Raw genomic sequence first — 56,599 nt, 5'->3', positions numbered from 1 at the left:
GGCTGCTCTTCGGCCTGCTCGGCGGTGCGCTGGTGGACCGCTGGGACCGCCGGCGCACGATGTGGGTCATGGACGCGGCGCGTGCGATGCTGCTCGCGATACCGGCGGCAGCGGCAGCGCTCGACGTGCTGAGCATTCCGCTGCTCACGGCCGTCGCCTTCCTGCTCGGCGTCGGCGGACTCTTCTTCGACACGGCCGCCACGGCCTATCTGCCGGATCTGCTCGGCCGCGCCCCCGCGCTCCTGGAGCGAGCCAACTCTCGCTTGCGCGGCGCCCAGACCGCCATGTCCGGCTTCGCGGGGCCACCCGCGGGCAGTGCACTGCTCGCACTCGGGCGGGCGGTTCCGCTGCTCGCCGACGCGGTGTCGTTCATGCTCTCCGCACTGCTCGTTCGGTCGCTTCCCGCCGTGCCCCGGCCCGTGCCGGAGGTCCGCGAGTCGCTGCTTCGGCAGGCGCGGGCCGGGGCCTCGTGCGTCTTCCGGGACCGGTTGCTGCTCGGGCTCGCGCTGCGCCCGGCGGTCGGGAACATCGCCTTCCTCGCTGTGGAGACCGTCCTCGCCCTCTTCGCGCACGACCGTCTCGGCATCGACACCTACGGCTTCGGGCTGCTCCTCACGGCGGAGGCAACCGGCGGTCTGCTCGGTTCGGGCATCGCCTCCTCCCTTGGCCGACGACTCGGCACCGGCACCGCACTGACCTGCACGGCCGCGATCGAAGGGCTTGCCATCCTGGGCCTGGCCGCTGCCCCGAACCCGTACGCGGCCGGGCTGGCGCTCGCCGTCTGCGGGGCCGGCATGGGCGCCACGATGGTGCTCGGGCCCTCCCTCCGGCAGGCGATCGTCCCGGCCCACCTCATGGGCCGGGTCGCCTCCACCTCCCGCATGCTGGCCATGTGCGCCGCCCCCATCGGGGCCTTCCTCGGCGGCTGGCTGGCCACCACCTACGACATCCGTACCCCGCTCTACGCCGCCGCCGTCCTCCTCCTGGCGATGACGGCCGTCACGGCGTCCATGACCAGCAACCGCCGGGTCGAAGCGGCACTGCGTGCCGCCACCCCGGCCGACGGTCCGGCTCCGGATCGCCCGGCATCCGAGGAACCCGCCCAGGAGACCGCACCCGACTTGCTGTGACGCCTCACGCGAAGGCGTCACAACGAGCCGGGCGCCGGTGCCGGACCGGATACTCCTCGACCTCGACCCCGACCTCTGGACGGCGGGGCCCGCCTCTGGACGCAGCGGCCCGGCCGTGGCCCGCTTCGACTAGCGTCGTGACCATGGCAAGCAACACCTCCCCCAGCCTCGCCGCAGCCCTCGCCGCCGGAACGGTCGTGCTCGACGGCGGTATGTCCAACCAACTGGAGTCCGCCGGGCACGACCTGAGCGACGAGCTGTGGTCGGCGCGGCTGCTCGCCGAGCGGCCGGAAGCGGTCGCCGAAGCGCACCTCTCCTACTACCTGGCGGGCGCGGACGTGGCCATCACCGCCAGCTACCAGGCCACCTTCGAGGGCTTCGCACGGCGCGGCCTCGGACGTGAGGAGGCCGCGCGGCTGCTCACGCTGAGCGTGGAACTGGCCCGCGAGGCGGCCCGGCAGGCCGGTAAGGCGGGCGTCGGGCGACCGCTGTGGGTGGCGGCCTCGGTCGGTCCGTACGGGGCGATGCTCGCCGACGGCTCCGAGTACCGGGGCCGGTACGGGCTGAGCGAGGACGGGCTGGAACGTTTCCACCGACCGCGTCTTGAGGTGCTGGCCGCCGCCGCACCGGACGTACTGGCGCTGGAGACCGTGCCCGATGCGGACGAGGGTGCCGCGCTGCTCCGTGCGGTACGTGGACTGGGGGTGCCGGCGTGGCTGTCGTACACGGTCGACGGTCGACGCACCCGCGCCGGACAGCCCCTTGAGGACGCCTTCGCCCCGGCCGCCGACGCGGACGAGGTGATCGCGGTCGGCGTGAACTGCTGCGCACCGGAGGACGTGGCGCCGGCGGTCGAGATCGCGGCCCGGGTGACCGGGAAGCCGGTCGTGGTCTACCCCAACAGCGGGGAGGCGTGGGACGCGGAGGCGCGGGCCTGGACGGGACGGACACGGTTCGGCGCCGAGCAGGTCGAGGCGTGGCGGGAGGCCGGGGCGCGGTTGATCGGAGGGTGCTGCCGGGTGGGGCCGGACGCGATCGCGTCGATCAGGGCGACGCTGGGACCGGGGGCGTGAGCATGCGGCGTGGTGAGCCTGGACCGAACAGACCGTCTGACGCCGCGCCGGTGACCGTTGGTTGCTTGGCGGTCCGTGCGGGGGGCGACCCTCGTGATGATGGTCGGCATGAGGGATGAGGTGGAGGGCCTGGGGCGCGAGAGCCGTCGAGGGTGGACGCCGCTGCACTTCGCGGCGGATGAGCAGGATGCCGCCGCTGCCGGTTCTCTCCTGGAAGCGGGTGCGCGGGTGGACGCCCCGGACGAGCAGGGCAATACGCCTTTGTGACAGGCGGTGGTCCGCCCGGGTCGTCCGCCGACCCCATACAGTCGACCGGCGACCGGCGACCGGCGACCGGCGACCGGCGACCGGCGACCGGCGACCGGCGACTGGCGACTGGCGACTGGCGACTGGCGACTGGCGACCGGATACCCGCTACCCGTAGGCGGTCAGTGCCGCCGCGCTGCCACGGACCGTCGCAGACGGCGGACCGCTGCCGCCAGTTCGGCCCCTGGAGCCCGGATCTGGGCGGAGGATGGCGGTTCCGGGGTGGCGGGCGCGGTCGACCAGAGGGCGACTTCCGCATCCCGTGGACCGTAGTCGGTATACGGCATACCGTCGCCGAAGATCCGCACCGGGTGCGAGGCGTCCCAGGCCTGCCAGCCGGGATCCCCGGTGGTCACGAACCGCACCCAGGCCCCGTGCATCGCATCGCCCAGTTCCTGCGGAGCACCCTCGCCGGCCAGCTTCTTCGATTCGGGCACGTCACCGGAGTCGAACACGAAGCCCAGCTCCAGAGCGTGGCAGGCGCCGAGTCCTGGGAGGAGGGACGGCCAGGCGAACTCGTAGAGGTGGCGGGAGCCGAGGCGGGTGTCGGCGAGGCGGTGCAGCGGGACCCGGAGCAGGTGGTCGGTGACGAGCTGGCCGACGGTCTCGGCGGTGCCGGCGTCAGGATGCAGGGTGCGGTAACCGCGTATCACCTCGTGCCCGCAGTGGCAGCGGGCCATGGCGCCGGCCAGGGCGACGGGGCCGAGCCGGTCCACGCGTTCGACCAGACCGCCGGGCACCAGCCACAGCCGGTACTCGTCCCGGGTCCAGCCCATGAGCAGGTCGACGCCCCGGCCGCCGTCGCCGTCGATCAGCGCCTTCAGCGGATCGCGGGGCACGAGGTCGCCGTCCACGACGATGCCGAACGCGGGCCCGCCGAGCACCGGACTGCTGAGTCGCCCGACCTCCACCTGGGTGCGCAGCAGCAGTTCGCGGTCGACGGTCGCGAAGGCCTCCGCGGTCGCGGGGATCTTCAGCCGGGCGGCCATGCGGCGCACCATCCGCCGCACCTTGTCCCGGTCCGAGACCTCGGGGGCGCCGCTCTGCAGGATCGCGCGCCGGATCATGCCCCGGGTCTGGGGGGCGGCGAGCAGGACGCCCGCGCTGATGGCACCGGCCGACTGCCCGCACAGGGTGATCCGGTCGGGGTCTCCGCCGAAGGCCCCGATGGTCTCGTGCACCCAGCGCAGGGCGGCGAGTTGGTCGCGCAGTCCGGGGTTCGGGGGCGCGTCCGGGAACAGTCCGTAGCCCTCCGCTCCCAACCGGTAGTTGACCGAGACGCAGACGACGCCGTCGCGGGCGAAGGTGCGGCCGTCGTAGACGGGGACGGCGGAGGATCCTCGGGTCAGGGCGCCGCCGTGCAGCCAGACCAGGACCGGGAGGCGGGCGCCGGGGCCCGGGTGCGGGGTCCAGACGTTCAGGTTGAGACAGTCGTCGCCGGGGATCACGGGGTCGGACAGGTACTGGGCGAACGCCTCGGAGTACGGCGGTTTCGGCGCGGTCGGCCCGAAGGCACGGGTGTCGCGGACCCCGTCCCAGGGCTCGGGCGGCTCGGGGGGCCGGAACCGTCGGGGGCCGAAGGGCGGAGCGCCGTACGGGATGCCCCGGAACACCGCGATTCCCTGCTCGTACCGGCCTTGTACGGCCCCGTGGGGTGTGCGGACCACGGGGCCCGTCCGATCTGCCGTCATCGCCCACCAGCCCTTCGCCGCGCTCGTGCACCGTGGCCCAGCCGAACGGCCGCACAGCCCGCGCCGTCGCACTGCTGCTCTGTACACATCAGAGCAGCACAGGGCGCGGATGTATTCCGGTGCACGGGTCCGACGCTGCGCCGTTCGGGGTATCCCCGTAGGCGGAGCCGCGGTACGCGGTCGCCGTCGAGAACCTGGGCGGCACCTTCTACTTCCGGCCTGGCTTCTTCCGGCCCGGCTTCTCCCGGCCCCGGCTTCTCCCGGCCCCGGCTTCTCCCGGCCTGGCTTCTCCCAGGCCGCCGTCGAACGGCTCACGCGCCCGCGTCCGCCACCCGGCCGACCGATTGACCCCCGTTCCAGGCCGGAACTACGGTGAGAGCCGCCATCAGAAAACGCTTTCCACACACCGTCCCGCAGCCCCCATCCCCGTCGGGAGAGTCATGCCCAGCGCCCAGTTGCCCAGGGCCGTGTTCGCCATGGATCCGGTGCACCTTCCCCGGCTCTTCCCACCCCCGCTCATGGCCCGGCTGCGGCAGACGGCAGCGGTCGACCCCGCGCTCGTGGTGCGGGACCCCGCCGATCCCGCCGTCGCCGAGCCCCTGGCCGGCGCCGAGGTGCTGATCACCGGCTGGGGCTGTCCCCGGCTGGACGCGGGCGCCCTGGCAGCGGCGCCCCGGCTGCGTGCCGTGCTGCACGCCGCCGGCTCCGTCCGTGGGCTGATCGGCGACGCCCTGTGGGAGCGCGGGGTCACCGTCTCCAGCGCGGCGGCCGCCAATGCGGCTCCCGTCGCCGAGTACACGCTCGCCATGATCCTGCTCGCCGGGAAGGACGTCTTCGCGCACCGGGAGCGGTTCCGCGGCACGCACGCCCTGCCCGCCGCCGGTGAGATGTCGGCCGTCGGCAACATGGGACGCCGGGTCGGGATCATCGGCGCGTCCCGGGTGGGCCGACGGCTGCTGGAGCTGTTGCGTCCGCACGACTTCGAGGTCCTCCTGTGCGATCCGTACGTGCACGCTTCCGAGGCCGCCACCCTGGGTGCGGAACTGCTGCCGCTGGACGAGTTGTTGGCGCACAGCGACATCGTCAGCCTGCACGCGCCGGACCTCCCCGGGACGTACCGGATGCTCGGCCGTGAACGGCTCGCCCTGATCCGGGACGGCGGCACGCTGATCAACACCTCGCGCGGTGCGCTGATCGACCCGGACGCGCTCGCCGAGGAGTTGGTCTCCGGGCGGCTGCGGGCGGTCCTCGACGTCACCGAGCCGGAGCCGCTGCCCGCCGGTTCGCCGCTGTACCGGCTGCCGAACGTGTTCCTCACCCCGCACATCGCCGGCTCCCTCGGCAACGAGCTGGAGCGGCTCGGCCGGGTGGTCGTCGAGGAGCTGGAACGGCTGGCCGCCGGCCTGCCGCCGGCGTACGAGGTGCGGCACGCGGATCTGGTGCGGGTGGCGTGAGGCGAGTGGTCCACCGGAGGGACGTGCCCCGAGCCGGGGAACCGGCGTGCACGACCTGCTGGAGCTTCCCGAGCCGAGCCGCCGACCGCGGTGTCCGTGTGCTCGGACCGGATGGCGCTCGGGGTGTACGCGGCGTCGGCCGCTCGTGGAGATGGCGGCGACGGCGCTGCGGCCGCTGGTGCGGATGATGCGCGGGGAGCGCCCGGAGAGGACGCGGACGGAGCCGTCGACGCTGCCGGTGCGCCGGTCCGGCACGGGCGCGCCGCCCGCGGACCGGCCAACTGCGTGATCGTGCGCGCCCGTTCGGGCGCAGGGCGGTGACCGGGGGCAGCGACGGTTCGTTGCCCGGGCATGCACCCCACCATGCGCTCCACAGCGGCCCTCGCCGTGGCCGCGGTCGCTCTGGCCACCGTCTACGGCGCGGCGCACGCCCGTTGCCGTACCGTCGCGCCGCGTCAGCACCGCGCCACCGTGACCGCGCTCGTCGACGATCACGATCCGAAGGAGGACGTCGAGGTCGGTGAGGACGGCCGCCCCGATCTCGGCGAGGACTGAACGCGAGGACTGAACGGACGCCGACGGCCGGGCGCCTCCCGTGCGGGGAGGGGCCCGGCCGTCGCCGTGTGCGGTGCCGCCTTTCGGCGGTTCTCAGTCCTCCCCGTGCCGTTCGGCGGCTCCGACCAGGGCCTCCACGACGTCCACGGCGCTGCCGTCGTGGTCGCTGCCGGCGGTGCCTCTGCCGGTCTGGAGGTTGGCCGTGCGGTCCACTTCGAGCCACGAGTCGGCGTGCGAGTTGTCGATCACGGTGATCAGGCTGCCGGACGCGACCGCGGGTGCGGCTCCGGCGCCGAGGACGGCGGCGGCGACCGCGGCGGCCATCCCGATCCGGGGGACGAGGGCTTTGCCGGTGCCCGTCACACGCCCACGCCCTCGGGGGTGATCCGTTCGCGGGCGATGTTGCGCTCCAGCAGGGTGGTGGACGCCTTCACGCCGACTCCGCTCGCGGGGTCGACCTCCGGCAGCCGGCCGTCGGCCTGCTTCAGGTCGGTGAGTGCGGAGTCCATCGCCTCGTGCGCGGCGAACAGACACGGGGTGCTGTAGATCGCGACGTCGACGCCGAGGTCGGACAGTTCGCCGAGGGAGAGGCGGGGTGACTTGCCGCCGGCGATCTGGTTGAAGAGGAGCGGCTTGCCGCCGACGACCTTCCGGATGCGCTCGATCCACTCCACGCTGCGTACTCCGTCGACCAGGACCACGTCGGCGTCGGTCGCGGCGAGCCGTTCGGCGCGGTGCAGGATGTCGTGCTCGTCGGTGGCGTCGGTCCGGGCGACGACGACCAGGTCGCGGCGGGTGGCCAGGACCTTCTCCAGCTTCTCCAGGTACTCCTCAAGTGGCAGCACCTGCTTGCCGTCGGCGTGGCCGCAGCGGCGGGGCCGCTTCTGGTCCTCCAGGATCACTCCGGAGGCCCCGATGCGTTCCAGGCCCTCGACGACGTGGCAGGCGACCTCGGGGTCGACGTAGCCGTCGTCGATGTCGACCAGCAGATGGTGGTGGGGGAACGCGCCGCGCAGCCGCTGGACGAAGGCCACCATGTCGGGCCAGGCGATGAAACCGATGTCCGGCAGCCCGTAGTACGAGGCCGCGAATCCGAATCCCGAGACGAACATCCCGTCGTAGTGCTTGGCCGCGATCGACGCCGAGTACATGTCGTACACGCCGATCAGCGGTGTGGTCCCGGGCCCGGCGATGCGCTCGCGCAGCTTCTTACCGTAAGTCAAGGTCCGGCTCCTCCTGTGGGTGGGTGACGCGGGGCGGGGAAGGCCCCGGCGTCTCGACGCCCTTTGCCAAGACAAGAGCATCTCTAGATAGTCACGTGACCTTCTGTGAACGCGAGCTTTACTCACCCCAATGGTGGAAGCGATTCACCGGAGAAACGTCACTCGACGGGTCCCGCAGCCCGGGCAATCCCGCCGTTCAGGTGGGCCGGGAAGCCGGGCTCGCGTGGAGCATGCGGGTGTGGAGCAGGATGCGCACAGCCATGCGAGGGCCCAGGTCGCGGGACACGTCCTCTCTTCAACTCCCTTTCGGGCAAGGGTGAATCGGAGAGGGGGCGCGTGGCCGCCGGCTGCTTGAAGCGCGGGGCCCGCGACCGTAGCCTCGCCGGGCATGAGCGCCGTTCCCCCGCTGCTGGACCATCTCGTCCTCGCCACGCCCGACCTGGCGGCGACCGTCGCCGAGTTCGCCCGCAGGACCGGGGTGACGCCCGCACCCGGCGGGGTGCATGTCGGGCTCGGCACGCGGAACCATCTGGTGGGGCTGGGCGGCCGGAGCTACCTGGAGATCATCGGCCCCGACCCGGAGCAGCCCGAGCCGGCCGAGCGGCGGCCGTTCGATGTCGACCGGCTGACCGGTCCGCGCGTCCTGACCTGGGCGATCAGCCCGCCCGACCTGGACACGGCGGTGACGGCGGCCCGCGCGCGGGGCTACGACCCCGGTCCCGTGCACGCGATGAGCCGCCGCACCCCCGACGGGGGCCTGCTGCGGTGGCGGCTGACCGGCAGCGACCGGGCCCATCCGTCCGGTCTGGTGCCGTTCCTCATCGACTGGGGCGACTCCCCGCACCCGGCCACGTCCGGACTGCCCGTGCTCACGCTGCTGGAGGTCACGGCGACCGTGCCCGACCCGGACGAGGTGCGTCCGCTGCTGTCGGCCCTGGGCACGGCGCTGGTGCTCGGCCGGGGCCCCTGCGGGCTCGGCTTCACCGTCGTCACCCCGAACGGGCCGGTGACCTTCGGCCGGCGCTAGAAGACCGAGGTGTGCAGGAGCGGGTAGGCGCCCACGTCGTCGTAGATCGCACGCAGCCAGGGCTGCCGGACGGCGGGGAGCCGGGCCAGTCTGCGCAGGAACACCTGCCGGTCGGGCCGGAACGTCCAGATCGGGCGCAGCGGCAGCGGATCGTCGCGCTGGACGCCACGGGGCAGTCCGCCGGTCACCGGCAGCCGCGACCGGTCCTCGGGAAAGGCCAGGCCCAGCCACACGTCGAGGGGCAGCGACACGGGCGCCGCGGTACCGGGCGGCTGCCAGGCCGCGCCCGTCTGCGGATGCTCCGGGACCAGCGCGATATCGGGCGCCGGGGCGGGGGCGGGCACTCCCGGTCCGGAAAGGGCGACGGTGCGGGCGGGTGAAGCCTGGGCCCCCGCCGACCCCTGCGACCCCTGCGACCTCGCCGACCCCTGCGACCCCGGCGCGCCAGGTGAACCGTGTGGGCCCGGTGGGCCGTACGGGCCGGGTGGGTTGTACGGGCCGGGTGGGTTGTACGCGCCGGGTGGGTTGTACGCGCCGGGTGGCAGCAGTGCGTCGAGTGCCCGGCCGAACAGGTCCGTGACCAGTCCGCCGGGGAGGACGACGGGGGCGCCGGCCGACGCGGCGAGCAGATGGGCCAGGGCCTGGCCTGCCGCCGCCTGCCACTGCGGGCTCCAGTGTCCGGGCGGCTCGACCAGGGGCGCGCCGGCCCGGTCCGCCATCAGGGTCGCCCAGCCGGTGACCGGTGTGGCGGGGCCCGCGACACGGCGTACGGCGTCGGGCGCCAACCACACCGCCTGCCAGAGCGAGCAGTCGTCCACGCGGGTCGCCACCGCCCGCCCGCACTCCGCGCAGGCCAGGTTCGGGCCGTCCCTGCCGTCCAGCCCCATGCAGTAGCCGCCGCACCGGTCCGGGATCAGCACGGTGCCGCGGGTGTGGCCCGGTGCGACGACGACCGCGCCCGGCGGCCCGGACGGCAGCGAGTGCACCGGGGCGAACACCCCCAGCGCCGCCGCTTCCTCCGCGCCGACCTCGTCCCAGGGACGCCAGGGCGCTCCCCTGGGTTCCGGGTCGACGGCGTACGTGCCCGGTTCCATCAGCGCGGGAAGCATCTCGTGCCCGTAGTGCTGGTGGGCCCGCACGGGCAATGCCACCCGCGACACGGAGACGGTCAGTTCGCTCCCGCACCGGTCGCAGACGAAGACGTCCGCCAACAGCCACTCCCCCATCCTCGCAACGGACGGATCATCGCGGGCCCGCAGGACGGGGGCAACCGCTTATCCGCCGGGTCCCTCCCGCGCCGCGCAGGCCGTCACCGGCTCCTGCGACGGCGTGTCCGATTCCTTCAAGACCGGACGGCCGGCCCCTCCCTACGGTGGCCGTATGACTCCACGATTCGCCCTGATCGGCGTGGTGACCTCCGACATGGCCGCCTCGCTCGCCTTCTACCGTCGTCTCGGGCTCGTCTTCCCCGAGGGTTCCGAGGAGCAGCCGCACGTCGAGGTGGAGCTGCCGGGCGGGCTGATCCTCGCCCTGGACACCGAGAAGACCATCCGCTCCTTCCACGCCGAGTGGCGGCCGCCGAGCGGCGGCGGCCGGATCGGCCTCGCCTTCCGGTGCGGCTCGCCCGCCGAGGTCGACGCGACGTACGAGGACCTGGTGGGCGCCGGCCACCACGGGGAGCTGAAGCCCTGGGACGCCTTCTGGGGTCAGCGGTACGCCACCGTGCACGACCCCGACGGCAACGGTGTCGACCTGTTCGCCCCGCTACCCGCCGCCGAGTAGCTCCCCGAGCGGCATGCCCGCCAAGTCCCGCACCTCCCGGGCGAGGTGCGGCTGGTCGGCGTAGCCCGCGCGGATCGCCGTCTCGGCGTACGGCGTCCCGGAGCGGGCCAGTGCCAGCGCCCGTTGCAGGCGCAGGATGCGGGCCAGGGTCTTGGGGCCGTAGCCGAACGCGGCCAGGCAGCGGCGGTGCAGGGTGCGGGTGCCGATGTCGAGTTCGGCGGCTGTCGCGGACACCGGGCGGCCCTCGTCCAGGCTCTCCACCAGCCGGTGCAGCAGCGGGTCGGGGGCCGTTGAGCGCGCGGCCCGGTCCAGGGCGATGTCCTCCAGGGCCGTGGCCGGATCGGGGGCCGCCTCGATGCGGTCGCGCAGCCGCCGGACCCGCGCGTCGGACCAGAGCTCGGCCAACTCCACCCGCCGGTCGCGCAGTTCGTGTGCGGGTACGCCGAGCAGGGCGGGTGCGGTGCCGGGGAAGAAGCGGATGCCCGCCCAGGAGCGGCCCGGGCCCTGGGGGAGGTGGGGGCGGGTGTCGGGGCCCGCGACCAGCAGCCGGCCCTCGCTCCACATCAGGTCCATGCAGCCGTCGGGCAGCACGGGCCGGGCATCGGACCCGGTCGCGTTGTTGGTCCACACGACCGCTCCGGTCAGCCGGGACGCCCGCTCCGCATACACAGCCGCCAGCGTACGGCGCCGACGGTCTCCGGCGCCGACGGTTTCCGGTGCCTGGCGGGCCGGTCAGGTCGGGCGCCGGGCCGGGCCGGGCCGGGCCGGGACACGAGAGCTCTGCTGGGCGGCCCGGCCGCCGTCCTCCGTGGCCATGGCCGAGGCCGGTGCAGGGGCCGGGGCCGGGGCTGGGGCCGAGGACGGGGCAGGGGCCGGGGCCAGCGCCGGGGCCGTGACCGCGGCAGGGGCTGGGGCCGAGGCCGTGACCGCGGCCAGCGCCGGGGCCGGGGCCGGGGCCGGGGCCGGGGCCGGGGCCGACGCCCGGGCCGTGGCCACCGCCGGGGCTGAGGCCGGGGCCGGGGCGCCGAGCAGTGGGAGGCCGTGACGGGTGCGGAAGCGGTGGGCGTAGCCGGCGGTGACCGCGGCGGCCAGGAGGAGCAGGAACAGGGACAGGGCCCGGGCGAGCAGCGGCACGGTGCCGGCGGGCAGGGTGGTGGCGGCGAGCGCGCCGAGGCCGCCGTCGAGCAGCTGCTCGGCGCCCCAGACGAGGGTGAGGACGCGCAGGCCCCGGCGGAACTCGGCGCAGCCCTCCCAGAGCCCCGTCCGGGCCCGGGCCGCCTCGCCCCGGTGCAGGCGCCGGCCCAGCTGGAAGGCCAGCGGCCTGCGGGTGAAGGCGGTGACGGACACCCAGCCGCCGGCCACGAGGGACAGCGCCGCGTCCTTGAGGAGGAGCAGCCGGGTGCCGCCGCCGGCGAGGGAGGCCAGGGCGGCCGCGGCGAGCAGCACCGTGCAGAACAGGTCGACGCCGTCGGCCCTGCGCTGCCGTACCGCGCCGGAGAGCAGTCGCAGGGCCGGTGGTGCCCCGCTCAGCAGCAGCGCCGGTGCCTGGCCGGCGCCGAGGGCCCGGGCGGCGTAGTAGACGACGAGCGGGAGGACGATGCCGGCGGCGAGCGCGAGCAGCGGACCGGCCGTTTGCGCCGCGCCGGCCGCCCTCCCCGGCACACCCCGCCCTCGCCCCCGCCCCCTCTCCCGACTGCGGCCCCGTCCCGTCACCTCAGCCGTGTCCGTCTCAGCCGTGTCCGTCTCAGCCGTGTCCGTCTCAGCCGTGTCCGTCATGGCCTGCGCCTCCCGTCCCGTGCCCGAGCCGTGCCGGGCAGCGCCGGCCTGCGAGAACGCTAGGCGCGGAGCCGTGTCCGGCGGATCGGAGCCCGGGTGGAGAGCGGGGTGGAAAGCAGGTGGAAGGGCCGGCCCGCGTTCTCCACCTCCGTGGCACACCCGGGGGTGGAGCAGCCCGCGGGCAGCCGGCCTCAGCCCTTCGGGTGCCCCGTCCCCCCGTGCCCCGTCCCCCCGTGCCCCGTCTCCCCGTCCCTGCCGGACTCCTGCGGGTGCCGGGTGTCGGTCTCGTGGCCGTGCCGGGCGTGGGACTTGTGCACGTGGTGGGTGCTCTTCGCGTGCGTGCGCAGGCGGGCCGTCACGTCCTCCGGGGGCAGGAAGCGGGACCAGCGCTCCGGGAACTCGGAGGGCATGTCGGGGTCGTCGGGGTCGGACTCGCGGGCCGCCGCCGCGCGGGCGACGTACTCGACGACCTGGGCCTCGCGGACCCGCTCGTTGGCCTCGCGGGCGGCGGCCGTGGCGGCGGCGGGCCAGACCCGGTCGATGGCCGCGTTGACCGCGGCGCCGACGAGGACGGCGAAGGCGGCCACCCCGATCCACAGCAGCACGGCGACGGACGCGGCGAGGGAGCCGTAGATCGTGGCGCCCTCGATGGTGTGCACGAGGTAGATCCGGAGCAGGAAGCTGCCGAGGACCCACATGGCCAGGGCGACGAGGGCGCCGGGGACGTCCTCGATCCAGGGGGAGCGGACCGGCACGGACACGTGGTACAGGGTGGTCAGGAAGGCGACGCACAGGACGATGACGACCGGCCAGTACAGGACCTGGACGACCGTCTCGGACCAGGGCACCACCCGTACCACCGCGTCCGGTCCCGCCACCATCAGCGGCAGCGCCACCGAGCCGATCAGCAGCGCCACGATGAACAGCAGGAAGGACATCATCCGGGTCTTGACGATGCCCCGGACGCCGTCGAGGCCGTACATGACGGTGATGGTGTCGATGAAGACGTTCACCGCGCGGGAGCCGGACCACAGGGCGAAGACAAAGCCGATGGAGATGACGTCGGGCCGGCCGCCCTTCATCACGTCGTGCAGGATCGGCTGGGTGATCTCCTTGACGCCCTTGTCGGACAGGACCGTCCGCGAGGCGTCGAGGATGTTGGTCTCCAGGCTCCTGATGGTATGGGCGCCGGTCCAGGTGTCGACGTAGGCGAGCAGCCCGATGAGGCAGAGCAGCAGCGGCGGCACGGACAGCAGCGTGAAGAACGCCGCCTCGGCCGCCAGGCCCAGGATGCGGTACTCCATGCAGGAGTTGACGGTGTCCTTGAGCAACAGCCAGGCGGTCCTGCGCTTGGAGACGTTCCGGTAGAGGGCTCTGGCCCGGTGGAGGCGGCCGGCGGGCCGCTCGGGGGGTTCACTTGCTGGCTGCACGACCCAAAGGTATCCGCAGCACCCGGCCCGCCTCACCTTCCGGGGCAGGTCGACCGGATCATGCGCGGGAGGTGGCCGGGTCGGGTACGCGCGTGTGCGGTGCTGTGTCACTCTGGAGACCATCACCGCCGCCGTCCGGGGTAGGTTCGCAATCATGGCAGGCATCCCCACCCACACCGTGACGAACCAGCCGCCGCCGCTGGCCGGCCACGACGTCTTCACCACCGACCGGGTCCTGGTCGAGGCCGTCGAGCGGTACACCGGTCCGGACGTCCTGGACGAGGTGCGTGCGGAGCTGTCCGCGCTGGGCCGGGCCTGTGGTTCGGCGCAGGTGCAGGAGTGGGGCGCGCAGGCGAACGAGCAGCCGCCCCGGCTGCGCACCCATGACCGCTACGGCCACCGGATCGACGAGGTCGACTTCCATCCGTCCTGGCACCGGCTGCTCGGCAAGGGCGTCTCGGCGGGGCTGACCGCCGCCTGGACCCGGCCGTCGGGACATGTGCGCCGGGCGGCCGGGTTCCTGCTGTGGACCCAGGTCGAGGCGGGCAACTGCTGTCCGCTGTCGATGACGCACGCGGCCGTGCCCGCGCTGCGCGCCGACCCGGGGCTGGCCGCGGAGTGGGAGCCGCGGCTGACGTCGACGGTCTACGACCGTGAGCTGCGGCCCGCCGGGCAGAAGCCCGGCGCCATCTTCGGCATGGGCATGACCGAGAAGCAGGGCGGCAGCGACGTCCGCGCCAACACCACCGAGGCCCGGCCGCTCGCCGAGGACGGCACGTACACGCTGACCGGGCACAAGTGGTTCTGCTCGGCGCCCATGTCGGACGCCTTCCTGGTGCTCGCGCAGGCCCCGGAGGGGCTCACCTGTCTCCTGGTGCCGCGGGTGCTGGCGGACGGCAGCCGCAACGTGTTCCGCATCCAGCGGCTGAAGGACAAGCTGGGCAACCGTTCCAACGCCTCCGCCGAGGTCGAGTTCGACGGCACCTGGGCACGCCGGGTCGGCGAGGAGGGGCGGGGGGTGCGGACCATCATCGGGATGGTCGCGGCGACCCGGCTGGACTGCGCGCTGGGCTCGGCGGGGCTGATGCGGCAGGCGGTGGCGCAGGCCGTCCACCACTGCGCGTACCGGGAGGCGTTCGGCGGCAGGCTGGTCGACAAGCCGCTGATGCGCAACGTCCTCGCCGACCTGGCGCTGGAGTCGGAGGCGGCGACCGCTCTCGCGCTGCGGCTGGCGGCGGCCTGTGACGACGACGGCGAGCGGGAGCGTGCCTTCCTGCGGCTGGCGGTGCCGGCCGCCAAGTACTGGATCACCAAGCGCTGTGCGCCCGTGGCGGTCGAGGCCGCCGAGTGCCTGGGCGGCAACGGGTACGTCGAGGAGTCCGGGCTGCCGCGGCTGGTGCGGGAGTCGCCGCTGAACTCCGTCTGGGAGGGCGCCGGTAACGTCCAGGCGCTGGACGTGCTCAGGGCGTTGCAGCGGGAACCGGACGCGCTGGACGCGTGTCTCGCCGAGATCGGGCGGGCTCATGGCGCCGACCACCGCCTGGACCGGGCGGTGAAGGACCTGTTCACCGAGCTCGCCGATCTGGAGGGCGTCGAGGGCCGGGCCCGGCGTCTGGTGGAGCGGCTCGCGCTGGTGCTCCAGGGCTCGCTGCTGGTGCGGCACGCACCCTCGGAGGTCGCCGACGCCTTCTGCGCCTCGCGGCTGGGCGGCGATCACGGGGCGTCCTTCGGCACCCTGCCGGCGGGGCTGGACCTGAAGGCGATCGTGGAACGGGCACACCCGGGCGTGTGAGGCGCGGGCCGGCCGGACGGGCCCTCCGGCGCCGCGTTCCCGGAGGGGGTGGTGCTGCGCCGACACGGCACCACCCCCGGTCCAGGGGCCGTTGAGCCCGCGGACGCGCAACGCGTCGAGGTCAAGTCTCAGCCACCTTCGGACGGTCCACCAGGGTTGCAGGGGGTTGCAACTTGTTGATGCACATGCGCGGAGTGTGTGCCTCCGGCCTGCCCGGAACGGCAGTATGAGAGGCACAGCCGGACCGGAAACCGCCGCCCGGACAGCTTGACAACTGTGTTCGACATCTTGTCCGGGAGGACCCCAGTGGTGAACCCGCCGATGAACGTGGCGCGTCTGGCCGCCGTGGACGCGGCGCAGGCGGCGCGGGTGCTGAGCGAGGTGCGCGAGGCCGCGCTGGCCGGTCAGCGTACGCGGATCGCGCCGCGTCCGGTGATCGAGCAGTCCTGGGGGAGGATGCTGCGCAGCGGGGTCGATCCCGAACGGGACTTCAGGTCGGGTCTGTTGCCCTCCGACGAGGTACGGCGCCGACGGGAGGAGTCACCGCTCAGGCACGTCCTGCCGGTGCTGCGCGAGGGTCTGCTTTCGGTCGCGGACGTGGCCCAGCACATCATGGTGGTCGCGGACGCGGACGGGCGGGTGCTGTGGCGGGAAGGCGCCCCTCCGGTGCTGCGCAAGGCGGACGGCCTCGGCTTTGAACTGGGCGCGGACTGGCGGGAAGACGTCGTCGGCACCAACGGGGTGGGGACCCCGGCGGTGGTACGGCGGCCGGTGCAGGTCTTCGCCGGTGAGCACTTCGTCCGCTCGCAGACGTCCTGGACGTGCACGGGCGCTCCGATCACCGATCCCAGGGACGGCCGGCTGCTCGGTGTGGTGGACGTGAGCGGCCCCCTGGAGACGATGCATCCGGCGACGCTCGCCTGGGTGGACTCGGTGGCGAAGCTGGCCGAGGCGCGGCTGCGGGAGCGGCATCTCGCGTCGCTGGAGCGGTTGCGGGCGGTGGCGGCGCCGGTGCTGGCCCGCCTCGGCGGGCGGGCCCTGGTGGTGGACCGGGACGGCTGGGCGGCGGCGGTGACGGGGATGCCGTACGTGCGGCGGGTCATGCTGCCCAAGTCGCTGCGGCCGGGCCGCCGGTGGCTGGCCGCGCTCGGGGCGTGCGGGGTGGAGCCGCTGGCCGGCGGCTGGTTGCTGCGGGCGACCGAGGAGCCGCAGGCGTCGGCCGCCACCACCCGCATCGTGCTGGACCTCGCCCGGCCGGGCCGCTGTGCGCTGACGGTCTCGACGTCGGCGGGCTCCTGGTCCCGGGAACTGAGTCCCCGGCACGCGGAGTTGCTGTTCCTGCTCGCCGAGCACCGCACCGGCCGGGGGGCGGCGGCCCTGGCCGAGGATCTGTTCGGTGATCCCTCACGCACGGTGACGGTACGGGCGGAGATGTCCCGGATCCGGCGGTATCTCGGGGACGTTCTGCACCACCGGCCGTATCGTTTCGGTGAGGACGCGGAGGTCGAGGTGGTGCTGCCCGACGACCCCGGTGACCTGCTGCCTCCGTCGACGGCACCGGCGGTGAACCGCAGACGGGCGGCCGCGCGGGGTGGCCGGTCCCCGGCCTGAGGCGTGTGTCCTGAGCATATTTGCGGGGTCTTCGCCCTGCGCGGCCCGTTACTGCCGTAGCATCCCCTACGGGCGCCGCCACCTGTTCCTCGCGTCAATGCACGGATCGCCAGGCGCAGTTGGTCCGCCCCCCGGGAGGAGACATGAAGCATCGCGGCAGACACCGCCGGCGCAGACGGGGTGCCGCTCTGCGCGCGGTCCTGACCGGGACGGCGCTGGCGCTCACCGCCGCGGCCACGCTGATCAGCACGTCCCAGGCCGGGGTCGCCGAGCACCCGGGCTCCCTCAAGCCGCTGCCCTCCGCGGCGGACACCGGCCGGCTCCGGCTGCAGGAGCACCTGGTCCCCGCCCGCACCCTCGACCGGCTCTCCGCCGGGATGGGACGGCCGGTCGGGGTGGACGCCGTGCTGGGCAGCGCCGACCGCGTGATGCGCGAGGGCGACGGCTGCTCCTCCGCGGACCACGCGTCCCTGCCCGTCGCCCCGTCCGCCACCCGCGCCTACTGCTGGGACCCGGCCGACGCCTCCGGTGCCGCCTGGCGTCCCGCCTCGGTCACCACCTCCGGGGACGCCGACGACGACGGTGTCTGGGGAACGCACCGGGTGGTCCTCACCGGCTGGACGCACAGCACCACCACCGGCCGCGCCGCCGAGCGGGGTCTGGCCCGGGTCGCCGTCATGGACGCCGACGATCCCGCCCACCTCTCCTACCGCTGGGTGCTGCTGGTCGTACCGGTCCAGGGCGGACGTGACTACCGGGGGCTGGCGTCCGGTGTCTCCGGCATGGTCTGGTACCAGGACAAGCTGCTCGTCACCACCACGACCGGCAGCGCCGACGCGCTGTACGTCTACGACCTCGACCGGATCCAGCGCGCCACGGTCGACGGCCCGGCGATCGGCCGGGTGCCGGGTGGCTGGTCCGCCGACGGGTACGGCTATGTGATGCCCGCGGTCGGCTCGTACCGCTTCGCCTCCGGACGCTGTTCCGCCGCCGGGGCGCCGTGCCCCGGGGCGCTCGCCCTGGACCGCGGCAGCGCGCCCGACAGTCTGGTCGCCGCGGAGTGGACCGCCGCGGACAGCGACCGGCCGGCGCGGCTGTGGCGGTACGCGTTCGCCACGCAGCCCGCGCGCGGCGGGCTGCTCGCCACGGACGGCGCGGGGCGGGTGGACGCGGTGGAGGCCTACCGCACCCGGGCCGCCGGGATCCGGGGCGTGCTGTCGTACCGGCCGGCCGGGGCGGCGCGGCCGTCCTGGTATGTGGGACACCTGCCCGGCTCGCAGGACGGTCACGGCGGGCTGTGGCGCCAGGACGTCCGGGGGGCGAAGGCGGCGCACTGCGGCGCGGACGGCTCCCCCCGCTGCTGGGCCGTGGCGGCGGGTTCGCTGTCGTACTGGCAGGCGACGGGCGAGGTGTGGTCCCTGTCGGACCGGATGCTGTTCGCCCTGCCGCTGGCCGACCTCGACCGGTCCGTGAGGTGAGCCGGCCCGGCCGGCCCTCCTGAGCCCAGGGGTACGCCGGGCCCGGATGCGACGCGCCCGCCCGGCCGCCGGCCGGCCTGTCCCCACCCGCCCCGTCACCGGCGTGACCTGGTCGATCGACAGATCAGCCGACGGGATGATTCCCTGGCCGGCATGAGCAGCGTTCCCGTCACCACCTGGTCGCTCCAGCAGACCTCCCCGGCCGATCTCCTGCCCGCCGCGGCGCCCGAAGGAGACGTCCGGATCGTCCGCGCCGAGGTGCACTCGCCCGAGTTCAGCCGCTTCCTGTACGCCTCGGTCGGCGGGGACATCCTGTGGACCGACCGGCTGGGCTGGACGTACGCGCGGTGGCAGGAGCACCTGGAGCGGCCCGGCGTGGAGACCTGGGTGGCCTACGACCGGGGCACCCCGGCCGGCTACGTCGAGCTGGACCCGCAGGACGAGGGCGTCGTCGAGATCGTCTACTTCGGGCTGATCCCGGCGTTCCGGGGCCGGCGCATCGGCGGCCACCTGCTCGCGTACGGCGCGGCCCGCGCCTGGGACCTGGCCGAGCGGTGGCCGGGGCGGGCGCCGACCAAGCGGGTGTGGCTGCACACGTGCAGCAAGGACGGCGAGTTCGCCATGGACAACTACCGGCGGCGCGGCTTCACCCTGTTCGACACCAAGGTCGAGCTGGAGCCCGAGGTGCCGTCGCCGGGCCCGTGGCCTGGCGCGTTCCCCGCCTGACCGGCACCCGTCCACCACCCGATACCCCGTGCGGCCTGCCAGGACAACCCTCTCGGCGGCGCATGTGAGCGACGACACCCGTGTCCCACATTCCGGGACGCGGATGTCCGCATGATGGACGAAGCTGGACTGTGTCCAGATCGCCGTGACACGCTTCCGTCATGTCCGGAACTGGAGTTGCCTTGGTGAGTCGGCGGCACGTCGACCTCGGCCGCATGTCCAGCGCCATCTGTCCGGTGAGCTGAGCCTCCCAGCACCACCGAGAACCCCGTATCTGATCCCTGCTTGCGCAAGGACGCGCACGCATGCCCGCATGCGCACGGACGCGCAGGTCAGAGCATCTTTCCGCCTGTCCCGAAGGACGTAGAACCATGGCCGCCACCCCGCAGAACCCCGCCGACTCCGCGCCCCGCCGCAGGGTGAGCCGTCACCGCGGCGAGGGTCAGTGGGCCGTCGGCCACTTCACCCCGCTCAACGGCAACGAGCAGGTCAAGAAGGACGACGACGGTCTCAATGTGCGGACACGCATTGAGACGATCTACTCCAAGCGGGGCTTCGACTCGATCGACCCCAGCGACCTGCGCGGCCGGATGCGCTGGTGGGGGCTGTACACCCAGCGCAAGCCCGGGATCGACGGCGGCAAGACCGCGGTCCTGGAGCCGGAGGAGCTGGACGACCGCTACTTCATGCTGCGGGTGCGCATCGACGGCGGTGCGCTGACGACGCGACAGCTGCGGGTCATCGGGGAGATCTCGCAGGAGTTCGCACGCGGCACCGCGGACATCACCGACCGGCAGAACGTCCAGTACCACTGGATCAGGATCGAGGACGTGCCCGAGATCTGGGACCGGCTGGAGGGCGTCGGCCTGTCCACCGTCACCGCCTGCGGTGACACCCCGCGCGTGATGATCGCCTCCCCGGTGGCGGGCATCGCCGAGGACGAGATCATCGACGGCACGCCGGCGCTGGAGGAGATGAAGCGCCGCGTCCTGAACAACAAGGCGTACTCGAACCTCCCCCGCAAGTTCAAGACGGCCATCTCGGGTTCGCCGCTGCTGGACGTGGTGCACGAGATCAACGACGTGGCGTTCGTCGGCGTGCGGCACCCCGAGCACGGCCCCGGCTTCGACGTGTGGGTCGGCGGCGGCCTGTCCACCAACCCCAAGCTCGGCGTCCGGCTGGGCACATGGGTGCCGATCGACGAGGTCCCCGACGTCTACGAGGGCGTCATCTCCATCTTCCGTGACTACGGTTACCGCCGGCTGCGCAACCGCGCCCGGCTGAAGTTCCTCGTCGCCGACTGGGGCGCGGAGAAGTTCCGCCAGGTGCTGGAGGACGAGTACCTCGGGCGCAAGCTGGTCGACGGGCCGGGTCCCGAGCAGCCCGTGCAGCAGTGGCGCGACCACATCGGTGTGCACCGGCAGAAGGACGGCCGGTACTACGTCGGTTTCGCACCGCGTGTCGGCCGGGTCGACGGCGCCACCCTGACGAAGGTCGCCGACCTCGCCGAGGCGCACGGCTCGGGCCGGGTCCGTACCACCGTCGAGCAGAAGATGATCATCCTCGATGTCGAGGAGGGCCAGGTCGACTCGCTGGTCGACGGTCTGGAGGCGCTGGACCTCACCGCCCGGCCGTCCACCTTCCGGCGCGGCACGATGGCCTGCACCGGCATCGAGTTCTGCAAGCTCGCGATCGTGGAGACCAAGCAGCGCGGCTCGCAGCTGATCGACGAACTCGAGCGCCGGCTGCCGGACTTCGACGAGCCCCTCACCATCAACGTCAACGGCTGCCCGAACGCCTGCGCCCGTATCCAGGTCGCGGACATCGGTCTCAAGGGCCAGCTGGTCCTCGACGACGAGGGCAGGCAGGTCGAGGGCTACCAGGTGCACCTGGGCGGCGCCCTGGGCCTGGAGCCGGGCTTCGGCCGCAAGGTGCGCGGTCTGAAGGTCACCGCGGACGAACTGCCCGACTACGTCGAGCGGGTGCTCAAGCGCTTCCAGGCCGAGCGCGAGGACGGCGAGCGGTTCGCCACCTGGGCGGCCCGGGCCTCCGAGGAGGCCCTGTCGTGAGCGAGCGTGCCGCCCCGTTCCACTGCCCCTACTGCGGCGACGAGGACCTGCGTCCGCACGAGCAGGGCCACGGCGCCTGGGAATGCGGGGCGTGCAACCGCGCATTCCAGCTGAAGTTCCTCGGGCTGCTCGCCCGGGGGCTGCAGCGAGCCGACCACGGAGGGGACGAGCAGATATGACGACGGCTCAGGAAGGCCGTACGGACGAGGAGTTGAAGGAACTCGCCGAGCAGGCGGGCCGCGAGCTGGAGGACGCCTCCGCGCTGGAGATCCTCCAGTGGGCGGTGGACACCTTCGGCACGGCGTTCTGCGTCACGTCCTCCATGGAGGACGCCGTGGTCGCCCATCTCGCCTCCCGTGTGCTCAAGGGGGTGGACGTGGTGTTCCTCGACACCGGCTACCACTTCCCGGAGACCATCGGCACCCGGGACGCCGTCGAGGCCGTGATGGACGTCGACGTCATCACCCTCACCCCGCGGCAGACGGTCGCCGAACAGGACGCGCAGTACGGTCCGAAGTTGCACGACCGCGACCCCGACCTGTGCTGCAAGCTGCGCAAGGTGCAGCCGCTGGAAGAGGGCCTGGCGGGGTACCGGGCGTGGGCGACGGGCCTGCGCCGCGACGAGTCCCCGACCCGGGCGAACACCCCGGTGGTCGGCTGGGACGAGAAGCGGCAGAAGGTCAAGATCTCGCCGATCGCCCGCTGGACGCAGGACGACGTGGACGCGTACGTCGCCGAACACGGCGTGCTCACCAACCCGCTGCTGATGGACGGCTACACCTCCGTGGGCTGCGCCCCGTGCACCCGCAGGGTGCTGGAGGGCGAGGACGCTCGCGCCGGCCGCTGGGCGGGCCGCGCCAAGACCGAGTGCGGACTGCACGGATGACGAACTCTCAGAACTTCCAGGAGAACGACGTGACGACCGGAGCCACCGTCTGGCTCACGGGTCTGCCGAGCGCCGGCAAGACCACCATCGCGTACGAGCTGGCCGGCCGGCTGCGTGCCGAGGGCCACCGGGCCGAGGTGCTCGACGGTGACGAGATCCGCGAGTTCATCTCGGCGGGCCTCGGCTTTTCCCGTGCGGACCGGCACACCAACGTGCAGCGCATCGGCTTCGTCGCCGAACTGCTCGCCCGCAACGGCGTCAAGGCGCTGGTGCCGGTGATCGCGCCGTACGCGGACAGCCGGGACGCGGTCCGCAAGCGGCACGAGGAGAACGGGACGCCGTACCTGGAGGTCCATGTGGCGACCCCGGTCGAGGTGTGCAGCGTGCGCGACGTGAAGGGGCTGTACGCCAAGCAGGCCGCGGGCGAGCTGACCGGGCTCACCGGGGTCGACGACCCGTACGAGGAGCCCGAGACGCCGGACCTGCGGATCGAGTCGCAGGACCAGACGGTCCCGGAGTCCGCCGCATCCGTGTACGCCCTGCTGAGCGAGAAGGGACTGGCATGACGACCGTCGCCAAGACCGCGACCGGTGACGAGGGGACGGACAGCCCGTACGCCCTCTCGCACCTGGACGCCCTCGAGTCCGAGGCCGTGCACATCCTCCGTGAGGTGGCGGGCGAGTTCGAGAACCCGGTGATCCTGTTCTCCGGCGGCAAGGACTCGATCGTGATGCTGCACCTGGCGCTGAAGGCGTTCGCGCCGGCGCCGGTGCCGTTCTCGCTGCTGCACGTGGACACCGGGCACAACTTCCCGGAGGTCCTCGCCTACCGCGACCGCACGGTCGAGAAGCACGGGCTGCGTCTCCATGTGGCCTCGGTGCAGGACTACATCGACCGCGGTGTGCTCAAGGAGCGCCCCGACGGCACCCGTAACCCGCTGCAGACGCTTCCGCTGACGGAGAAGATCCAGAGCGGGAAGTTCGACGCGGTGTTCGGCGGCGGCCGCCGGGACGAGGAGAAGGCCCGCGCCAAGGAGCGGGTGTTCTCGCTGCGCGACGAGTTCTCGCAGTGGGACCCGCGCCGGCAGCGGCCGGAGCTGTGGAACCTGTACAACGGACGGCACGCTCCCGGTGAGCACGTGCGGGTCTTCCCGCTGTCCAACTGGACCGAGCTGGACGTGTGGCAGTACATCGCCCGCGAGGGCATCGAGCTGCCCCAGATCTACTTCGCGCACGAGCGCGAGGTGTTCGCCCGGGGCGGCATGTGGCTGACCGCCGGCGAGTGGGGCGGTCCGAAGGACGGCGAGACCGTGGAGAAGCGGCTCGTGCGGTACCGGACCGTCGGTGACATGTCCTGCACGGGCGCCGTCGACTCCGACGCGAGCACGCTGGACGCCGTGATCGCCGAGATCGCCGCCTCCCGGCTCACCGAGCGCGGCGCGACCCGCGCCGACGACAAGCTCTCCGAGGCCGCGATGGAAGACCGCAAGCGCGAGGGGTACTTCTAGTCATGAGCACGATCACGACCGAGGCGCTCTCGGCCACCACCCTGCTGCGGTTCGCCACCGCCGGGTCCGTCGACGACGGCAAGTCCACCCTCGTCGGCCGCCTGCTGCACGACTCCAAGTCGGTCCTCGCCGACCAGCTGGAGGCCGTCGAGCGGGCCTCCGCGAGCCGCGGCCAGGACGCCCCCGACCTCGCGCTGCTCACCGACGGCCTGCGGGCCGAACGCGAGCAGGGCATCACCATCGACGTCGCCTACCGCTACTTCGCCACCCCGCGCCGCCGGTTCATCCTCGCCGACACCCCCGGCCATGTGCAGTACACCCGCAACATGGTCACCGGCGCCTCCACGGCCGAGCTGACGGTGGTCCTCGTCGACGCCCGCAACGGCGTGGTCGAGCAGACCCGCCGGCACGCGGCCATCGCCGCCCTGCTGCGGGTGCCGCACGTCGTCCTCGCCGTCAACAAGATGGACCTCGTCGGGTACGAGGAGAAGGTGTTCGCGGCGATCGCCGAGGAGTTCACCGCCTACGCGACCGAGCTGGGCGTCCCCGAGGTCACCGCGATCCCGATCTCGGCGCTGGCCGGGGACAACGTGGTGGAGCCGTCCGCGAACATGGACTGGTACGGCGGCCCGACCGTGCTGGAACACCTGGAGACCGTGCCCGTCAGCCACGACCTGGCGCACTGCCACGCCCGGCTGCCCGTGCAGTACGTGATCCGGCCGCAGACCGCCGAGCACCCCGACTACCGCGGCTACGCGGGCCAGATCGCGGCCGGCACCTTCCGGGTCGGCGAGCGGGTCACGGTCCTGCCGTCCGGGCGGACCACGAAGATCTCCGGGATCGACCTGCTGGGCGAGCCGGTCGACGTGGCGTGGACGGCGCAGTCGGTGACGGTGCTGCTCGAGGACGACATCGACGTCTCGCGCGGCGACCTGATCGTGCCGACGAAGGACGCGCCGGCCACCACGCAGGACGTGGAGGCGACCGTGTGCCACGTCGCCGACCAGCCGCTGACCGTCGGGCACCGGGTGCTGCTCAAGCACGGCACCCGCACGGTCAAGGCGATCGTCAAGGACATCCCGTCCCGGCTGACGCTGGACGACCTGTCGCTGCACCCGCACCCGGGGCAGCTCGTCGCCAACGACATCGGCCGGGTGAAGATCCGTACCGCCGAGCCGCTGCCGGTCGACTCCTACGCCGACTCGCGGCGCACGGGCTCGTTCATCCTGATCGACCCGGGTGACGGCACCACGCTCACCGCGGGCATGGTCGGCGAGTCGTTCGCGGCTCCCGAACCGGTCAAGGACGGCTCGGACGACGACGGCTGGGACTTCTGAGCTATGAACCCGCCGGACTTCTACTCGACGTTCGCTAAAGAGGGCGGCCGCGTCGGCAGCGGCGCCCTCGGCAGCGGGCAGGGTGGTGTGGCGCGATGTGTGCGTTGACGTACGCGCACTGCCTGCGCGCCCCGTCCCCCCACCCGACGTCCCGGAAGCGACGAAGACCCTTTGCCGAACTCCCGGCCACGACCTGAGAGACCGTGACCGCCGGGCCAACGAGAGGAACACCTCCCGTGCCTGCCAACCGCTCCACGCTCCTCCGCCGCGGCATAGCCGCGCTCACCGCTCTGCCGTTGCTCACCCTGGCCGCCTGCGGCTACGGGTCCGAGGCCAAGAACGACGACACCGCCAAGGTCGCCGCCGGGGCCAAGAAGACCGACGGGCTCGACTCCGTGAAGATCGGTTACTTCGGTAACCTGACCCATGCCACCGCGCTGGTCGGCGTCCAGAAAGGCTTCTTCCAGAAGGAGCTGGGCGCCACCGCGGTCAAGCCCGCGATCTTCAACGCGGGTCCGTCCGAGATCGAGGCCCTCAACTCCGGGTCCATCGACATCGGCTGGATCGGCCCGTCCCCGGCGATCAACGGATACACCAAGTCCGACGGCAAGAGCCTGAAGATCATCAGCGGTTCGGCGTCCGGCGGTGTCAAGCTGGTCGTGAACCCGGAGAAGATCAAGTCCCTCAAGGACGTCAAGGGCAAGAAGATCGCCACCCCCCAGCTGGGCAACACGCAGGACGTGGCCTTCCTCAACTGGGCCGCCGAGCAGGGCTACAAGGTCGACCCGCAGAGCGGCAAGGGTGACGTCACGGTCGTCCGCAGCGACAACAAGGTGACGCCGGACGCCTTCAAGGCCGGCTCGATCGACGGTGCTTGGGTGCCCGAGCCGACCGCGTCCAAGCTGGTCGCCGAGGGCGGCAAGGTGCTGCTGGACGAGTCCACGCTGTGGCCGGACAAGAAGTTCGTGATCACGAACATCGTGGTGCGGCAGGCCTTCCTCAAGGAGCACCCGAAGGCCGTCGAGGCGGTCCTGAAGGCCGCGGTCGAGACCAACAAGTGGATCAACGCCAACCCGGACCGGGCGAAGGCCGCCGCGAACAAGCAGCTGGCCACGGACTCCGGCAAGGCGCTCCCGGCGAACGTCCTCGACCCGGCCTGGAGTTCCATCACGTTCACTGATGACCCGCTGGCCGCCACCCTGAACACCGAGGCCGCGCACGCGGTCAAGGCCGGCCTGCTGGACAAGCCGAACCTCAAGGGGATCTACGACCTGACGCTCCTCAACAAGGTTCTCAAGGCCGGGGGCGCGAGCCCGGTCGACGCCGCCGGTCTCGGCACCAGCTGAGCACGCCCCGATGAGTTCCCAGGAGGTGACGACCATGGCCACGACGACCCTTGCCAAGGCCGCTCCGTCGGTCGAGTACGCCGCACGCCTCGAGCACGTCTCGAAGTCGTATCCGACACCGGGCGGGCAGCAGCTCGTCCTGGACGACATCAGCCTCGATGTCGCGCCCGGCGAGTTCGTCACCCTCCTGGGGGCCTCGGGGTGCGGCAAGTCGACGCTGCTGAACCTGGTGGCGGGCCTGGACCGGCCCTCCGCCGGCTCCATCAGCACCGACGGCCGCCCCGCCCTGATGTTCCAGGAGCACGCCCTCTTCCCGTGGCTGACCGCGGGCAAGAACATCGAACTCGCCCTGAAGCTGCGGGGGGTGGCCAAGCCCGACCGGCGCGACAAGGCCGAGGAGCTGCTCGAACTCGTCCGGCTGAAGGGGGCGCACGGCAAGCGCGTCCACGAGCTGTCGGGCGGCATGCGCCAGCGCGTGGCGATGGCCCGCGCCCTCGCCCAGGAGAGCAGCCTGCTGCTGATGGACGAGCCGTTCGCGGCCCTGGACGCCATCACCCGGGACGTGCTGCACGACGAACTGACCCGTATCTGGGCCGAGACGGGGCTGTCGGTGCTGTTCGTGACGCACAACGTGCGCGAGGCGGTGCGGCTCGCCCAGCGGGTCGTGCTGCTGTCCTCCCGTCCGGGCCGGGTGGCCCGGACCTGGGAGGTGGAGATTCCGCAGCCGCGCCGTATCGAGGACGCGCCGGTGGCGGAGTTGTCCCTCGAGATCACCGAAGTACTGCGTGGGGAGATCCGCCGTCATGGCCAGCACTGATACGACCGCCCGCGAGTCGGCGGGGAGCGTGGAGGCGGGTCTCGACGCGCTGGAGACCGCGCAGTCGGGCCGTACGCCGCTGGGCAAGACCCTCGTCGGCAAGGTCGTGCCGCCGGTCACCGCGATCGTCGTGGTGCTGGTGGTGTGGCAGGGCCTGATCAGTCTGAAGATCGTCGACGACCCGACCAAGCTGCCGACCCCGGCCGCGGTCTGGCACGCCGTCCGCGAGGACTGGGTGCAGGGCAAGCTGCTCGACTACATCTGGACCAGTGTCTCGCGCGGTCTGCTCGGCTTCTGCTTCGCGCTGCTGATCGGCACCCCGCTGGGCCTGCTGGTGGCGCGGGTGCGGTTCGTGCGCGCCGCCATCGGGCCGATCCTGTCCGGTCTGCAGTCGCTGCCGTCGGTGGCGTGGGTGCCGCCCGCGGTGGTCTGGTTCGGCCTGGACAACTCGATGATGTACGCGGTGATCCTGCTGGGCGCCGTGCCGTCGATCGCCAACGGGCTGGTGTCCGGCGTGGACCAGGTGCCGCCGCTGTTCCTGCGCGCGGGCCGCACGCTGGGCGCGACCGGTCTGCGGGGCACCTGGCACATCACCCTGCCGGCGGCCCTGCCCGGCTATGTGGCCGGTATGAAGCAGGGCTGGGCCTTCTCCTGGCGCTCCCTGATGGCCGCGGAGATCATCGCGAACTTCCCGGACCTCGGGACGGGCCTCGGCCAGCTGCTGGAGAACGCCCGCACGGCCAGCGACATGGCCATGGTCTTCGAGGCCATCCTGCTGATCCTGTTCGTCGGTATCGCCATCGACCTGCTGATCTTCAGCCCGCTGGAGCGGTGGGTGCTGCGCAGCCGCGGCCTGCTGGTGAAGAGCTGATCCCCGTGCGCACGAAGCCCGTTCTCCTCGTCGTCGCCCACGGCAGCCGCGACCCGCGGCACGCTTGCACCGTGCACGCCCTCGTGGAGCGGGTGCGGTCGCTGCGGCCTGGGCTGCGCGTGGAGACCGGCTTCCTGGACTTCAACGTCCCCTCGGTGCAGGGGGTGCTGGACTCCCTGGCGGCGGAGGGCGTGCGGGACGTCGTCGCCCTGCCGCTGCTGCTGACGCGGGCCTTCCACGCCAAGGCCGACATCCCCGCCGTGCTGCGCGAGGCGCCGGCGCGGCTGCGGATCCGGCAGGCGGAGGTGCTCGGCCCGTCGCCGCTGCTGCTGTCCGCGCTGGAACGGCGGCTGTACGAGGCGGGGCTGACGCCCGCCGACAAGTCCTCGACCGGGGTCGTGCTGGCCTCGGCGGGGTCCTCCGACCCGGAGGCGATCGCAGTGATCGCAGGAATCGCGCGGGAGTGGCGGCACACCGGTTGGTGCGCCGTGCGGCCTGCGTTCGCCTCCGCATCTCTTCCGCGCACCGAGGACGCGGTGCGGGAGCTGCGCGCCCTCGGCTGCGAGCGGGTGGCCGTCGCGCCGTACGTCCTGGCGCCCGGTTTCCTGCCGGACCGGATCGCGCGCGGCGCGGCCGGGGCGGATGTGCTGGCCGACGTGCTGGGACCGGCGCCGGAGGTGGCCCGGGTGCTGCTCGAACGTTACGACGAGGCCCGCACACCCGCTCTGGCGGCGCTCGGCGCCTGAGCGCGCCCGTCCCGCCCCGGCAGGCTCCGACCTGCTCGGCTTCCCCGAAAACCCTTCCTGGCCACCTCCGGATCTGCTGGGATGGGTGCGGGAGCACTATCGGGGGAGAGCGGTTCGCGTGGCCGGTCAGGAGTTCGGGCATCATCTGGGGCTGCCCAGGGCCCTGTCGGGACTGCCGCTGAGCCCCCTGGTGCCCGGATACGGCGGCCTCGCCGCGGCCCAGCACGCGGCCGGCTTACGGCATCTCGGCGAAGTGCTGCGGGCCGGGCCCGGGGCGTTACGGGTCCTGGACGGGCTGTACATCGGCGCCGGCCCGCGCGGCCGGCGCCGGGTGGACGCGGCGCTGCTGGACGATCTGGCCGCGTCGTCGGGTCCGGCCACCGCACCGCTCGCCGCGCGACTGGCCGCGCTGCACCGCGCCGATCCGCAGGCCGTGCGCCGTGTCGTCCTCTACCAGCTGATATGCCTGCTGCAGGAACACCCGGAGGCCCGGCGTGCGCGGCTGGCCGGTGAGGTGGGGGTGCACGCCGACGAGGTGGCGGGTCTGGTGGCGGCGGCCCGGCTGCGGCCCGTGCTCGACCGGCGGCAGCGGGACGCCGCCGAGTCCCTGGCCGAGGCCCGCGGGCAGCGGCGGCTGCACCGGCTGCGGCGCCTGCTCGACCGGCTGCCCGCCGACGGCGACCCGGCGCTCGCGGCCCTGCGGGCGGACCTGGCCGGGCGGCTGCGCGGGGTCGAGGACGCGGTGCGGGCCGGGCGGCGGGCCGAGGACCGCGGTGACCACCGGGAGGCGAGCGCGGCGTACCTACGGGCGCTGCGCGCGGCCACCGACGACCGGCGCGCCTTCGCCGCCCTGGTCCGCGTGCACGGCCGCCGGCCCCTCCTCGGTGTCGAACTCGTCGACGGCCAAACCGAGTTGAGCTGGAAGGACCGGCGGGAGCAGCCGGGCGAGTGGCGGCTGCTGCGGCTGCTGCGCGACGCCGGCGGCAGGCCCGTCGTCCGCAGCGTCCTCGGTGCCGGTACGACCCCGGCGGGCACCGTCCGGGACCCGGGCGCCGCGCCGGGCGACACCGTCCGGTACGCGGCCCTGCCGATGCGGGACGGACGGCCGGACGGCCCGCCGCTGGTGTCGCGGCGGCTGCTCGTCGCCCCGGAGGTGGAGCGCCTGGTGCTGGCCGACGGCCCGGAGCGGATCGACGGCGCGTGGCAGCGGCCCGCGGGCGCCGTCGCCGTCACCGTCGAGCACACCGCGCCCGACGGGACCACCGCCGAACTCGATGCCGAAGAGAGCGGGTTCGCCGCCGCGGGGCTGGCGTCCGGCGGCCACGCCTTCCGGATCGTGTGCCACTACCGGGCGCCCGACGGCCACCCGGTGTCCTCCCCCGGCGTGCGCGCGACCGCCACCGTGCATCCCTGGCCCGAGCCCGTGGACACGCTGACCGCGCGGGCCGGCGACGGCTCCGTGCGGTTCGCCTGGACCGGGGCCGCCGAGGCGGAGGTCCGGCTGGTGGTCTGGCCGGGCGGGGCCCCGGCTCCGGGCACCCGGCTGCGCACGGACGAGCTGCCGCCCCCGCTGGACTGGCCCGGGGAGGGTGACGCCCTGCGCCCGCCGCCCGGCGGCTTCACGGAGGTCGCCGCCGTCGCCGTACGCGGCGCCCGGGCGCTGGCCGGGCCGGCGGTCGGCGTGGAGGCCGTACCCCCCGTGCCCGGGCTGGTGGCGCAGCGGCTGCCCGACGGGACGGCGCGGATCTCCCTGGACTGGCCCGGGGACGCCACGCACCTCGTGGTCGGATGGGAGCCCCTGCGGTCCGGGGGCGGCGGGGAGCGCACCGTCACCGCGCACGCCTACCGGCGCGGCGGGCTGCGGCTGCCGGTCGGGCCGGAGGCCGTCCGGGTGCGGGCTTCGACCCTGCCCCGGGTGCCCGGCGCCGTCGTCGTGGTGCCCGACGCGGCCGAGGCGGTGCTGCCGCCGGACGCGTCCGTCGCCTATCAACTGGTGCGGGCGTCACGGCGGTTCCGCGGCCGGGGGCGCACGCTGCTGCGGGTCACCTTCGCCGCTCCCGGCGCACTGCCGGAGGTCCCGGAGTTCGTGTGCGTCGCGCGCGGCGGCACCCTGCGGCCACGTGACGCCTCGGACGGGACGACCCTCGTACGGATCCCCGGACCGGAACTGGCCCGGCACGGCAGCCTGGAGCGGGAGCTGCCGGCCGCGCCCTGCCCGGCCCCCTACACCCTGCGCGGCTTCCTGCTCGGGGAGCACGCCGCCTCGGTACGACTCGAAGAACCCCCTCTCGCGAGCCTGGTGGTGCGCTGAGCCATGACGACCGTGATCTGCCCCTACTGCTTCGCCCGCGCGTCGGCGGCCAAACTGCCGTACCGCTGTCTGATGACCCCGAGCGGGGTGCGCGGCGGCGCGCCCTGCGGGCCCGAACGCGACGACCTGTGGGCCGGCTTCATGGGTCCCGGCGTGCCGCCGGCGGCCCGGATGCGCGGGCCCGTGTTCACCCCGGCCCGGAGACTGGCCTCCTTCGCCGGGGCGGGCAGCAGCGTGCCCTGCCCCAAGTGCGGGGTGCCGACGCCGGTGCGGGTGTGCGCGTCCTGCCACAGCGATCTGCCCAGCGACTACTGCGACCAGGACAGCCGGATCATCGCGCTGGTCGGCGCGAAGGCATCCGGCAAGAGCACGTACGTGGCCGTGCTGCGCAACGAGCTGGACCACCGGGTCGGGCAGGCCTATCACGCGTCGCTGGCCGCGATGGGGCAGAGCACCCAGACCCGGGACCGGGAGATGGCGGAGGACCTGTACGAGCGGCTGCGGCTGCCCGACGCCACCCGGCCGGCCGCGCTCGGCTTCAACGACCCTCTGCTGTACCGGCTCAGCCTGCCCAGACGGGGGCTGTTGGGCGGCACCGGCACCCGGCACACGACGCTCGTCTTCTTCGACGCGGCCGGTGAGGATCTCGCGGGCGCGGAGGCGATGGACCGCTACACCCGCTACCTCGGTGCCGCCGACGGCATCATCCTGCTCGTCGACCCGCTCCAGCTCGGCTCCGTGCGCGACCGGTTGCCGGTGCACGACGGTCCGCCGCTGCCCGTGGTGGAGACCTCGCCCCGGCAGATCGCCGCCGACCTCGCGGCCCAGCTGCGCGCCCACGGCAAGGGCAGGGCCGGCGGCCGGGTGTCCACGCCGATCGCGGTGGCCGTGACGAAGACCGACATGCTCAAGTCCCTGCTCGACCCGCACTCCCCGCTGCTGCACAGCGCCCCGCACGGTGCGGGTGCCTACGACGCCGAGGACCGGCTCGCCGTCCACGAGGAGCTGCGGTCGCTGCTGACGGACTGGGACTCCGGCGCGCTGCTGCGCCAACTGGAACTCGACTTCGCCGAGTTGTCGCTGTTCGGTCTGTCCGCGCTGGGGGCGCCGCCGCCCGCGGACGCCCCGGCGGACGCGCCGAAGTCGGGGCCGCAGCCGGTGCGGGTGGAGGATCCGCTGCTGTGGCTGCTGTCCCTGCGCGGGCTGCTGCCGGTCCACGCCGCGGCGAAGGGGCGTGCCCGGTGAGCCTCGCGCAACTGCACTACACCTCGGCGCCGCCCGGCCCGGACGGGTCCGGTTTCCGGTTCACCGCGGTCAGCCCGGAGGTGCCGGCCACGCTGCTGCGGGAGGCCGAACAGCTCATCGGGTACGAGCCGCCGCGCGACCTGCCGGACCGGCCGGACGCCGAGCAGCTCAAGGGCTTCCCCAAGGCCTTCTCCTTCAGTCAACTCAGCGACGGCGGACACCTGTTGAGCCGCTCGGTGTACACCGGGGCGGACTACAGCGGGCGGTGGGGGAACTTCCACGCCCACGCGGTCCATCTACCGGCCGGCACGCGGCTGCCGGACGGGGCGCTGCCGGTCACGGCATGGGAGTCGGTGCGCTGGGCCGACGCCACTCCCCCGGGCGGGCGCCCCGCGCCGGTCGACCGGTTCGAGCCGCCGGGGCTGCTGCGCCGGGACGGGCTGGTGGCGTTCGCCCGGTCCCGCGCGGAGCGGCTCGCCGCCTTCTTCACCGACCTGCGCACCCTGGCCGAGGGCGTCGACGCACGGCAGATCGTGCTCGTGGAGCGGGACAGCGCCGACGTCGCCCAGTGGATCGCGCTCGCCTGCACGGTCCTGCCGCGCGAACAGGCGCACCGGCTCACCTTCACGACGTACACGCGGCGCCCGCAGCAGGCCCGGCAGCAGATCGTCGGTGCGCTGCCGTCCTCGGAACCGGTCGGCCACGACCACCGGTTCCGGGTGCACGACTGCACCGGCCGGCCGGCGGCGGAACCGGTGACCGACGCGTGGGCCGAGACGTGCGCACGAGTGTGGACGGCCGGGCGGCCGGAGCTGTTCCGCGAGACGTCCGGGGAGCTGGGGCCGCTCGCCGTGGCCGCGCTGGCCGACGGCATCGCCCTGCGCGCGGACGCCCGCGCGGCGGCCGCCCGCTGGACGGCCGACCACGTGTGCGACCTGGAGGAGGGGACCCTGACCGCGGTGGTCGCGGAGCTGGCGCGGGAGCGGGGCGGAGACACCGAGCGGCCCGGCCGGACCGCCGGAGCCGTCCGCCACTCCCCCGCCGGCACGCCGCTCGACGAGGAACCCCCCGCGCTGGCCGCCCTGTTGACCCGGCTGGACGGGCAGGTGCCCACCTTCGTGTCCGCGCCGCTCGCCGCGCGGGTGCTGACCTCGGCGGTGCGCGGGCAGGGCCCGGTGCCGGCGCTGGGCGCGGGCTCGCTGACCTCCGGGGTGCGGGCCGGCCTGGCCCGGGACCTCGCACCCGCCCTGCGGCACGGCATCGCCGACCCCACCCGGCCGGCGACCGGCCGGCCCCTGGCCCTGCTGCACGTCGCCGACCTGCTCGACGTCGACTGCCAGGACGTGCTCCCGGACTTGGCGGGCCGTATCGCCCGGGAGCTGGTGAGCGGCCGGGCGGCGCAGAGCGCGCCCGGGGACGGTGACAGGGACGAGGACGGGGACGGAGGCGAGGGGCAGGCGGCGCCCGCCGCCGGACCCGCCGACCGAGGCGGTCGCCCGGGCGCACCGCTGTCGCCCCGCCCCGCCGGACACGGCGGCCACCGGGCGCGGCAGGACGGCGAGCGCGCGTGCGCCCCCGCTCTCCTCGACGCCGTCCACGGCCATCCCGCCCTGCGGACCGCGCTGTTCGGGGCACTGGACGCGCTCGCGGCGGCCAATCCGCCCGGGGTCGCCGCCCGGCTCGCGGGATCGGGACTGCCGGTGAACCTGGACCCCGGGGTCCCGCACCTGCGGATGTGCGTGCTGGAGGGTGCGCGGGTGCGGCCCGGCGAGGACCGGCTCGGCCGGTGCCATGCCGTGCTGCGCGCCGCTGGTGTCTCCCCGCACGCCGACCCGTCCGTGCTGCGCACGGCGTTCCACCTGGTGTGGCCCGACGGCTCGCCCACCGGCGCGGAGGCGAGCCTGCTGCTGAACGAGCTGGGCTCGGACGCGCACCGGCTCGCCGGCACCCGGGACCTGCTGGTCGAGGCCGCGCTCGCCGCCCCGGCCGACGACCCCGACGTCACCGTGCTCGCCACCGAACTGCTGCGCTGCTTCACCGCGGAGCTGCTCCCCGCGCACCGGGCCCCGCTGCTCCTGCTGGAGTTCGCGGCGCTGCTGGGGTCCGAGGGCGAGGGCGAGAACTGGGTGGAGCGGATCCGGGTGCTGCGCGACGGCGCGGTCGAGCCGGTGCCCGGCCAGGTCACCCGGCGGGTGTACGACGCCCTCGCGCGGCGGCTGCTGCTCACGCCCGCGCCGGACAGCGAGCTGTACGCGCTGGCCCGCTCGGGCGACGCGGAGCTGCTGGCCGCGTACGAGCGGGTGGCGCGCGGGGACCAGGTGATGCAGCGGCTGCGCACGGTGCCGTCGTACGTCGCCGCCCGCTTCTGCGACTGGAGCGCCTACCCGGACACCCATGCCGCGTGGGCGGCGACCCGGACGGCCTTGCTGACGAAGGTGCTGCGGCCGGTCGTACGGGCGCTGCGCGAGGAGGACCGGACGGCCGTCGAGGAGGCGCTGCGGCGCACCGGCCGGGGCCGGCTGGACGCGTACCACGCGTGGAACCGGCCGGGCGCGCTCGGCCGGCTGGCGGGCCGGCTGACCGGGCGTGGCCGGCGCGAGGAGCGGCCCGCGGCCTGGTACGGGGACGTGGAGCCGCCTTCCGACGGCGGTGCGCCGTGAACGAGGCCGGGGGAGGTTCGGGGATGCAGATCGCCGTGCAGGCGGCGGAGGCCGTGTGCCTCTGGGCGGGGGTGGTGGCCGCCGCGGTGTGCCTGTTCCGGACGCTGTGGGAGTTCCTCGGCCGGGGCGTGAGCGCGGTGTGGCAGAGCCTCGGGCCGTGGGAGGCGGGCCGCCCGGACCCCCGTCTGGTCGGTACGAACGGCTCGGAGCCGTCCCAACTCGCCTACTGGTGGCGGCAGTCGTGGACGGACGCGGTCTCGGCCGGGCTGGACGGCATGCGGATGCTGTGGCGGGCGTTCAGCGATCCGTGGATGGACCGGATCGTGCCGAACCTGTTCCGCGGGCGGCGTCCGGCAGGACGGCGCGGCTCGGTGCCGTTCACCCGGTTCCTGCTGATCACCCTGATCGCGCCGGGCACGGCGGCGGGCACGCTGGTCGGCGCGGTGCTGGCGACCGTGCTGCTCGGCTGGGGCCTGCTGGTCTTCGGCCTGCTGCTGGGCGTGGTGTGGCTCGGCTGGGCCGCGGGTGTGCCGGCGCTGCGCGGGGTGGAGCGCGGCTGGGCACTGCTGCGCGGCATCCGGATCAAGTGTCCCCACCCCGGCTGTTACGCGCCCGCCCCGCTGGCCGTGCACCGCTGCCCCAACTGCCCTGCCCAGCATGCTGAGTTGCGGCCCGGCCGGTACGGCACCCTGTGGCACGTCTGCGGCTGCGGGCAGCGGCTGCCGGCGACCCGGATCACCGGGCGCGGCAAGCTGTCCACGCTGTGCCCCGCCTGTGAACAGGTCCTGCCCGAGGCGGTGGGCACCACCCGCGTGGTCCACACCCCCCTGGTCGGCGGGACCTCCTCGGGCAAGACGATGCTGATGGCGGCCATGGTCGAGGGGCTGCAGGCCTGGGCACGGGAGGGCGAGCTGGGGGTGGCGTACGCCTCCGCCGACGACCGGCGCTCGCACACGGGGCTCAGCCGGCAGCTGACCGGCGCCGGCTGGGCGCACGCCACGACCGGCGGGCCGCCGCGCGCGCTGATGCTCACGGTGTCCCGGGGACGGCGGCGCCGGCTGCTGTATCTGTACGACCCGATGGGCGAGTCGGTGAGCGATGCCGAACGGGTGCGGGCCCAGCGCTACCTGGGGCACGCGGACGGGGTCGTGCTGGTCGCCGACGTGCTGGCCGATCCCACGGTGCGCGGCCGGCTGAGCCCGGCGGACACCGAGCGGGCGGACCGGGCCCGGCCCTCGGCGCAGGGGCCGTGGGAGACGTACCAGCGGCTGACCGGCGAGCTGGCCGCGCTGACCGGGCGGCGGCGCCGGCTGCCGGTGGCCACCGTGGTCACCAAGCGGGACGTGCTGGAGCAGCTGGCCTCGCTGCCGGTGCCGGGCGCCCGGATCGACGGCTGGCTCGGCGACATCGGCCTGGGCGCGCTGGTGCGGGCCCTCGGCCATGACGTCGGGGCGGCCCGCTACTGGGCGGTCAGCGCCTACACGGCCACCGGCACCGGACCGCTGGACAGCGAGCAGCGCCGGGCCGCCGAACCGGTGCTGTGGCTGCTCGCGGCCTCCGGGCTGCGCACCGGCCCGCTGATCCGGCAGCCCGGCGGCGGCACCGGACGGTTCCCGCGGCCCCGCAGGCGGCCGGACGGCGACAGGGAAGGCAGGTACAGCCCGGCATGAACCACGTCACCCCGCCCGTCGGCCGCGCCCGGCGGGTCATGGCCGGTCTGTTCGTCACCGCCCTGGTGCTGGCGGCGGCCGCCCTCGCCTGCACGGCCCGGCTGCTGTTGACGTGACCGGGCCCCACTCCCCTTGAACCGACGTGAAGAGAGAGGAACGACAGCGTGAGTGACATTCCCGGCGGGCCGATGGCCAACCGGCCGGTCCACTTCATCTGGCTGCTCGACTGCTCGTACTCGATGCAGGGCGAGAAGATCGCGAAGCTGAACTACGCGATCAGGGAGGCCGTTCCGGAGATGCGGTCGGTGGCCCACGACAACCCCGCGGCCCAGCTGCTGCTGCGCACGGTCACCTTCTCCACGACCGCGCGGTGGCACCATCAGACCCCGGTCCCGGTGGACGACTTCACCTGGCAGGACGTGCAGGTCGACGGCATGACCAACCTCGGTGAGGCGCTGCACCTGGTGGCTCGGGAGCTGCAGACCCCGCCGATGCCGCAGCGGGCGCTGAAGCCGGTGCTGGCACTGGTGTCGGACGGAGGGCCCACCGACGACTGGAAGGAGGGCCTGAAGGCCGTCGACGCCACGCCGTGGGGCCGCAAGGCGGTGCGGGTGGCCATCGCGATCGGCGGGGACGCGGACCGGGACGTACTGCAGGAGTTCCTCGGTAATCCGGAGCTGCAGCCGCTGGACGCCAACAGTCCCAAGCAGCTGGCGGCGGCGATCCGGTGGGCGTCGACCGCGGCCGTGAAGGCGGCCTCGCAGCCGGTCGCGGGCGACGGCTCCGGGGTGAACATGGCGAAGCAGCCGTTCGCGCCGCCGGTGCTGGACGACGACGATGACGACGACGTGTGGTGACGCTCGGGGTGCGGCGGTGGGAGATGCTGGCCGGCAGCGTCCAGGGGGTCGGCAAGCGCCACAACCAGGACTGGCTCGACTTCCTGGGCACCGGGTCCGGTGAGGATCCGCTGGTCCTGGCGGTGGCGGACGGGCACGGTTCGGCGGTGCACGCGCGCAGCGGGCTGGGGGCGCGGTTCGCCGTCGACCGGTTCCTCGCGCTGGCCGCCGGGTTCGGCCGGGCGGCCCACGACTGCCATGAACCGGGCCGGCTGTCCCGGCTGATGACGTACGCGCGGGACGACTTCCCGCGCTCCCTGGTGCAGGAGTGGCGGCAGACGGCGCTCGGCCACTGGGACCGCAACCCCCCGGAGGGGCAGGAGACGTCCCGGCGGGCGTCCGGGGAGCCGTCCCCGCAGGACAAGCTCGTGCTGTACGGCACGACGCTGATCGGCGCGGTACTCACGCCGTGGCTGTTCGTGGCCTGGCAGATCGGCGACGGGGACCTCGCGGTGGTCGAGCACGACGGCACGCTGAGCCGTCCGCTCGCGCCCGCCGAGGAGGACCTGGGCGACGAGACCGAGTCGCTGTGCGGGCGGGAGGCGTGGCGGGCGATGCGGATGCACTGGGCGCCGGTGTTCGAGGAGGCCCGTGCCCCGCGGCTGGTGGTGCTGTCCACGGACGGACTGTCGAAGAGCTTCGCCTCCGCGGACGGCTACCCGGACTTCGTGGCGGGCCTGGCCGGCCGTCTCACGGCGGACGGCAGCGCGGGCGTCCGCGGGGCACTCCCCGAGTGGCTCTCCCAGGCCTCGCGCTACTCCGGCGACGACACGACCCTGGCGGCGGCGGTACGCGCCGAGCACGACGGACGGGAGCCGGCGGCGGACGCTCCGGCGCAGGAGCGGAACGCCCCGGCCGCGCAGGACGCTCACGACCCTGCGCGACGGCAGGCGCCCCCTCCCGAGGAGGCCGACGACCCCGCGGCCGGGCCGCGCGGCGACGACGTGGACATGGAACGGAAGACGGAGACGTAGATGAGCGGCATGCTCGATGGCGGGACACGCCTCGCGGTGGAGAACGGTGCCGAGGCCGAGATCGTCGGCTTCCTCGGCGCGGGCGGCCAGGGCGAGGTGTACCGGGTCCGCACGCCGGCCGGTGAGCGGGCGCTGAAGTGGTACTACCCGACCTGCGCGACCACGGAGCAGGAGGCGGTCGTACGGGAGCTGGTCACCCGGGACTTCGCCGACGACCGCTTCCTGTGGCCGGAGGCCTTCGTGCCGCCGTACCGCGGCTCGTTCGGGTATCTGATGGGCCTGCGCCCGGACCGCTACAAGGGGCTCCCGGCGCTGTTCCGGCGGCAGTTGCGCACCAGCCCGGGCGCGCTGCTGACGGCCTGTCTGTACACGGTGGAGGCCTACCAGGCGCTGCACTCCCGGGGCATCGCCTACCGGGACATCTCCTGGGGCAACATCTTCTTCGACCCGGCCACCGGTGACGTCCTGGTCTGCGACAACGACAACGCGGTGGTGGAGGGCGACGTCAGCGGCATCTCGGGGACCATGGAGTTCATGGCCCCCGAGCTGGTGCGGGGTGACGCGGGTGCCCGGCCGGGCACTCAGTCGGACCTGCACTCCCTCGCCGTCCTGCTGTTCATGTTCCTGATGAACCATCATCCGCTGAAGGGGCGGCGGGAGCTGGGCATCCACTGCCTGGACGAGGCGGCCGAGCGGAAGCTGTACGGGAAGAGCCCGCTGTTCGTCTTCGACCCGGCGGACGGCTCCAACGCGCCCGACCCGGTGGAGCACACGACGGTGCTGGCCACCTGGGGCGCGGCGCCGGGCCGGCTGCAGGAGCTGTTCCGGCGGTCGTTCACCATCGGGCTGCGCGATCCGGCGGCCCGGGTACGGGAGTCGGAGTGGCGTGACGCCCTGCGGGCGGTGCTGGACGCGGTGGTGGAGTGCGCGTCGTGCGGGCGGCAGAACATGACCGAGCCCGGCGAGAACCCGCCGCCGCGGGGCTGCTGGGGGTGCGGGGCGCGGCTGGTGCTGCCGCCGCGGCTGACGGTGACCACTCCCCCGCCGCGCACCGAGCACCACATCCGGTTGCGCCGCGCGGCGCGGGTGCAGGCCCACCATCTGCTGCCGGAGCCGACACGGCACGACTGCTCGGACGCGGCGCTGGTGGCGGAGCTGGTCGAACACCCGAAGAAGCCGGGGCGGTTCGGCATCGCCAACCGGTCACGGGAGACCTGGACGGGCACCCGCTCCGACGGCAGTGTGCAGAAGGTCGAGCCCGGCCAGACCGTGCCGCTGCGGTCCGGTCTGGAGCTGGACCTCGGCGGCGGGGTCCGCGCGGTGGTGCGGGCGCAGTAGGGGGCGGAACGGGGATCGGGGCCCCGTGGCGGCGGGGCCCCGGTCTCACAGCCCCATGGCGTGCAGGAGCTGCTGGGTGAAGGTGAGGCTGGCGGTGCCGGCGGCGGCGCCGATGCTGATGGTCTCCAGCGCGGAGCGGATCCGGCCCCGGTTGGGGGGCAGCCCGTCCTCGGCGGACTCCTCCAGCGCGCCCTGGATGACCTCACCGCGGCTGACGAGCCCCGGGTACTCGGCGCGCAGCGCCTCGGTGAGCCGGTCGGCGAGGCCCATGAGGGCGTCCAGGTCCGGCGCGTAGTGGTTGATCTGCATACGGCCGTTGTCGCCGAACTGGGCGGGGCCGCTCACGTTGCCGAAGTTGTAGGTGCTCATGTCCTGTCCTTGCCTAATGACCGAGGGAACCGGGGGTGGATCGAAAGGGCCGTCAGGGGGGTGGTGCTCAGGGTCTCGGCGCGGGCGAGCCGGGCGCCGGTCCGCCGCCGGGCGGGGCGCCGTGGGGCCCGGGACCCTGTTGCCCGGGCACTGCGATCGTGCCCTGGTTGCCGAAGATGCTGGGACCGCTGACGTTACCGATGTTGTAGGTCTGCGTGCTGATGACCTGGAGGGCCTTGTCGTAGGAGCTGGTGTCGATGTGGTGGTCCTCGAGGAACCGTTCCGTGGCGACGAGTACGCCCTGCTGGAGCCGGAACAGGAAGTCCTGCGCGTCGGTGCGTTCGGCGTAGCCCGCCTCGTCCCAGGCACCGAGGTCCTCGCGGAGGCTGCCCGTGGCGCCGTAGTCGTACCGGAGGTGCTGCTTGGTGATGCCGCGCCGGTCCTTGGCCAGCGCCCTTTCGTGGTCGCTGCGCCAGCGGTGCCGGCGCTGGACGCGGCCGAGGGCGCCGCGCAGTTCCGGGCCGGTACGGCGGGTGGCGTACCGGATGAGGTCCCACCGGCGTTCGAAGGGGGCCACGGGGAGCCGGTCCACGCGGTAGAAGCGGCCGTCCAGCGGTGGTATCGCGTAGGCGGCGACCTCCCAGGTCAGGCTGGGCGGCTGCAGGATGGCCCGCAGGTACATGGAGACGATGAGGCGTCCGCCCTCGCCGATGCGCTCCAGACACAGGTGGGTGCGCATGCCCGCGCCGGGTGTCTGCAGGCCCGCCTGGACGAACTGCTTGGGTATCTGGGCGCGGGGCCGCCGGGTGCGGTCGGGCACCAGCTCGGGGATGAGGTGGGCGTTGCTGCCGAGGACGTAGAGCCGGTTCCTGGCCCGCAGGCCCTGCAGTCCGGAGACGTTCTCCATGTGGCGTGCCACGTAGGTGTGCAGGTCGATGGCGTCGAACGGGATCAGCGGGAGCTTTCCGCCGCCGGGGGCCTCGGCGGGTCTGCTGACGTCGATCGGCTGCCAGACCACCTCCTTGATCTTGTCGCCGCTGCCGACGAACGGCTTGGTGTGGGCGGCCGCGTCCGCGTAGGGCAGTACGTTGGTGCGTTTCAGCTCGGTCAGGGCGGCCTCGGCCTCGGGCTCCACCGGGGGTGCGGTCCGCTCCGGCCGCTCGGCGGAGAGGAACACCTCCCGCGCCGTCTCGCGGCCCCGGGCCTCCTTGTGATGGACCAGCGCCCAGGCGACCGCGTAGGCGCCGATCGGGCCGAAAATCGCCACCCATCCGAGTGAGGGGTGTCCGTTGACCAGCCCCCAGAGGGCGAGGAGGAGCGCGAGGGGTACGACCGCCGCGAGGAGGGCGAGCCGGCGGTCGAGGGTGGCGCGGCGCCGCGTGGCCACGCGTGCGTGCCGGGCGAGCGCCACGAAGTTGATGCCGAGGCTCAGTCCCAGGGCGTCGAGCCGGTCGCCGGTGAGGGCCCGGTCGACGTAGAGGGCGAAGGCGTCGTCGAGGTGCACGGAGGCGCTCAGCCGCCGTGTCACTCCGTCCTTGCGGTACTGCGGCAACGACGGTAATGGTCTGCCCGTCACCTGCGATCGCCCCCCTCCGGCCGGTCCGCGCGCTTCACCCTAGGGACAACCCGGCGGTCTTGTCGCGGGGTTCGGTGAGCCGGGCCGTCCGGGGCCGGATCGTGGTATTGGCCGCCGCGGTCCGGCGCTCCCCTGCGACGTCGGACCGGCGGCGGCGTCTCGTTCTGCGTCCGCCGCCGCCGGCGTGTCACAGGCGTGGCGCTCGCGCGGCGAACGAGGGGCGTTTATCGGCCAAGCGGGTTCCGGTTCAGTCGAAGCGGAGGGATCCGGTGCGGGTGCGCTTGATCTCGAAGACGTCGGGGTGGCGGGCCAAGGCGCGGAAGGCGTCGAAGAGTTCGGCCGCGGCGGCCCCGCGGGGGACGGCGCGCAGCACGGGTCCGAACCACACCGTGCCGTCGACGTGCAGGGTCGGCGTGCCGACGTAGCCGCCCGACTCCGGTTCCGCCCCGGCCTCGTGGCTGTGGCGGACCGCGTCGTCGTACGCGGGGTCGTGGGCGGCTGCGGACAGCTCGGCGGGGAGCCCCAGTTCGGCGAGCGATTCGCTGATCACCAGGTCGAAGTCGTCGGTGCCGCGTTCGTGGATCCGGGTTCCGAACGCGGTGTAGAGGTCGCTCAGCACCTTGTCGCCGTGCCGTTCCGCGGCGGCGACGGCGACCCGCACCGGGCCGATCGAGCGGTCCACCAGGTCGCGGTACCACTCGGGCAGTTCGTTGCCGGTGTTGTGCAGGTACAGGCTCATCACCCGGAAGCGGAGGTCGAGCGGGCGCAGGCGCTCGACCTCGAGCAGCCAGCGGGAGGTGATCCAGGCGAAGGGGCAGGCCGGGTCGAAGAAGAGGTCCACCCGGGTCGGGGCGGAGGCGGTACCGGTACCGGAGGCGGAGGCGGAGTCCGTGGTGGTGGCGGTACCGGAGTCGGCAGTGGTGGCGCGGTCGGTCATGACGGCGACGGTAGTCCGTCAATGGGGCGGAAACCCGGCCCAATCGCCGCCTGTTTTCTTGGCCCATTTTCGACGGGCCGGCCCTCGGTCCGGCCGGCCCGCCGCCGCTCAGTCGTCCCCGTCGTCGTCGCCGTCGTCGCCGTCGTCGCCGTCGTCGCCCCCGCCCGGGCCCACGAGACCGATCCCGGTGGCGCGCAGCCGTTCCGGGTCCGCCGTGACGTCGATCCGGGTGATCCGGCCGTCCGTGCCGAAGGTGAAGGCCAGGGCCAGGCGCAGGCGGCCGTACTCGGCCATGACCAGGCCGATCCGGCCGTCGAGCAGGGCGAGGCCCGCGGACTGGGCGCGGGCCATGGCGGCCATGGCGCCGCGGGCGACGGGCTCGCCGCCGCGCAGGGTGATCGGCTCGGGCGTGGGCACCACGCGGGCGTCGGCGTGCAGCACCACGTCCGGGTCGAGCAGGGCGACCAGGGCCGTGAAGTCGCCGCCGCGGGTCGCGGCGAGGAACGCCTCGACGGCCGCGTGGCGGCGCCCCGCGTCGGCCGCGGGCGCGGACGGACGGCCCCGCACCCGGCGCCGGGCGCGGACGGCCAGCTGCCGGGTGGCGGCCGGGGTCCTCTCGATCAGCGGGGCGATCTCGTCGAAGGGCACCGCGAACATGTCGTGCAGGACGAAGGCCACCCGCTCGGCCGGGCCGAGGGTGTCGAGGACGACGAGCAGCGCGACCCCGACCTCGTCGGCCAGCAGCGCCTCCCGGGCGGGGTCACCGGCCTCGGGCGGACCCGCCGGGCCCGGTGCGTGCGCCCGCTCGTAGGCGTGGGCCTGGTCGTACGCCTGCGCGCCGGTGCCCGCGCCCGCGTCGAGGGACTCCTCGCGCCGGTTGCGCCGGGCCCGCAGCAGGTTCAGGCAGACCCGGGTCACCACGGTGGTCAGCCAGGCGGTGAGGTTCCCGACCGCGTCGATGTCCGCCTGCCGGGCGCGCAGCCACGCCTCCTGCAGGGCGTCGTCGGCCTCGGCGGCCGAGCCGAGCAGCCGGTGGGCCACCGCCGACAGGTGCGGCCGGTCCGCCGCGAACCGGGCCGCCAGCCGCTGCCCGGCATCCTCTCCGACGTCCTCCACCGTGCCTCTCCCCCTTCCCGCACGCGGGTATGTACGTCCCGCGCGTTCCGGGGGACACGAAACGCCAGACCGGCCGGAGCGTCAACTTCCTTTGCGTGCGGCCTCGTCGGCCCTGCGCACCAGCTCCGCGACCGGCATCGAGCCGGCGGCCCGGCGCTCCCGCGCGAGCCGGCCCGCGAGCCGCTGCAGCAGTTCGGTCAGTGGGGTGAGTACACCGTGCGGCCGGCCGAGCAGGACGATCTCACCGTGGAGATGGTCGGCGGACCGTCAGGCTTGCGCAGCCGTCAGCTCGACCAGCTTGACCACGGTGTTCCAGTTCCGGCTGGTGGCGATCAGCCCTTTGACGACCGGCCGCCGGGACAGCGCCTCGGCCAGCTTGGAGCGGCCGACGCCGTCCGGGGCGTAGAGGTAAAGGCAGCGGTCGCCGAGCCGGAACTCCTCCGGGAGGTGGGCGGCCCGGTCGATCGCCGCGTAGCGGTCCGGGGCGACGGGCGCGGAGAAGTAGGTCACGTGCAGCTGCCTGGCCTCCAGTTCGGCGGCCGGGAACGGGCAGTCCTCCGCGACCGCCTTCAGATAGGTGTGGTCGCGCACGATCACGTCGACCGGGAAGCCGAACCGCTCCTCCAGGGCCCGGCTCAGCTCCGCCCCCAGCGACTCCTCGTCGCCGCGGTCGGTGGTGAAGACGGCCTGACCGCTCTGCAGATGGGTGCGTACGGCGGTGTGTCCGAGGCCGGTGAGGAGGGTGCGCAGCTCGGCCATGGGGAGCTTTCTGCTGCCGCCGACGTTGATTCCGCGCAGCAGCGCCGCATAGGTCGTCATCCGCCCAGCCTAGAACGGCCGTCGTGCCCCGTGGGGGCGGGCACGACGGCCGTACGCCCGGCGTGCGCCGGGTTGCGCGAAACTCTGGCGGATCAGCGGGTGCGGATCAACTCCTACACGCAGCTGTGACTTGTTCAACAAGGTTTCGTAATCACAAAGTGGATCTCTGTCGGCGGATCGGACAGCCGTCCGCGACCGGCATCCCTGAGAGGCGTCCCCGACAACGGCCGGTAGATGTAAGGGCCCGCTGTCCTCCTGAGCGACGAGGCCGCCGCCCCGTACTTCACCGGGCAGCACGACGAGACGCCGTTCCGCGGCCCATACCGTCGATCCGGAGCGAGCACGGACGGGGCGGCAGGGGGCCGCCACCGCACACGAGGGGGAAGGCCCGTCATGGGGAACAGGGACGCACGGGTGCGGGGGCTGGCGGCCCGCGCCGGCGGCTGGAGCGCACGGCACCGCTGGGCGGCCGTCGGCATATGGGTGCTGTTCGTCGTCCTGGCGATGGGACTGGGCTCGGCGGCGGGCCGGGTCGACGTGAACGAGGGCGACCAGCTGAGCGGCGAGACCCACACCGCGGCGCGGATCATCGACGACGCGGGCATCAAGGAGCCGGCCGGGGAGACCGTCCTGATCCAGGCCGGGCCGGGCGCGGGAACGGCGGCTTCGCCGGAGTTCCGGGGCGCCGTCGCCGATGTGGTGAAGGCCGTCGAGGGCACGGGGAAGGTCACGGCCGTGACCTCGCCCTACGACACGCACACCATCTCCCGGGACGGCCGCAGCGCGCTGGTGCAGTTCGACATGCGCGGGGACGCCGAGACGGCGGTCGACCGGGTCGAGCCGGTGCTGCACGCCGTCGCCGGGGTGCAGAAGGCGCATGGCTCCGTGCGGATCGAGGAGATCGGCGGCGCCAGCATGCAGAAGCAGTACAAGGACGCCTTCGGCAACGACTTCCAGAAGGCCGAGTACTCGGCGGTGCCGGTGGCGTTCGGCATCCTGCTGATCGCGTTCGGCGCGCTGGTGGCCGCGCTGCTGCCGGTGGCGCTGGCGATCACCGCGATCATGGCGACGATGGGTCTGATGGGCCTGGTCAGCCATCTGCAGCCGATGAGCGACACCGCCAACTCCGTGATGCTGCTGGTCGGTATGGCCGTCGGGGTCGACTACTGCCTGTTCTACCTGCGCCGCGAGCGTGAGGAGCGGGCCGCCGGCCGGGACGCGGGCACCGCGCTGCGGATCGCCGCCGCCACCAGTGGCCGGGCGGTCGTCGTCTCCGGGATCACGGTGTGCGTGGCGATGGCGGGCATGCTGTTCACAGGGCTCGCCGAGTTCGAGGCGATGGGCCTGGCCTCGCTGATGGTGGTCGCCGTCGCCATGGTCGGCTCGGTGACCGTCCTGCCCGCGCTGCTGTCACTGCTCGGCGAGCGGGTCGAGAAGGGGCGGCTCCCGTTCCTGGGCCGCCGGCGCGGGAAGCGGTCCGCGACCGAGGGCAGCCGGTTCTGGACGGCCGTGCTGCGGGGCGTGCTCGCCCGGCCGCTGGTCTCCGTCCTCGTGGCGGCCGGCGCGCTGCTGGCGATCGCCGCGCCCGCGCTGGGCATGAAGACCCAGCAGCTCACCCTGGACCAGGAGTTCGGCAAGTCGCTGCCCATCGTGCAGACGTACAACCGCGTCAACGACGCCTTCCCCGGCGGCAGCGAGCCGGCCCAGGTCGTCGTCCGGGCCAAGGACATCAACGCACCCGAGGTGCGCCGGGCGCTGGCCGAGTTCAAGAAGCAGGCGATCGCCTCGGGCGCCTCGCGCGGCCCGGTCGTCATCCGGCTGCACGACGCCCAGAACGTCGCCCTGGTCTCCGTGCCGCTGGTCGGCGGCTCCGACATGGACCGGGCGGTGAAGAGCCTGGACAAGCTGCGCGACGAGGTCCGGCCCGCCACGCTCGGCAGGGTCGACGGCGTGCAGGCGCCGATCACCGGACAGGTGGCCGGCAACCACGACTTCAACGACCAGCTGCTCGGCTCCGTCGTCCCGGTCTTCGCGTTCGTGGTCGTCTTCGCCTTCCTGCTGATGCTGCTGTCGTTCCGCTCACTGACCGTCGCGATCACGTCGATCGTGCTCAACCTGCTGTCGGTGGCCGCCGCCTACGGTGTCCTCGTCGCCGTCTTCCAGCACGGCTGGGGTGCCTCGCTGGTGGGCGCGCAGGGTGTCGGCGCGATCGTGACCTGGCTGCCGCTGTTCCTCTTCGTCATCCTGTTCGGGCTGTCGATGGACTACCACGTGTTCGTCGTCTCCCGGATCCGCGAGGCCCGGCTGCGCGGCCGTGACACCAAGGACGCGATCCGGCACGGCGTGGTCACCACGGCCGGGGTCGTCACCAGCGCCGCGGTCATCATGGTCGCCGTGTTCGCGATCTTCGGCACGCTGTCGATGCAGTCCATGAAGCAGATGGGCGTGGGCCTGGCCGCGGCGGTCCTCATCGATGCGACGGTCATCCGCGGGGTGCTGCTGCCGGCGGTGATGGCACTGCTCGGCGAGCGCAACTGGTACCTGCCGAAGTGGCTGCACAGGCTGCCCGACCTCACCCACGACGAGGCGCCGGAGGCCGCCGCGGGGCCGGTGCGCGGACCGGAGGAGCGGCTGCCGGTCTGATCCCGCCCGCCTGCCGCGAGGGCCCGCCGGTCTCCCCCGGGAGGAACCGGCGGGCCCTCGCGGCCGGACGGGGCGGCGTGGCCCGGGAAGCCGCTCGTCTCCCGGCGGCACTGGCTCAGCGCTGGTACCGGGCCAGGACCAGGTTGCCGTCCTTCTCCAGGCGTCTGCGCAGGGTCTGGAGGCCGATCGCGCCGCTGTAGTACTCCTGGAAGGCGGGGGTGGCCACCTTGTCCTTCCACTCCGGGTAGCCGCGGACGGACTGGGCGGGCGCCGGGCGCAGGCCGGCCGCGAGGGCGGTGCCGGTGGCCCAGCCGTAGCGGGCGGTGTGCAGGGCGGGGTCCTTCAGGGCCCGGGTGCCGGTGGGCAGCATCCAGTCGCCGAGGGCGAGGCGGACCATGTTCTCCGGGCGCAGCAGGAAGCCGATGAAGGCGGCGGCCTCCTTCTTGTGCGGGCAGTCCGCGGAGACGGACAGGGTCTGCGGGCTGACGCCCTGGCTGAGCCCGTCGGCGCCGGCCGGGGCGGGCAGCACCTGCCAGTGGAAGCCCTTGGGGGCCTGCTGCACGATCTGCTGGCGGTAGGAGAAGCCCAGCGGGACCATCGCGTACCGGCCGCCGAAGAGGCCGGGCAGCGTGTCCGAGCCGCCGCTGCCCAGGGTCGAGGCGGGGGCGCTGCGGTCGGTGGCGACCTGGTCGTGCACGGTGCGGGGCATCACCGCGTCGGCCGCGGTGAAGCGCACGCTCACGTGCCCGGCGGCATCCCGGTGGAAGAGCTGTCCGCCCGCGGAGAGGGAGAGGTTGAGCGTGGCGGAGACGGGCTCCTTCAGCGGCCAGGCCACCCCGTACCTCCCGGGCCCGCTGAGCTTCTTCGTGACCTGCCGGAACTCGGCCCAGCTCCAGGGGTGTCCGGGCGTGGGTATGCGGACGTGGGCGCCGCGCAGCCGGTCGGCGTCGGCGATGAGCACCCGGGGTTCCTGAAGGAAGGGCACGCCGTAGACGCCGTGCCCGAAGGTGGCCGTGTCCCAGCTGCCGCGCGGTATGTCGGCCTTGAGGCGGGCGGGCAGCAGGCCGGTCAGGTCGGCGAGGTAGCCGCCGTAGGCGAAGTCCGCGAGGTCGTCGGAGGCGTCGTGGATGACGTCCGGGGCCTCGCCGCCCTCGAAGGAGGTGAGCAGCTGGTCGTGCACACCGTCCCAACTGCCCTGCACGTACTCGACCTTGATGTCCGGATGGGTGGCGTTCCACTCCTTCACCAGTGCCTTGTTCGCGGCGACGGACTCCTGCTGCCAGGCCAGGGACTGGAAGCGCAGGGTGATGGGGCCGCCCGCGCGGTGGGCCGGCGCGGAGCAGCCGGTGAGGAGCAGCAGGAGCACCACGAGCGTCTTCACGCAGGTCCGCATCAGCTCTTCACCGCCCCGGCGAGCAGGCCGCCCGTGATCCGTCGCTGGACGAGTGCGAAGACGGCCAGGGAGGGCAGCGTGGCGAGGAAGGCCGCGGCGGCCAGCGGGCCTAGGTCGGCCACGCCCTCCGCGCCGATGAAGTGGGTGAGGACGACCGGGAGGGTCTGCTTCCCGGGGCTCTTGAGGAGCACCAGCGCGAAGAAGAACTCGTTCCACGCGGTGACGAAGGCGAACAGCGCCGTCGCCGCGATCCCCGGCGCGAGCAGCGGCGCCGTCACCGACACGAGGGTGCGCAGCCGCCCGGCACCGTCGACGGCCGCCGCCTCCTCCAGTTCGAGGGGTACGGCCCGGACGTGCCCGGTGAGCATCCACAGCGCGAACGGCAGCGCCCACACCACGTACACCACCACCAGTCCGGCCAGGGAGTCGATCAGCCGCAGGTGCTTCAGCACCAGGAACAGCGGGATGATCACCAGTACGAAGGGGAAGGCCTGGCTGACCACGACCCAGCCCGTGGCGGCCCGGGCGAGCCGGGTGCGGTGCCGGGCCATGACGTACGCCATCGGGGTCGCGATCAGTACGGCCACCACGGCGGTCCCGGCGGCCACCAGCGCGGAGTTGAGGGCCGCGTGCGCCAGCGGCTGCTCCTGGAAGGCCTGCCGGACGTTCGCGAGGGTGGGGTGGCGCGGGATCCAGGTCGGGTGGAGGCTGCCCAGCTCGCGCGGTGACTTGAGCGCGGTGGACAGCAGCCACAGCAGCGGGAAGGCCAGGAAGAGCAGGTAGCCGAGCAGGGCGGCGTACTGTCCGGCGCGTGCCGCACGGCGGCCGCTCATGCGTCCCCACCTCCGCGCAGCCGGCCGGCCAGGAACACCGCGAGCAGGATCGAGACGACCGCCACCAGCACACATCCCATCGCCGCCGCATAGCCGAACTGGCCGTAGCGGAAGGCCTCCTCGTAGGCGAACAGCATCGGCAGCCGGGTCTTCCCGCCGGGGCCGCCGCCGGTCAGCACGTACACCAGGGCGAAGGAGTTGACGTTCCAGATCAGGTTGAGCGCGGTGATGGCGAGGGCCACCGGTCTGAGGGCCGGCCAGGTGACGGTGCGAAAGCGGCGCCAGGCGCCCGCGCCGTCCACCGCCGCCGCCTCGTGGAGTTCACGCGGGACGTTCTGCAGTCCGGCGAGCAGGGCGACCGTGGTCTGCGGCAGGCCCGCCCAGACGCCGACGACGATCACGGCGGGCAGCGCGGTGGCCAGGCCGCTCAGCCAGTCCCGGCCGTCGCCGAGACCGAGGTCGCGCAGGGTCTCGTTGAGGACGCCCGCGTCCGGGTTGTAGACCAGCCGCCACATGATGCCGACGACGACCTCGGGCATCGCCCAGGGCACGATCGCGAGGGCGCGGGCCAGGCCGCGCAGTCTCAGCGGCTGGTCGAGCAGCAGGGCGAGGCCGAGGGCCAGCAGGAACTGGGGCACGGTGACACCGGCCGCCCAGACCAGTCCGATCCGGAAGGACTCCCAGGAGAGCGTGTCGTGCAGCAGGTCGCGGAAGTTCAGGGCGCCGATCCACCGGGTGGCCTGGGTGCGGCCGGACTGCGCGTCGGTGAAGGCGAGCAGGAGGCCGTAGAGCAGGGGGCCCACGCTGAGCACGAGGATCGGGATCAGGGCGGGCAGCACCAGGAACCAGGTGCCGTGATCGGCGACACGGCGGCCGGCCGGCCGCCGCGCTTCGGCCACTGCTGTCACGGAATCAGCCCCTTTGCCACTCCGATTGGCGTGTTCATGTTCGTGAAGGCCCGATGCCCCGTCAAGGGTCCGTGCACGCGCCCCTACCTGTGCGAATGCGAGACTGGCCCGAATACCGGCAGAGTGCGGGCGGCACGAAAGGCACGAGGATGGACGAGGCACGGGCACGGGACGTACTGGCCACGGCGGGGGTGCTGCCGGGCGCGGCCGGGGACGCGCGGCTCCTCGCCCTCGGCGAGAACGCGGTGTTCGCCGCCGGTGACCTCGTGGTGAAGGTGGGCCGGGACGCCGAGCTGCTGGAGCGGGCCCGGCGCGAGCTGGACATCGCCGGCTGGCTGGCCGCGGCGGGCGTACCGGCCGTGCGGGCGGCCGAGCCGGCGCCGCGTCTGGTGGAGGGGCATCCGGTGACCGTGTGGCACCGGCTGCCGGATCCGGTGCGGCCCGCCGGGCCACGGGACCTGGCGCAGCTGCTGCGCGTCGTGCACGCGCTCGGCTCTCCTCCTTTCGCGCTGCCGCCCCGCGAACTGCTGGGCGGTGTGGAACGCTGGCTGCGGCTCGCGGGCGACGCCGTCGATCCCGCGGACGCCTCCTACCTGCGGGAGCGCCGGGACGGCTTCGCGGCGGCCGCGGCCGCGCTGACCCCCCGTCTGGCGCCGGGGCCGATCCACGGCGACGCGCTGCCCCGTAATGTGCACGTCGGACCGGACGGACCGGTGCTGGTCGATCTGGAGACCTTCTCCGCCGACCTGCGCGAGCACGACCTGGTGGTGATGGCCCTCTCCCGCGACCGGTACGGGCTGGCGGCCGAGGCGTACGACTCCTTCACGGCGGCCTACGGGTGGGACGTGCGGGAGTGGGAGGGCTGTTCGGTGCTGCGGGGCGCCCGCGAGACGGCGAGCTGTGCCTGGGTGGCCCAGCACGCCCCGAGCAACCCGAAGGCGCTGGCCGAGTTCCGGCGGCGGGTGGCGTCGCTGCGGGACGGGGACGAGACCGTGCGCTGGTATCCGTTCTGAGAGCGCCGCGCGCCGCGGGGTGTGCAGGCGCCGCACCGCTACACGGGCCGGCTCTCCGCCGGCTCCCGCAGCGGCCAGGTGCCGTCGACCACCGCGTCCGCCTCCCCCTTGCGCCGCAGGAAACTCTGGAAGTCCGCCGCCCAGTCCGCGTACCACCGGATCTGGCACCGGTGGAGTTCCGCCGGGCCGAGGGCGGCGATCTTGGGATGCCGTTCGGCTATCGCGGAGGCGAGCCGCGCCGCGGCGAGGGCGTCCGCCGAGGCGTTGTGAGCCGCGTCGAGGACTATGCCGTACTCGGCGCAGACCGCCTCCAGGTTCCGCTTGCCGCGGCGGTAGCGGTCGACCCAGCGGTCGATGGTGTAGGGGTCGACGACCGGGGCGGGGGCGAGGCCGCCCAGCCGGTCGGAGAGGGACGGCAGGCCGTGCCGGCGCAGCTCGGCGGAGAGCAGGCTGAGGTCGAAGGCCGCGTTGTAGGCGACGACCGGGACGCCCGTCTTCCAGTACCCCACCAGGACGTCGGCGATGGCGTCGGCCACCCGGTCGGCCGGACGGCCCTCGGCCGCCGCCCGCTCGGTGCTGATGCCGTGCACGGCGACCGCGTCGGCCGGGATCTCCACGCCCGGATCCGCCAGCCACTCCCGGTGTCCCATGGGCTCACCGGCCCTGACCTCGATCACGGCGCCCGTGACGATGCGCGCCTCGCGCGGATCGGTCCCGGTCGTCTCCAGGTCGAAGCCGATCAGCAGCTCCCGGTGCCAGCCCATGGGCGGCCCCCCTTCTTGGTGGTGCTTTCCCCCAGTGGCCTCCACCATCGCACGCGGCACTGACAATCCGAGGACCGCGCTCCGCTTGCCGCGACGGACGGGTCAGGACACCGGGCGCGAATCCGCCCAAGTCAGCTCGAATTCCTCGCGGTATGTCGGGAAGAGTCCGGCTTCGCCCACGTCGTCCGACTTCACCAGCCGGCTGCCGTTGCGCAGCACCAGCACCGGCGACTCCATCCCGCGCGCCCCGCGCAGATAGGACTGCACCACGGCGATGCCGTCGGCGCCGTCGCCGTCCACCAGATAGGCGGTGAAGCGGGGCGTCTCGTCGTACACCTGGATCTCGAAGGCGCCCGGGTCGCGCAGCCGGGACCGCACCCGGCGCATGTGCAGGATGTTCATCTCGACCGAGCGGCTCAGTTCGCCCCGTTTCATCCCCAGTTCGCGCTCGCGGCGCTTGACCGAGCTGGACGCCGGGTTGAGGAAGAGCAGCCGCACCCGGCTGCCGGACTCGGCGAGCCGGACCAGACGGCGGCCGGAGAAGTTCTGCACCAGCAGGTTGAGGCCGATGCCGATGGCGTCGAGGCGGCGGGCACCGCCGAAGATGTCCTCGGCCGGGAACCGGCGCAGCAGCCGCACCCGGTCGGGATGGACGGCGACCACGTCCGCGTACCGGTCGCCGACCAGGTCCTCGACCGCGTCGACGGGCAGCCGGCGCGCGGAGGGCACGTCACCGCCCGCCCCCAGCATCTCCAGGAGGCGGGCCGAGGCGCGCTCGGCCTGGCTCAGGACCGCCCCGGACAGCGCCCGGTTGCGGGAGACGACATTGCGGGTCACCTCCAGCTCGTCCAGGGCGAGTTCGAGGTCGCGGCGCTCGTCGAAGTACGGCTCGAAGCACGGCCAGTGCTGCACCACCAGCTCACGCAGCTGGGGCAGGGTGAGGAAGCTGAGCACGTTGTCGTCGGCCGGGTCGAGCAAGTAACCCTTGCGGCGGCTGACTTCGCGGACGGCGACCGCGCGCTGCACCCACTCCTGCCCGGCCGGGCCGGCCGCGGCGACCACCCATTCGTCGCCGTGGACGGGTTCGTAGACGGGCCGCAGCACGGCGGCCACGACGGAGCGCAGCCGCTGTTCGACGAGGTTCAGCCAGATGTAGGCCCGGCCGGCCCGCTGGGCGCGGGTACGCACCTCGCGCCAGGCATCCGCGTCCCAGTCCAGCTCCGGCCCGATGGACCCCGCGTCCATCGGCCGGGCCAGGGACACCGCGCCGGGCGGGACGTCTGCGGAGCTCCCCTCGTGACCCTCGTCACCAGGGGGCAGCTCCAGCCCTCCCGAGCCCACCCGTGCACCGCCTTCCGCTCCCCCGGGCCTTCCCCGTCTCAACGATCAAGGAAGGGTACTCCGGGAGCGGTGGGCGGTGCAGCCGGATGGACAGGTCGGTTTCTCAACTGCTTTCCTCAACTGCGGCATGTCCCACGGGTGTTCCGCGACGCCCGCGCACGGGGAGTGAGCGGATTCATAGCCGTGACCTCTGTCGCGTCCACGCCGCCGCCTGCCCCGGCCGGCGAGCGGGAAGGACGGTGCCGGGCCCGGTCGGGAGCCGGCCACCGGCCGGGGGTTCACCCGCCCGGGGGCAGCCGTGCGGTCCGGCGCCGCGCACTCGCGGGGGATCACGCCTCCCCACGGCCGGTGCGCACGGCATTGACATCACTTTCCGGGAGACTCGGAAGCCAACAGGGCCCCAGGACGGCGGCACAACTGGGAGAGTCGTATCCATGCAGGTCTGGCCTGGAGAGGCGTATCCGCTCGGCGCCACCTATGACGGCGCCGGAACCAACTTCGCGGTCTTCACGGAGGCCGCGGACCGAGTAGAGCTGTGTCTGCTGCACGACGACGGCTCGGAGACGGCGGTGGAACTGCGCGAGAGCGACGCTTTCGTGCGGCACGCGTACCTGCCGGGCGTGATGCCGGGACAGCGGTACGGGTTCCGGGTGCACGGCCCGTACGACCCCGGGCGCGGGCTGCGCTGCAACTCGGCGAAGCTGCTGCTCGACCCGTACGCGAAGGCGGTCAGCGGCTCGGTCCGCTGGGGCGAGGAGGTGTACGGCTACCACTTCGGCGCGCCCGAGCGGCGCAACGACCTGGACTCGGCGCCGCACACCATGACCTCGGTGGTGATCAACCCGTACTTCGACTGGGGCGACGACCGTCCGCCGCGCACCGAGTACCACCACACGGTGATCTACGAGGCCCATGTGAAGGGCCTGACCATGCGTCACCCGGGACTGCCGGAGGAGCTGCGCGGCACGTACGCGGCGCTCGCCCACCCGGCGATCATCGAACACCTGACCAAGCTCGGGGTGACGGCGCTCGAGCTGATGCCCGTGCACCAGTTCGTGAACGACCACCGGCTCGTCGACATGGGCCTGAACAACTACTGGGGCTACAACACCATCGGCTTCTTCGCCCCGCACAACGCGTACGCCTCCTGGGGCGACCGCGGCCAGCAGGTGCTGGAGTTCAAGTCGGCGGTACGGGCGCTGCACGAGGCCGGGATCGAGGTCATCCTCGACGTCGTCTACAACCACACCGCCGAGGGCAACCACCTCGGCCCGACCCTGTCCTTCAAGGGCCTCGACAACCCGTCGTACTACCGCCTCACGGACGACCCCCGCTACTACATGGACACCACGGGCACCGGGAACTCCCTGCTCATGCGGTCCCCGCACGTCCTCCAGCTGATCATGGACTCGCTGCGCTACTGGGTCACCGAGATGCACGTCGACGGCTTCCGCTTCGATCTCGCGGCGACGCTCGCCCGGCAGTTCCACGAGGTGGACCGGCTGTCGTCGTTCTTCGACCTGGTGCAGCAGGACCCGGTGGTGTCCCAGGTGAAGCTGATCGCCGAGCCGTGGGACGTGGGCGAGGGCGGCTACCAGGTGGGCAACTTCCCGCCGCTGTGGACCGAGTGGAACGGCAAGTACCGGGACACGGTGCGGGACATGTGGCGGGGCGAGCAGCGGGCGCTCGCCGAGTTCGCCTCCCGGCTGACCGGGTCGTCGGACCTCTACCAGGACGACGGCCGCCGGCCGCTGGCCTCCATCAACTTCGTCACCTGCCACGACGGCTTCACCCTGCACGACCTGGTGGCGTACAACGACAAGCACAACACGGCCAACGGGGAGGACAACCGGGACGGCGAGAGCCACAACCGGTCCTGGAACTGCGGGGCGGAGGGCGAGAGCGACGACCCGGAGGTGCTGCGGCTGCGCGCCCGCCAGATGCGGAACTTCGTCGCCACGCTGATGCTGTCCCAGGGTGTGCCGATGATCAGCCACGGCGACGAGTTCGCCCGCACCCAGCGCGGCAACAACAACGCCTACTGCCAGGACAACGAGCTGGCGTGGGTGCGCTGGCCCGAGGACGACACGGATCTGCTGGAGTTCACGCGCGCGATGGTGTGGCTGCGCCGGGACCACCCGGTACTGCGCCGTCGCCGTTTCTTCCACGGCCGGCCGGTGGAGGGCACCCACGACGAACTGTCCGACATCGCCTGGTTCACCCCGGAGGGCCGCGAGATGACGCAGCGGGACTGGGATTCGGCCCGGGCCTCGGCCTTGACGGTGTTCCTCAACGGCAACGCGATCTCCGAGCCCGGCCCGCGCGGGGAGCGCATCACCGACGACTCCTTCCTGCTGATGTTCAACGCCTCGCCCGGCCCGCTGGACTTCCTCGTGCCGGTCGACCACGGCCGGCAGTGGCAGGTGGTCGTCGACACGGCCCGCCCGGAGGGGGTGCCGCCGGGAGCGGGAGCGAAGGTGGCGGCCGGTGACCGCGTCACCCTGCCGGAGCGCAGCCTGACGGTGCTGCAGCGGCCGGTGTAGGAGGGGCGGGCGGGGGCCGGACACGGGGCTGGAGGCGGTGGCGGCAGCCCGCTCAGCGGGGCTGTTCGTCCGGCACGGGCGCGGGGGCGGCGTTCTCCCGGGCTCCCGGCTCCGGCTCCCGCCCCTGGCCCCGCTGTTTGGCGTGCTCGTGTGCCTGGTCCTGGTCCTGGTCCTCGTCCTGCTCGTGGTCCTGGTACGTCGTCGGGCGCGTCGTGAGTGCCAGGGCGAAGGCGAGCGCGGCCGCCGCGCTGCCCGCCGCGAAGGCCGCCGCGGGGCCGTAGGAGTCGGCCAGGCGTCCGGTGACCGCGACCGACAGGGCCTGGCCGCCGACCAGGGCGCTCGTGGCGGTCCCCATCGCCTCGGCCAGCCGGGACGGTGCGACCGCGCGCTCCAGGAGCCCGAACACGGTGACGAGGTGCGGGGCGTACGTGACGCCGAGGACCGTGACGACGGCGTACAGGCCGGGCAGCCCGGTGGTGCCGGTCAACGGCAGCGACAGCGCGAAACAGGCCCCGGTCGCCAGCCGGCGACGACGCTCGTCGTGGTGATCGCGGCACTCGCCGGATACGCCTTCGCCTGGCTGGACTTCCCGCTCAGGGAGCCGCTGTTCCTGCTGG

The 56,599-nt window shown here is 73.6% G+C and carries 50 protein-coding genes and 3 pseudogenes (1 of these 53 cut by a window edge); 34 read left to right on the top strand and 19 right to left on the bottom strand.

Annotated elements, in window-relative coordinates; translation table 11 throughout:
* From AB0N17_RS27665 to AB0N17_RS27655, 3 genes are all read left to right on the top strand, one after another.
* Positions 1-1,130, top strand: the 3' portion of a protein-coding gene (locus tag AB0N17_RS27665; protein WP_366014276.1) for an MFS transporter. The gene continues 151 nt to the left of window position 1, outside the view; the window shows 1,130 of its 1,281 coding nt (coding positions 152-1,281); its start codon lies off the left edge, out of view; it ends in the stop codon at positions 1,128-1,130.
* Positions 1,131-1,273: 143 nt separating this feature from the next.
* Positions 1,274-2,203, top strand: a complete 930-nt coding sequence (gene mmuM / locus AB0N17_RS27660; protein WP_366014221.1) for a homocysteine S-methyltransferase — start codon at positions 1,274-1,276, stop codon at positions 2,201-2,203.
* Between the two features lie 96 nt (positions 2,204-2,299).
* Positions 2,300-2,470 carry an ankyrin repeat domain-containing protein gene (locus tag AB0N17_RS27655; RefSeq protein WP_366014275.1) on the top strand — a complete coding sequence of 57 codons (171 nt, stop codon included), beginning with the start codon at positions 2,300-2,302 and terminating at the stop codon, positions 2,468-2,470.
* A 161-nt stretch (positions 2,471-2,631) separates the two neighbouring features.
* Here the strand turns inward: AB0N17_RS27655 and AB0N17_RS27650 are convergent, their stop codons facing one another.
* The gene (locus AB0N17_RS27650) at positions 2,632-4,200 is read right to left on the bottom strand and encodes a carboxylesterase family protein (RefSeq protein WP_366014220.1); all 1,569 of its coding nucleotides are present in this window, start codon (positions 4,198-4,200) and stop codon (positions 2,632-2,634) included.
* Between the two features lie 440 nt (positions 4,201-4,640).
* On the opposite strand from AB0N17_RS27650, the gene AB0N17_RS27645 reads away from it, so the two are divergent.
* The 3 genes and pseudogenes from AB0N17_RS27645 to AB0N17_RS27635 all read left to right on the top strand — a co-directional run bounded on the left by AB0N17_RS27645 (position 4,641) and on the right by AB0N17_RS27635 (position 6,209).
* Positions 4,641-5,654 carry a hydroxyacid dehydrogenase gene (locus AB0N17_RS27645; RefSeq protein ID WP_366014219.1) on the top strand — a complete coding sequence of 338 codons (1,014 nt, stop codon included), beginning with the start codon at positions 4,641-4,643 and terminating at the stop codon, positions 5,652-5,654.
* A 75-nt stretch (positions 5,655-5,729) separates the two neighbouring features.
* A pseudogene (locus AB0N17_RS27640) lies at positions 5,730-5,943 on the top strand (LacI family transcriptional regulator); the annotation flags it as partial.
* A 74-nt stretch (positions 5,944-6,017) separates the two neighbouring features.
* Positions 6,018-6,209, top strand: coding sequence for a hypothetical protein (locus AB0N17_RS27635; RefSeq protein ID WP_366014218.1), 192 nt, complete (start codon positions 6,018-6,020; stop codon positions 6,207-6,209).
* A 93-nt stretch (positions 6,210-6,302) separates the two neighbouring features.
* Here the strand turns inward: AB0N17_RS27635 and AB0N17_RS27630 are convergent, their stop codons facing one another.
* Positions 6,303-6,572 (bottom strand): hypothetical protein, encoded by a 270-nt coding sequence (locus AB0N17_RS27630; protein ID WP_366014217.1) that lies wholly within the window; start codon positions 6,570-6,572, stop codon positions 6,303-6,305.
* The gene (locus AB0N17_RS27625) at positions 6,569-7,432 is read right to left on the bottom strand and encodes an isocitrate lyase/PEP mutase family protein (RefSeq protein ID WP_366014216.1); all 864 of its coding nucleotides are present in this window, start codon (positions 7,430-7,432) and stop codon (positions 6,569-6,571) included. Before AB0N17_RS27625 ends, AB0N17_RS27630 begins: the two co-directional genes overlap by 4 nt.
* Positions 7,433-7,820: 388 nt before the next feature.
* Here AB0N17_RS27625 and AB0N17_RS27620 point away from each other — a divergent pair, with 388 nt between their 5' ends.
* Positions 7,821-8,459 (top strand): VOC family protein, encoded by a 639-nt coding sequence (locus AB0N17_RS27620; RefSeq protein WP_366014215.1) that lies wholly within the window; start codon positions 7,821-7,823, stop codon positions 8,457-8,459.
* Here AB0N17_RS27620 and AB0N17_RS27615 read toward each other — a convergent pair.
* Positions 8,456-9,670 carry a hypothetical protein gene (locus tag AB0N17_RS27615; RefSeq protein ID WP_366014214.1) on the bottom strand — a complete coding sequence of 405 codons (1,215 nt, stop codon included), beginning with the start codon at positions 9,668-9,670 and terminating at the stop codon, positions 8,456-8,458. The genes AB0N17_RS27620 and AB0N17_RS27615 overlap by 4 nt on opposite strands.
* 169 nt (positions 9,671-9,839) lie before the next feature.
* Between AB0N17_RS27615 and AB0N17_RS27610 the strand changes: the two genes are divergently transcribed.
* Positions 9,840-10,241 carry a VOC family protein gene (locus AB0N17_RS27610; protein WP_366014213.1) on the top strand — a complete coding sequence of 134 codons (402 nt, stop codon included), beginning with the start codon at positions 9,840-9,842 and terminating at the stop codon, positions 10,239-10,241.
* On the opposite strand, the gene AB0N17_RS27605 is transcribed toward AB0N17_RS27610, so the two are convergent.
* The 3 genes from AB0N17_RS27605 to AB0N17_RS27595 form a co-directional block, all read right to left on the bottom strand.
* The gene (locus AB0N17_RS27605; protein WP_366014212.1) at positions 10,224-10,910 is read right to left on the bottom strand and encodes an AraC family transcriptional regulator; all 687 of its coding nucleotides are present in this window, start codon (positions 10,908-10,910) and stop codon (positions 10,224-10,226) included. The two genes, AB0N17_RS27610 and AB0N17_RS27605, sit on opposite strands and share 18 nt — an antisense overlap.
* 63 nt (positions 10,911-10,973) lie before the next feature.
* A complete protein-coding gene (locus AB0N17_RS27600) occupies positions 10,974-11,903 on the bottom strand; it encodes a VC0807 family protein (RefSeq protein ID WP_366014211.1) in 930 nt (309 codons plus the stop codon).
* A gap of 305 nt (positions 11,904-12,208) precedes the next feature.
* A complete protein-coding gene (locus tag AB0N17_RS27595; RefSeq protein WP_366014210.1) occupies positions 12,209-13,447 on the bottom strand; it encodes a YihY/virulence factor BrkB family protein in 1,239 nt (412 codons plus the stop codon).
* A gap of 154 nt (positions 13,448-13,601) precedes the next feature.
* On the opposite strand from AB0N17_RS27595, the gene AB0N17_RS27590 reads away from it, so the two are divergent.
* From AB0N17_RS27590 to AB0N17_RS27485, 22 genes are all read left to right on the top strand, one after another.
* Positions 13,602-15,239, top strand: a complete 1,638-nt coding sequence (locus AB0N17_RS27590) for an acyl-CoA dehydrogenase family protein (RefSeq protein ID WP_366014209.1) — start codon at positions 13,602-13,604, stop codon at positions 15,237-15,239.
* 321 nt (positions 15,240-15,560) lie between these two features.
* On the top strand, positions 15,561-16,850 hold the full coding sequence (locus AB0N17_RS27585; RefSeq protein ID WP_366014208.1) for a GAF domain-containing protein: 1,290 nt from the start codon (positions 15,561-15,563) through the stop codon (positions 16,848-16,850).
* Positions 16,851-16,993: 143 nt separating this feature from the next.
* Positions 16,994-18,328 (top strand): hypothetical protein, encoded by a 1,335-nt coding sequence (locus AB0N17_RS27580; RefSeq protein WP_366014207.1) that lies wholly within the window; start codon positions 16,994-16,996, stop codon positions 18,326-18,328.
* 153 nt (positions 18,329-18,481) lie between these two features.
* The gene (locus AB0N17_RS27575) at positions 18,482-19,054 is read left to right on the top strand and encodes a GNAT family N-acetyltransferase (RefSeq protein ID WP_366014206.1); all 573 of its coding nucleotides are present in this window, start codon (positions 18,482-18,484) and stop codon (positions 19,052-19,054) included.
* Between the two features lie 161 nt (positions 19,055-19,215).
* A complete protein-coding gene (locus tag AB0N17_RS27570; RefSeq protein WP_366014273.1) occupies positions 19,216-19,299 on the top strand; it encodes a putative leader peptide in 84 nt (27 codons plus the stop codon).
* 126 nt (positions 19,300-19,425) lie between these two features.
* Positions 19,426-21,123 carry a nitrite/sulfite reductase gene (locus tag AB0N17_RS27565; protein WP_366014205.1) on the top strand — a complete coding sequence of 566 codons (1,698 nt, stop codon included), beginning with the start codon at positions 19,426-19,428 and terminating at the stop codon, positions 21,121-21,123.
* On the top strand, positions 21,120-21,302 hold the full coding sequence (locus tag AB0N17_RS27560) for a hypothetical protein (RefSeq protein WP_366014204.1): 183 nt from the start codon (positions 21,120-21,122) through the stop codon (positions 21,300-21,302). The genes AB0N17_RS27565 and AB0N17_RS27560 overlap by 4 nt, the downstream gene beginning before the upstream one ends.
* Positions 21,299-22,009, top strand: a complete 711-nt coding sequence (locus tag AB0N17_RS27555) for a phosphoadenylyl-sulfate reductase (protein WP_366014202.1) — start codon at positions 21,299-21,301, stop codon at positions 22,007-22,009. The genes AB0N17_RS27560 and AB0N17_RS27555 overlap by 4 nt, the downstream gene beginning before the upstream one ends.
* Positions 22,006-22,575: an adenylyl-sulfate kinase gene (gene cysC / locus AB0N17_RS27550; protein ID WP_366014201.1), complete on the top strand. Its 570-nt coding sequence runs from the start codon at positions 22,006-22,008 to the stop codon at positions 22,573-22,575. Before AB0N17_RS27555 ends, cysC begins: the two co-directional genes overlap by 4 nt.
* The gene (gene cysD, locus AB0N17_RS27545) at positions 22,572-23,516 is read left to right on the top strand and encodes a sulfate adenylyltransferase subunit CysD (RefSeq protein ID WP_366014200.1); all 945 of its coding nucleotides are present in this window, start codon (positions 22,572-22,574) and stop codon (positions 23,514-23,516) included. Before cysC ends, cysD begins: the two co-directional genes overlap by 4 nt.
* 2 nt (positions 23,517-23,518) lie before the next feature.
* Complete coding sequence (locus AB0N17_RS27540; RefSeq protein WP_366014199.1) at positions 23,519-24,853, top strand: GTP-binding protein; 1,335 nt, start codon at positions 23,519-23,521, stop codon at positions 24,851-24,853.
* A 236-nt stretch (positions 24,854-25,089) separates the two neighbouring features.
* Complete coding sequence (locus tag AB0N17_RS27535; protein WP_366014198.1) at positions 25,090-26,199, top strand: aliphatic sulfonate ABC transporter substrate-binding protein; 1,110 nt, start codon at positions 25,090-25,092, stop codon at positions 26,197-26,199.
* 10 nt (positions 26,200-26,209) lie between these two features.
* On the top strand, positions 26,210-27,016 hold the full coding sequence (locus tag AB0N17_RS27530) for an ABC transporter ATP-binding protein (protein WP_366014197.1): 807 nt from the start codon (positions 26,210-26,212) through the stop codon (positions 27,014-27,016).
* Positions 27,003-27,887 carry an ABC transporter permease gene (locus AB0N17_RS27525; RefSeq protein ID WP_366014196.1) on the top strand — a complete coding sequence of 295 codons (885 nt, stop codon included), beginning with the start codon at positions 27,003-27,005 and terminating at the stop codon, positions 27,885-27,887. The genes AB0N17_RS27530 and AB0N17_RS27525 overlap by 14 nt, the downstream gene beginning before the upstream one ends.
* A 5-nt stretch (positions 27,888-27,892) precedes the next feature.
* Positions 27,893-28,633, top strand: a complete 741-nt coding sequence (locus AB0N17_RS27520; protein ID WP_366014195.1) for a sirohydrochlorin chelatase — start codon at positions 27,893-27,895, stop codon at positions 28,631-28,633.
* Positions 28,634-28,751: 118 nt separating this feature from the next.
* Entirely contained in the window at positions 28,752-30,944 is a 2,193-nt protein-coding gene (locus AB0N17_RS27515; protein ID WP_366014194.1) for a hypothetical protein, read from the top strand.
* A 3-nt stretch (positions 30,945-30,947) separates the two neighbouring features.
* A complete protein-coding gene (locus AB0N17_RS27510) occupies positions 30,948-32,189 on the top strand; it encodes a hypothetical protein (protein WP_366014193.1) in 1,242 nt (413 codons plus the stop codon).
* Positions 32,186-34,849, top strand: coding sequence for a GTPase-associated protein 1-related protein (locus AB0N17_RS27505; protein WP_366014192.1), 2,664 nt, complete (start codon positions 32,186-32,188; stop codon positions 34,847-34,849). Before AB0N17_RS27510 ends, AB0N17_RS27505 begins: the two co-directional genes overlap by 4 nt.
* A gap of 23 nt (positions 34,850-34,872) precedes the next feature.
* Positions 34,873-36,519, top strand: a complete 1,647-nt coding sequence (locus AB0N17_RS27500; RefSeq protein ID WP_366014191.1) for a hypothetical protein — start codon at positions 34,873-34,875, stop codon at positions 36,517-36,519.
* 188 nt (positions 36,520-36,707) lie between these two features.
* Positions 36,708-37,376: a VWA domain-containing protein gene (locus AB0N17_RS27495; RefSeq protein WP_366014272.1), complete on the top strand. Its 669-nt coding sequence runs from the start codon at positions 36,708-36,710 to the stop codon at positions 37,374-37,376.
* Complete coding sequence (locus AB0N17_RS27490) at positions 37,370-38,389, top strand: protein phosphatase 2C domain-containing protein (RefSeq protein ID WP_366014190.1); 1,020 nt, start codon at positions 37,370-37,372, stop codon at positions 38,387-38,389. Before AB0N17_RS27495 ends, AB0N17_RS27490 begins: the two co-directional genes overlap by 7 nt.
* The gene (locus AB0N17_RS27485) at positions 38,390-39,727 is read left to right on the top strand and encodes a protein kinase (RefSeq protein ID WP_366014189.1); all 1,338 of its coding nucleotides are present in this window, start codon (positions 38,390-38,392) and stop codon (positions 39,725-39,727) included.
* 45 nt (positions 39,728-39,772) lie between these two features.
* Here the strand turns inward: AB0N17_RS27485 and AB0N17_RS27480 are convergent, their stop codons facing one another.
* The 6 genes and pseudogenes from AB0N17_RS27480 to AB0N17_RS27455 form a co-directional block, all read right to left on the bottom strand.
* The gene (locus AB0N17_RS27480; RefSeq protein ID WP_366014188.1) at positions 39,773-40,096 is read right to left on the bottom strand and encodes a hypothetical protein; all 324 of its coding nucleotides are present in this window, start codon (positions 40,094-40,096) and stop codon (positions 39,773-39,775) included.
* A gap of 67 nt (positions 40,097-40,163) precedes the next feature.
* Positions 40,164-41,648 (bottom strand): hypothetical protein, encoded by a 1,485-nt coding sequence (locus tag AB0N17_RS27475; RefSeq protein ID WP_366014187.1) that lies wholly within the window; start codon positions 41,646-41,648, stop codon positions 40,164-40,166.
* Positions 41,649-41,919: 271 nt separating this feature from the next.
* Positions 41,920-42,609: a DsbA family protein gene (locus tag AB0N17_RS27470; RefSeq protein ID WP_366014186.1), complete on the bottom strand. Its 690-nt coding sequence runs from the start codon at positions 42,607-42,609 to the stop codon at positions 41,920-41,922.
* A gap of 108 nt (positions 42,610-42,717) precedes the next feature.
* Complete coding sequence (locus AB0N17_RS27465; protein ID WP_366014185.1) at positions 42,718-43,725, bottom strand: sigma-70 family RNA polymerase sigma factor; 1,008 nt, start codon at positions 43,723-43,725, stop codon at positions 42,718-42,720.
* An 81-nt stretch (positions 43,726-43,806) separates the two neighbouring features.
* Positions 43,807-43,986 (bottom strand): annotated as a pseudogene (locus AB0N17_RS27460) (ketopantoate reductase family protein); the annotation flags it as partial.
* Positions 43,987-43,992: 6 nt separating this feature from the next.
* Positions 43,993-44,544: a DUF1697 domain-containing protein gene (locus AB0N17_RS27455; RefSeq protein ID WP_366014184.1), complete on the bottom strand. Its 552-nt coding sequence runs from the start codon at positions 44,542-44,544 to the stop codon at positions 43,993-43,995.
* A 393-nt stretch (positions 44,545-44,937) separates the two neighbouring features.
* On the opposite strand from AB0N17_RS27455, the gene AB0N17_RS27450 reads away from it, so the two are divergent.
* Entirely contained in the window at positions 44,938-47,187 is a 2,250-nt protein-coding gene (locus tag AB0N17_RS27450; protein ID WP_366014183.1) for an MMPL family transporter, read from the top strand.
* 115 nt (positions 47,188-47,302) lie between these two features.
* On the opposite strand, the gene AB0N17_RS27445 is transcribed toward AB0N17_RS27450, so the two are convergent.
* The 3 genes from AB0N17_RS27445 to AB0N17_RS27435 are packed head-to-tail and all read right to left on the bottom strand — an operon-like array spanning position 47,303 to position 50,321.
* Complete coding sequence (locus AB0N17_RS27445) at positions 47,303-48,580, bottom strand: extracellular solute-binding protein (protein ID WP_366014182.1); 1,278 nt, start codon at positions 48,578-48,580, stop codon at positions 47,303-47,305.
* Complete coding sequence (locus AB0N17_RS27440) at positions 48,580-49,413, bottom strand: carbohydrate ABC transporter permease (RefSeq protein ID WP_366014181.1); 834 nt, start codon at positions 49,411-49,413, stop codon at positions 48,580-48,582. Before AB0N17_RS27440 ends, AB0N17_RS27445 begins: the two co-directional genes overlap by 1 nt.
* On the bottom strand, positions 49,410-50,321 hold the full coding sequence (locus AB0N17_RS27435; protein WP_366014180.1) for a sugar ABC transporter permease: 912 nt from the start codon (positions 50,319-50,321) through the stop codon (positions 49,410-49,412). Before AB0N17_RS27435 ends, AB0N17_RS27440 begins: the two co-directional genes overlap by 4 nt.
* 149 nt (positions 50,322-50,470) lie before the next feature.
* Between AB0N17_RS27435 and AB0N17_RS27430 the strand changes: the two genes are divergently transcribed.
* Positions 50,471-51,334 (top strand): aminoglycoside phosphotransferase family protein, encoded by an 864-nt coding sequence (locus tag AB0N17_RS27430; protein ID WP_366014179.1) that lies wholly within the window; start codon positions 50,471-50,473, stop codon positions 51,332-51,334.
* Positions 51,335-51,372: 38 nt separating this feature from the next.
* On the opposite strand, the gene AB0N17_RS27425 is transcribed toward AB0N17_RS27430, so the two are convergent.
* Together AB0N17_RS27425 and AB0N17_RS27420 are read right to left on the bottom strand one after the other, a co-directional pair.
* Positions 51,373-52,098: a 3'-5' exonuclease gene (locus tag AB0N17_RS27425; RefSeq protein WP_366014178.1), complete on the bottom strand. Its 726-nt coding sequence runs from the start codon at positions 52,096-52,098 to the stop codon at positions 51,373-51,375.
* Between the two features lie 102 nt (positions 52,099-52,200).
* Positions 52,201-53,439 carry an SAV2148 family HEPN domain-containing protein gene (locus tag AB0N17_RS27420; protein WP_366014177.1) on the bottom strand — a complete coding sequence of 413 codons (1,239 nt, stop codon included), beginning with the start codon at positions 53,437-53,439 and terminating at the stop codon, positions 52,201-52,203.
* 434 nt (positions 53,440-53,873) lie between these two features.
* Here AB0N17_RS27420 and glgX point away from each other — a divergent pair, with 434 nt between their 5' ends.
* Positions 53,874-55,982: a glycogen debranching protein GlgX gene (glgX, locus tag AB0N17_RS27415; RefSeq protein ID WP_366014176.1), complete on the top strand. Its 2,109-nt coding sequence runs from the start codon at positions 53,874-53,876 to the stop codon at positions 55,980-55,982.
* A 52-nt stretch (positions 55,983-56,034) separates the two neighbouring features.
* On the opposite strand, the gene AB0N17_RS27410 is transcribed toward glgX, so the two are convergent.
* A complete protein-coding gene (locus AB0N17_RS27410; protein ID WP_366014175.1) occupies positions 56,035-56,469 on the bottom strand; it encodes an MFS transporter in 435 nt (144 codons plus the stop codon).
* A gap of 36 nt (positions 56,470-56,505) precedes the next feature.
* Between AB0N17_RS27410 and AB0N17_RS27405 the strand changes: the two are divergent.
* Positions 56,506-56,599: pseudogene (locus tag AB0N17_RS27405) on the top strand (carbohydrate ABC transporter permease); the annotation flags it as partial.

The organism is Streptomyces sp. NPDC051133 (assembly GCF_040682635.1).
Classification (GTDB): Bacteria; Actinomycetota; Actinomycetes; order Streptomycetales; family Streptomycetaceae; genus Streptomyces.
The sequence above is the reverse complement of the archived record's forward strand: the minus strand, read 5'-3'. Positions and strand labels throughout refer to the sequence as shown.

Bases quoted from the DNA above. Each gene is read 5' to 3' on its own strand.
- mmuM (WP_366014221.1), top strand. From the start codon at position 1,274: ATGGCAAGCAACACCTCCCCCAGCCTCGCCGCAGCCCTCGCCGCCGGA.
- AB0N17_RS27655 (WP_366014275.1), top strand. From the start codon at position 2,300: ATGATGGTCGGCATGAGGGATGAGGTGGAGGGCCTGGGGCGCGAGAGC.
- AB0N17_RS27650 (WP_366014220.1), bottom strand. From the start codon at position 4,200: ATGACGGCAGATCGGACGGGCCCCGTGGTCCGCACACCCCACGGGGCC.
- AB0N17_RS27645 (WP_366014219.1), top strand. From the start codon at position 4,641: ATGCCCAGCGCCCAGTTGCCCAGGGCCGTGTTCGCCATGGATCCGGTG.
- AB0N17_RS27635 (WP_366014218.1), top strand. From the start codon at position 6,018: ATGCGCTCCACAGCGGCCCTCGCCGTGGCCGCGGTCGCTCTGGCCACC.
- AB0N17_RS27620 (WP_366014215.1), top strand. From the start codon at position 7,821: ATGAGCGCCGTTCCCCCGCTGCTGGACCATCTCGTCCTCGCCACGCCC.
- AB0N17_RS27610 (WP_366014213.1), top strand. From the start codon at position 9,840: ATGACTCCACGATTCGCCCTGATCGGCGTGGTGACCTCCGACATGGCC.
- AB0N17_RS27590 (WP_366014209.1), top strand. From the start codon at position 13,602: ATGGCAGGCATCCCCACCCACACCGTGACGAACCAGCCGCCGCCGCTG.
- AB0N17_RS27585 (WP_366014208.1), top strand. From the start codon at position 15,561: ATGAACGTGGCGCGTCTGGCCGCCGTGGACGCGGCGCAGGCGGCGCGG.
- AB0N17_RS27580 (WP_366014207.1), top strand. From the start codon at position 16,994: ATGAAGCATCGCGGCAGACACCGCCGGCGCAGACGGGGTGCCGCTCTG.
- AB0N17_RS27575 (WP_366014206.1), top strand. From the start codon at position 18,482: ATGAGCAGCGTTCCCGTCACCACCTGGTCGCTCCAGCAGACCTCCCCG.
- AB0N17_RS27570 (WP_366014273.1), top strand. From the start codon at position 19,216: ATGTCCGGAACTGGAGTTGCCTTGGTGAGTCGGCGGCACGTCGACCTC.
- AB0N17_RS27565 (WP_366014205.1), top strand. From the start codon at position 19,426: ATGGCCGCCACCCCGCAGAACCCCGCCGACTCCGCGCCCCGCCGCAGG.
- AB0N17_RS27555 (WP_366014202.1), top strand. From the start codon at position 21,299: ATGACGACGGCTCAGGAAGGCCGTACGGACGAGGAGTTGAAGGAACTC.
- cysC (WP_366014201.1), top strand. From the start codon at position 22,006: ATGACGAACTCTCAGAACTTCCAGGAGAACGACGTGACGACCGGAGCC.
- cysD (WP_366014200.1), top strand. From the start codon at position 22,572: ATGACGACCGTCGCCAAGACCGCGACCGGTGACGAGGGGACGGACAGC.
- AB0N17_RS27540 (WP_366014199.1), top strand. From the start codon at position 23,519: ATGAGCACGATCACGACCGAGGCGCTCTCGGCCACCACCCTGCTGCGG.
- AB0N17_RS27530 (WP_366014197.1), top strand. From the start codon at position 26,210: ATGAGTTCCCAGGAGGTGACGACCATGGCCACGACGACCCTTGCCAAG.
- AB0N17_RS27525 (WP_366014196.1), top strand. From the start codon at position 27,003: ATGGCCAGCACTGATACGACCGCCCGCGAGTCGGCGGGGAGCGTGGAG.
- AB0N17_RS27510 (WP_366014193.1), top strand. From the start codon at position 30,948: ATGACGACCGTGATCTGCCCCTACTGCTTCGCCCGCGCGTCGGCGGCC.
- AB0N17_RS27500 (WP_366014191.1), top strand. From the start codon at position 34,873: ATGCAGATCGCCGTGCAGGCGGCGGAGGCCGTGTGCCTCTGGGCGGGG.
- AB0N17_RS27495 (WP_366014272.1), top strand. From the start codon at position 36,708: ATGGCCAACCGGCCGGTCCACTTCATCTGGCTGCTCGACTGCTCGTAC.
- AB0N17_RS27485 (WP_366014189.1), top strand. From the start codon at position 38,390: ATGAGCGGCATGCTCGATGGCGGGACACGCCTCGCGGTGGAGAACGGT.
- AB0N17_RS27480 (WP_366014188.1), bottom strand. From the start codon at position 40,096: ATGAGCACCTACAACTTCGGCAACGTGAGCGGCCCCGCCCAGTTCGGC.
- AB0N17_RS27470 (WP_366014186.1), bottom strand. From the start codon at position 42,609: ATGACCGACCGCGCCACCACTGCCGACTCCGGTACCGCCACCACCACG.
- AB0N17_RS27455 (WP_366014184.1), bottom strand. From the start codon at position 44,544: ATGACGACCTATGCGGCGCTGCTGCGCGGAATCAACGTCGGCGGCAGC.
- AB0N17_RS27450 (WP_366014183.1), top strand. From the start codon at position 44,938: ATGGGGAACAGGGACGCACGGGTGCGGGGGCTGGCGGCCCGCGCCGGC.
- AB0N17_RS27445 (WP_366014182.1), bottom strand. From the start codon at position 48,580: ATGCGGACCTGCGTGAAGACGCTCGTGGTGCTCCTGCTGCTCCTCACC.
- AB0N17_RS27440 (WP_366014181.1), bottom strand. From the start codon at position 49,413: ATGAGCGGCCGCCGTGCGGCACGCGCCGGACAGTACGCCGCCCTGCTC.
- AB0N17_RS27430 (WP_366014179.1), top strand. From the start codon at position 50,471: ATGGACGAGGCACGGGCACGGGACGTACTGGCCACGGCGGGGGTGCTG.
- AB0N17_RS27425 (WP_366014178.1), bottom strand. From the start codon at position 52,098: ATGGGCTGGCACCGGGAGCTGCTGATCGGCTTCGACCTGGAGACGACC.
- glgX (WP_366014176.1), top strand. From the start codon at position 53,874: ATGCAGGTCTGGCCTGGAGAGGCGTATCCGCTCGGCGCCACCTATGAC.